Genomic DNA, 54,262 nt, shown 5'->3' with positions numbered 1-54,262 from the left:
CCCCCGGACCCCCCGTTTGCCCGCGGGCCGTGCGTGCCCGCTCGCGCGATTCCCGCGCCCCCAGGTACTCAGGGGCGCGGGGAACCGCGCGCTCAGCCGACGATGGCTCGCAGACGAACCACCGCGTAACCAGGCACGTCAGGGGCGCGGGGAACCGCGCGACCAGCCCACGACGGGCCGCGGACGAACAGGGGCCGGGGGCGAACCCCCCCGGGGCTCAAACTGCCGCGCGCGGCAAGCGGGTTGCCAAGTACGCGGCCGCCGCCATCAGCACCGCCCCCGCCACGAACACCACATCCATCCCCGTCGTGAGCGCATGAACCCCCGACGCGTGCGACGGACCGTGCAGCGTGCGCAGCGCGCTCGTCGAGCCGCCCGGCCCCTTCGACTCGTACACCCGGCTCAGGATCGTGCCGAACACCGCCGCCCCCAGCGCGTTGCCCAGCGTCTGGAAGAACCGGACCCCCGTCGTCGCGACACCCAGCTGACGGGCCGGGGCCGCGGCCTGCACGATATGGATCAGCTGGCCGATCAGCAGGCCGAACCCCATGCCCATCAGGAGCAGTTCGGCCCGGATCTGCCACAGGTTCGTGGCCACCCGCGTCGTGGCCAGCAGGCCCAGCGCCGCCGTCGCCGCGACCGTACCCGTCAGCACGAACGTCTTCTGCGACCAGCCGCGCGCCCCCAGCCGCTCCGAGCCGAGCCCGACGGCGGTCATCCCGATGGCCATCGGGATCAGATACAGGCCCGCCGAGGTGGCCTCGATGCCCCGGACGACCTGGAGGTAGATCATCACGTAGACCAGGGTGCCCATCATGGCCGCGCCGACCAGCCCCTGGATGGCGAAGCCGAGGCGGACCGCCGGGACCTTGAACATGGACAGCGGCAGGATCGGTTCGGCGGCGGTCGTCTGGCGGCGCAGGAACAGCGCCAGCGAGGCCACGCCGGTGACCGCGAGCCCGATGATCACCGGCGACGACCAGGCGTAGTCCTTGCCGCCCCACTCCGTCACCAGCAGCAGCGAGACCGAGAAGGCCGCGGCGAGCGCCGCGCCGGGGTAGTCGATGCGGTGGCGTACGGGAGCGACCGGCAGCCGCAGGACGACCACCGCCGCGGCGAGCACGGCGAGGCCGACCGGCAGGTTCACGTAGAAGATCCAGCGCCAGCTCGCGTGGTCGGCGAGTGTGCCGCCGACCCACGGGCCGAGCGCCATCCCGGCCCCGGCGACGATTCCGCCGATGCTGCCGCCCTTGCCCCGGCCGCCCCCGCCGTCCCCGTCCCCGGGGCCCTTCAGCTGGGCGATCACCACCATCGTCACGCTCATCAGGCCGCCACCGCCGATGCCCTGCACGGCCCGCGCCGCGATCAGTTCGCCCATGGACTGAGCGGCCCCGCACAGCGCCGAGCCGGCCAGGAACGTGGCGATCGCGCCCACGAAGACCTTCTTGGCGCCGATCGTGTCGCACAGCTTCCCGTACAGCGGCAGCACCGCCGCCGAGGCGAGCGCGAACGAGCTGATCAGCCACGGGATCTTGTCGACGCCGTGGACCGGGTCGAGGTCGCGGACGATCGGGACGGTCGCGGCCGACACGATGTTCGTGTCGAGGACCGCGAGCAGGATCGTCACCAGGCAGACGGCGAAGCCGATCCTGACCTGGCCCGCGGACATGACCGGGGCCGGACGCGCCCCCTCCTCGGCGCTCGTCGGCCGCGCCGTTTTCGGCATGGGTGTGCTCAGGGTCCTGGGCATGGTGGATTCCCCCTCCGGTGCGGCAGTCGGGGCCGCTCGCCGTAGTCGTGGGCACCACCCTGACCCACATTCTGTACTGAGTCAACTTTTCATCCTGGACTAAAATTCATCCTGGTACAGTGGCGGCCATGGCGGAGTACGTGCAGAAGGCCGCACCGGCCCATATGGGCCTGCGGGAACGCAAGAAGTGGCAGACCCGGCGCAGGCTCATGGCCGCCGCCCTCGACCTCTTCGCCCAGCGCGGCTACGACAAGGTCTCGGTCGCCGAGATCGCCGAGGCGGCGGACGTCTCGAAGATGACCGTCTTCAACCACTTCGACTCGAAAGAGGACCTGGCGCTCCGGCCGATGGAGGAGCACAGCGACGACGTGGTCCGCGCCGTCCGTGAGCGCCCGGCGGGCGAGTCCGCCGTCGCCGCCGTGCGCGCCCACTACCTGGCGGCCGTCGAGGCCCGCGACGCGTCCATCGGCCTCAGCGACGACCCGCTGGTGCTCCAGCTGCTGCGGCTCATCATGGAGACCCCGGTGCTGCTGAACCGCGCCCGCACCGCCCTCGTACGCAGCTCCGACCTGGTCGCCGAGGCGCTGGGCGAGGAGACCGGGGACCGGGTGCTCGCCCGGGTCGCGGCGGCCCAGCTGATGGGCACGCGCGCGACGCTGGTCAGCGAGAACCACCGCCGCCTGCTGCTCGGCGACCCGGCGGAGGACATCGCCCCGGACGCCGTCCGCCTGGCCGACCGCGCCTTCGACCTGGTCGAATTCGGCCTCGGCGACTTCGCGACGAAGGGGTAGCGCTTCGCTGGCTCAGTCGGGTTTTCGGCCGCGGACCGTGCTGGGTCGCTCGCTCCCCCAAGTTCTCGGCTTCGCTCGAACAGGGGGGACCCCCATCGCGGCGGAGCCGCAAAATGTCAGGGCCCCGCGCCCCTAACTGCCTAGGGGCGCGGGGAACTGCGCGCTCAGCCCCCACCGGGCCGCAGCCGAACCTGTAAGCCCCAAGCCACCGCATAGGCTCGCGATCATGCCTCCCGCCAAGAAGCGCACACGCAGCTACGACCCGGTGAAGACCCGCGCCGCCGTCCTCGCCCAGTTCGCGCACGTACGGGAAGCGGTGGCGCGTCTCGCGCCCGACGTGCTGGAGCGGCCGACCCGGCTGGTGGGCTGGACCGTGCACGACCTCGCCGCGCATCTGGCGCGGGCCGTGGACGTGGTCGCCCGGAACCTGGCCGAGCCGGCGCCCGCCCCCGGCCGCCCGGACGTCACCCTGCCGGACTGGCCGTTCGCCACTGCCGCGGCCGCCGCCCGCACCCCGGACGGCGAGGGCGCCCCGGACCTCGCCTCCCTCTACGCCGACGTGGCCGCCCGCACCGGGCAGCTGCTCCCGGGCGCCGAGGACACCCGGCTCGTCAGGACGGCCCTCGGCACCATGACCCTCGCCGACCACCTGGTCACGCGCACGGTCGAGCTCTGCGTCCACACCGACGACCTGAACGACGCCGTGCCCGGCCTGGACATCCCGTACGACCGCCAGGCGCTCGCCGCCTGCACCCGGCTGCTCGCCGACGCGCTCGCGGTGAAGGCGCCGGGCGGCTCGGTCGAGGTGCGCGTCCCGCCGTACGCGGTGGTGCAGTGCGTCGAGGGCCCGAAGCACACCCGGGGCACGCCCCCGAACGTCGTGGAGACCGACCCGCTCACCTGGATGCGGCTCGCCGCCGGGCGCAGGGCGTGGGCGGACGAGCTGGACGGGGGGCGGGTTGCGGCGAGCGGGGAGCGGGCGGACCTCTCCGCACTCCTGCCGGTGCTTTCCCGCTGAGGAATGCGGCCCGGCCGAGGTGGTCATATGGCTACGGCAGGTGACTACCGGCCGGGCCCCCGCCGGGGCTCGCGCGACCTCCGTCACATTTCCCGACCGGCCCCTTCACCGGCCTTTTCCCGCCAGGGCGGGAAAAGGCCTGCTCCACCCCGTCCGGCAGATGCCACAAACCGCCCACCACCCCCACCTTGTCCGTATCCCCAATTCGGACCAGTGGTCGATCTCGCCTACACTCGGTGGCGTGCCACGTGGTGACGGTCGACTCAATCATGATCTGCTCCCCGGCGAGAAAGGCCCCCAGGACGCTTGCGGCGTCTTCGGCGTCTGGGCTCCGGGTGAAGAGGTCGCCAAGCTCACTTACTTCGGGCTTTACGCCCTCCAGCATCGGGGCCAGGAATCCGCGGGTATCGCGGTGAGCAACGGCTCCCAGATCCTCGTCTTCAAGGACATGGGGCTTGTTTCCCAGGTCTTCGACGAGACCTCTCTCGGTTCGCTCCAAGGTCATATCGCGGTCGGTCACGCCCGCTACTCGACCACCGGTGCCTCCGTGTGGGAGAACGCGCAGCCGACGTTCCGGGCAACCGCCCACGGCTCGATCGCGCTCGGCCACAACGGCAACCTGGTGAACACCGCCCAGCTGGCGGAGATGGTCGCCGGCCTGCCGAAGGAGAACGGTCGCGCGACCCAGGTCGCCGCCACCAACGACACCGATCTCGTCACCGCCCTGCTCGCGGGGCAGACCGACGACGACGGCAAGCCGCTCACCGTCGAGGAAGCGGCCGCCAAGGTCCTTCCGCAGGTGCAGGGCGCGTTCTCGCTGGTCTTCATGGACGAGCAGACGCTCTACTGCGCCCGTGACCCGCAGGGCATCCGCCCGCTGGTCATCGGCCGGCTGGAGCGCGGCTGGGTGGTCGCCTCCGAGACCGCCGCCCTCGACATCTGCGGCGCCAGCTTTGTGCGCGAGATCGAGCCGGGCGAGCTCGTCGCCATCGACGAGAACGGTCTCCGGACCTCTCGATTTGCGGAAGCGAAGCCCAAGGGCTGTGTCTTCGAGTACGTCTACCTGGCGCGTCCCGACACCGACATCGCCGGGCGGAACGTCTACCTCTCCCGTGTGGAGATGGGACGGAAACTCGCCAAGGAAGCGCCTGTCGACGCCGACCTGGTGATAGCGACTCCCGAGTCCGGCACCCCCGCCGCCATCGGCTACGCGGAGGCCAGCGGCATTCCGTACGGCTCGGGCCTGGTCAAGAACGCCTATGTCGGGCGGACCTTCATCCAGCCCTCGCAGACCATCCGCCAGCTGGGTATCCGCCTCAAGCTGAACCCGCTGAAGGAAGTCATCCGGGGCAAGCGCCTGGTGGTCGTGGACGACTCGATCGTCCGCGGCAACACCCAGCGCGCGCTCGTGAAGATGCTCCGCGAGGCCGGGGCCGCCGAGGTCCACATCCGGATCTCGTCCCCGCCGGTCAAGTGGCCGTGCTTCTTCGGCATCGACTTCGCGACCCGCGCCGAGCTGATCGCCAACGGCATGACGATCGAGGAGATCGGCACCTCCCTGGGCGCCGACTCGCTCTCGTACATCTCGACGGACGCGATGATCGAGGCGACGACCATCCCCAAGGACAACCTCTGCCGCGCCTGCTTCGACGGGGTCTACCCGATGGAGCTCCCGGACCCCGAGCTGCTCGGCAAGCAGCTCCTGGAGACCGAGCTCGCGGCCGGCCCCGCCGCCACGGCCGCGGCCGACGCGCTGCGCCGCCCGTAGGCGCCCGCAAACCCTGCAGTACGACACGAAAGTTCTCACTGTCATGTCTGAGACCACTGGTGCCAGCTACGCAGCCGCGGGCGTCGACATCGAGGCGGGCGATCGCGCCGTCGAGCTGATGAAGGAGTGGGTGAAGAAGACCAAGCGCCCCGAGGTGCTCGGTGGCCTCGGCGGTTTCGCCGGGCTCTTCGACGCCTCCGCCCTCAAGCGCTACGAGCGCCCGCTGCTCGCCTCCGCGACCGACGGCGTCGGCACGAAGGTCGACCTCGCCCGCCGCCTCGGCGTGTACGACACGATCGGCCACGACCTCGTCGGCATGGTCGTCGACGACCTCGTGGTGTGCGGTGCCGAGCCGCTGTTCATGACCGACTACATCTGCGTCGGCAAGGTGCACCCCGAGCGGGTCGCCGCCATCGTGAAGGGCATCGCCGAGGGCTGTGTCCTCGCGGGCTGCGCGCTGGTCGGCGGCGAGACCGCCGAGCACCCGGGCCTGCTCGGCCCGGACGACTTCGACGTCGCCGGCGCCGGTACGGGCGTGGTGGAGTACGACCGGCTGCTCGGCGCGGATCGCATCCGTACGGGTGACGTCGTCATCGCCATGGCGTCGTCCGGACTTCACTCGAACGGGTACTCACTCGTCCGGCATGTGCTCTTCGACCGGGCGAAGATGTCGCTGGAGCAGCAGGTCGAGGAGTTCGGGCGGACCCTGGGCGAGGAGCTCCTGGAGCCGACCAAGATCTACTCGCTGGACTGCCTGGCCCTGACCCGTACGACCGAGGTACACGGTTTCAGCCATGTCACCGGCGGCGGTCTCGCCAACAACCTGGCCCGGGTCATCCCCGACCACCTGCACGCCACGGTCGACCGCTCGACCTGGGCGCCGGGCGCGGTCTTCGACCTGGTGGGCACGGCCGGCAAGGTCGAGCGGCTGGAGCTGGAGAAGACGCTGAACATGGGCGTCGGCATGATCGCGATCGTCCCCGAGGCATCGGTGGACGTGGCCCTGACGACCCTCGCGGACCGCGGTGTGGACTCCTGGGTCGCGGGTCGGATCACCGAGCGCGGCGAGCACGCCACGGGCGCCGAGCTGACTGGCACGTATTCAAAGTAGAAGCGCCGCCAAGCAAGCCACTACAGGCAGCACGAAACCCGGTCTGGGGCGAAGGCCCCGGACCGGGTCGTTGTGCTCAGAGCAGCAGAAGTGAAAGTTGCTGCGAAAGCGGGAACAGCGAAGTCAAGCGCCGCGGCGCTGCGACGACGGGCCGGACTCTTCGTCCTCGTCCTCGTCATCGGTGCCGTACAAATCCGCATAGCGGGCGTACGGGTCGTCATCCTCGTCGTCCTCCAGTGGCTCCGCGTTAGGCGGTTGGCTCACTGCCGGATTCGGAGTAGATGCGCCCAGCTCGTTGGCCAGACGCGACAGATCAGTCCCGCCGCTGCTGTACTTCAGCTGGCGGGCGACCTTGGTCTGCTTGGCCTTTGCCCGGCCGCGCCCCATGGCTCGACCCCCTCGGTGACGGGGCTCAACGGCCCCAGAGTCTTGACACGCGTTCATGAGTCGGAACGGGCTCTCCGTGGAGAGACCGTGTCCGTAGGGCTTCAACGGTACCTGCTTCCGCGGCCATACGGTACGCCGCCCGCATGACGTGCCACTTGGCAGAACCCGCAAGGAGCCCTTTCCTCGCTGGTCAACCGCGATTTTAACCCCTTCTTGGCCTCCGACCCGCCGACCGGCGTGAGTCTTCTCTCGCCGGTCGGCGGATCGGCTGCCCGGGGGCGTCAGGGCCGGCGCGCCTCGGCCATGCGCTGCTCGGCGATCCGGTCGGCCGCGGCGGCCGGCGGAATGCCGTCTTCCTTCGCACGTGCGAATATGGCCAGCGTGGTGTCGAAGATCTTCGCGGCCTTCGCCTTGCAGCGGTCGAAGTCGAAGCCGTGCAGCTCGTCGGCGACCTGGATCACGCCACCGGCGTTGACCACGTAGTCGGGCGCGTAGAGGATCGCGCGGTCCGCGAGGTCCTTCTCGACGCCCGGGTGCGCCAGCTGGTTGTTGGCCGCGCCGCACACGATCTTCGCGGTGAGGACCGGGACGCTCTCGTCGTTCAGGGCGCCGCCGAGCGCGCAGGGGGCGTAGATGTCCAGCCCCTCCACACGGATGAGCGCGTCCGTGTCGGCGACCGCGGTGACGCTGCCCGGGTGCTTGTCGAGGATCCGGCGTACCGATTCCTCACGCACATCGGTGATCACGACCTCGGCGCCGTCCGCCACCAGGTGCTCCACCAGGTAGTGGCCCACCTTGCCGACGCCCGCGACGCCGACCTTGCGGCCGCGCAGCGTCGGGTCGCCCCACAGGTGCTGGGCGCTGGCCCGCATGCCCTGGAAGACGCCGAAGGCGGTGAGCACGGAGGAGTCGCCCGCGCCGCCGTTCTCGGGGGAGCGGCCGGTCGTCCACCGGCACTCGCGCGCCACGACGTCCATGTCCGCCACATACGTGCCGACGTCGCACGCCGTCACGTAACGGCCGCCGAGCGAGGCCACCATCCGCCCGTAGGCGAGGAGCAGTTCGTCCGTCTTGGCCGTCTCCGGATCACCGATGATCACGGCCTTGCCGCCGCCGTGGTCGAGCCCGGCCATGGCGTTCTTGTAGGACATGCCGCGGGAGAGGTTGAGCGCGTCGGCGACGGCCTCGGCCTCGCTCGCGTAGGGGTAGAAGCGCGTTCCGCCGAGGGCCGGGCCCAGGGCGGTGGAGTGGATGGCGATGACGGCTTTGAGGCCCGAGGCGCGGTCCTGGCACAGCACGACTTGTTCATGGCCGCCCTGGTCCGAACGGAACAGGGTGTGCAGAACGTCTGCTGAGCTGACAGCGTCGCCGGTCACATCGGTCACGGTGGTGACTCCCAAGTACGAAGCGGCGTTTGGCGGCCCGCTTGTGGGTGGGGCGGGCCACGTCGCGGCCCGCCCGGGGCCGCGCTGGGAGCAGAGTAAGTCCTACGCGTCCGTAGATCAGGCGCAGTGCCGAGGATCACCCTCCGTCCCCGCGTGCGCGTGGGACGATGCGACGCATGGCGGTGGTGTCCTCGGTGATCGTCCCGTACGCGTCCTATCTGCGGGTGTACGAGCCGCTGGCGGCCTTCCCCGAACCGGAGCGCGCCCACTGGACCCGTTACGCGGAGCGCGGGCGTACCCCGGATGCCCAGGACGAACTCCGGCGCGCGCTGGCGGATCTGCTGCCGACCCCGCCGGTGGCGGTGCCGGTCCACGAGAGCGCGGACGCGTTCGTGGCCGAGGTCGACGGGGTGGTGTGCGTCTGCCCGTGGCGGACCCGGCTGCGCGGCTGGCAGGCCCTGGAGGGGCTGCCCGGCCAGTTCCCGGCGCCGGTGCTCGACGCGCTGCTGCCGCCGGTGGTGCGCCGGCAGGCCGCGGCGGACTACGAGCGGTGGCGGGAGAAGAACCCGGACGCCCGGCCGTGGATCCTGACAGCGGTCTGGCACATCCCTGTGAGCTGGTTCACGGTCTTTTCGGACGAAGAGAGGGAGTATGTCCGGGCGGAGAGCGGTGCGGCGCCCGTGCTGCGCTACCGCACCCCGATGGTCCAGGCCCGGCGCCGCCTCGCGTGGGCGCTCAGGACGCTGCGCGACCACATCGACGAGGGGCCTCTGACCGAGGAGCTCGTCGAGGTGGGGAGCTGGCTGGAGGAGTTCCATCCGCGCTCGCTGGTCGAGCTGGACTACGGGGGGCTGGTGCACGCCCTGCCGCAGGCGCGCCTGGAGGAGGACCGCTCGGCGGCCGACGTGGCCGAGGGGATCGCCGCACTGCGCGCCGGGGACGGCGCGGGGGCGGCCAGGGCGTACGAACGCTTCACGGAGCGCTGGCGGGCCGTCAGGGAGCGCCGGCTCGCGAACTGAGGGACCGTCGGACCGAGGGGGCGTCGGCACGGGCCGCGCGCTGACCCGTTCGGGTGAGCGTCTTCGTACGGTTGAGTGACCTTTCCGGCCGTGTGCTCGGGACGTAGGTCCTGATCCGGGCCTTTGCCTCAAGCGTGATGGACCGCACTTTCTGGGCCCTTGCGTCGATCCCCCACCCTCGTGCCAAAATAGGACAAGGAGTCCGGTGAGGGCTCCTTCCGTCCAACTGTGGGCGGATTGCTTGGTATTGCCTGCTATGGGGGGTCTGATGACTCCTGATCGCTCTGTGACTGATCGTCACTGTGGCGTGACTGTCCGCTATGGCATGGTCCATCGGCTTCCGTCGCTGATGAACACCTGGGAGGGCAATTCCATCGGTTTGGCCGACGTGGCTGGACGGATGGTGTAGTTGTAGTGCCGAGGACAAGCCGTTCGTCCTATAACCGACTCGGCTCGCGTCCGCCATTTCGGGCAACGCGGGTCAAGGTGCAGAATTTAGAGGAAAGAACCGAGAAGGTTCGGTTCTCCCGAGGAGGCCGCTCATGACCGCTCGCACCCCTGATGCCGAGCCGCTGCTGACCCCGGCTGAGGTTGCCACGATGTTCCGCGTGGACCCGAAGACGGTCACCCGCTGGGCGAAGGCGGGCAAGCTCACGTCCATCCGCACGCTGGGTGGACACCGCCGGTACCGCGAAGCAGAGGTCCGTGCGCTGCTTGCGGGTATTCCGCAGCAGCGTAGCGAGGCCTGAACAACACCCCGATAACGGGCATTCCGGGGCCCCCATCCCGGTCGCCCACCCCATAGCTCCACTGGCGACAGGCCTGCCCCAACGGGCTCACCGTCACATCGGCCGCGCTGGACTCCGCCGGGTCCAGCGCGGTCTTTTTTATGCCCCGATCCGGGACGGTCCGGGCCGTCTGGGGGTGCTTCGCGGGGCTTGCCGCAGACCCCTCCGGAGGTGGTGCAATTGCACATATTAAATTGGGAGGTTGTAGGTACGGTGTAAGTTCCCCGCTTCCCAAAACTTGTTCGGTGACTCCCGTCACACCCCCGCGACGGTCCTCTGGACAGAGCCTGCCACCGTCGGGGGCGCGGCCAACCCGCCATTGGTCACCGCTCGGCGGGACTTTCGTCCTCGGGCAGAGGCTCGGACAGTGCCTCGGGGCGCGGCTCGCGGCGCGGCTCGCGGAGCGGCTCAAGGAGTGCGAGGAGGGGTTCGGGCTCCGAGGGCTCCATGGCGAGCCGCAGGAGGCGCGAACAGACGGGGCAGTGCCGGGTGACATGCCGGTAGCCGCTCGCGGCCGACAGATGGGCGCGCAGCAGCGCCCGAGTCTCGTGCCTCACGGACGACGCCGTCATGCGCCACCTCCCGGGTGGGACCCGCTGCCTTCTCCCTGGGTACCGGGGGCAGATGACTCCGTCAAGACGGCCGGAAACGCCAAGTGGGCCCGGATCCATAAGGATCCGGGCCCACTCGGTACTGCGGCCCTGACGGGATCTGCTGTGTCTGATTCGCGGCTCCGCCGCGGGGCGCGGCCCCGGGAGGCCCCGAACAGCACCGGAGCCCGCATCCGGGAAGGATGCGGGCTCCGATTTCACTGCGGTCCTGACGGGATTTGAACCCGCGGCCTCCACCTTGACAGGGTGGCGAGCACTCCAAACTGCTCCACAGGACCAGGTTTCGCAGCCTGTGCTTGCTCCTTGGCTGCGAGAGAAACTGTACAGCAGGTCAGCTGGTCAGGTCGAACTCACTCAGGGAGAGGGGTCCGTCACGGCGCCGCCGCGTCGATCGCCTTCACGATCCGCTTGTCCGAGACGGGGAACGCGGTGCCCAGGGCGTGCGCGAAGTAGCTCACCCGCAGCTCCTCGATCATCCAGCGGATGTCCAGCACCTCCCGCGGCACCGGCCGCCCCTGGGGCATCTGCTCAAGGAGCCACGCGTACTCGTCCTGCATCTCGTGGACCTTCTCCATGCGCGTGGTGTCGCGCTGCACGGACGTCGGCATCTGCTGCAGGCGCCGGTCCACCGCCACCAGATAGCGCATCAGGTCCGGCAGCCGGCGCAGCCCCGTCGCGGTCACGAACCCGGCCGGCACCAGGGCCGCCAGCTGCTCCCGTACGTCCTGGAGGTTGTTGATCAGGACCAGGCTGTTCGTGGCCTTCAGACGGCGCTCACAGGCCTGCCAGGCGGCCAGGATCTGCTGGACCTGTCCGACGGTCCGTACGGTCGCGTCGACGAGGTCGGCGCGCACCTTGTCGTACAGCTTGCGGAACGACTCCTCGTCCCACGCCGGGCCCCCGTGGTCCGCGATCAGCTTGTCGGCGGCGGCCATCGCGCAGTCGTCGAAGAGCGCCTGGACCGAGCCGTGCGGATTGCGGGACAGGGCGAGCTTGTGCTGGTTCGTCAGCTTGTCCGAGGCGAACTTCGCCGGGTTCACCGGGATGTTCAGGAGGATCAGCTTCCGGGTGCCGCGCCACATCGCCTGCTGCTGCTCGGCCTCGGTGTCGAAGAGCCGTACGGAGACGGTCTCGCCGGAGTCGACCAGCGCCGGGTACGCCTTGACCGGCTGGCCCGCGCGCTTGGTCTCGAAGACCTTCGTCAGGGTGCCGATCGTCCAGTCGGTGAGGCCCGTGCGCTCGATGGACACGCCGCCCGAGGGAGCGGCCGCCGCGGCGGCCTGGGAGAGCGCCTGACGGGCCTTGGGGCGCAGCTGGAGCTTGAGCGCCTCCAGGTCCTTGTCCTCGGCCAGCTTGCGGCGCCGCTCGTCGACGATCCGGTACGTGATCTTCAGGTGGTCCGGGACGCGCGTCAGGTCGAAGTCGTCGGCCGTGACCGGGACCCCGACCATCCGCTGGAGCTCGCGCGCCAGCGTCACCGGCAGCGGCTCCTGCAACGGCACCGCACGCTCCAGGAACTTCGCCGCGAAGTTCGGCGCGGGCACGTAGTGGCGGCGGATCGGCTTGGGCAGCGAGCGGATGAGCTCGGTGACGACCTCCTCGCGCAGGCCCGGGATCTGCCAGTCGAAGCCCTCGTCCGTGACCTGGTTGAGGACCTGGAGGGGGATGTGGACGGTGACGCCGTCCGCGTCCGCGCCCGGCTCGAACTGGTAGGTGACCTTGAACTTCAGTCGGTCCTGGCGCCAGTTGTCCGGATAGTCGTCCTTGGTGACGGCTAGCGCCGACTCCCGGATGAGCATCTCCCGCTCGAAGTCCAGGAACTCCGGCTCGTCGTGCCGCTTGTGCTTCCACCAGGAGTCGAAGTGGGCGCCGGAGACGACGTGTTCGGGCACCCGCTGGTCGTAGAAGTCGAAGAGCGTCTCGTCGTCGACCAGGATGTCGCGGCGCCGCGCCCGGTGCTCCAGCTCCTCGACCTCGGTCAGGAGCTTGCGGTTGTCGGCGAAGAACTTGTGGTGGGTGCGCCAGTCGCCCTCGACCAGCGCGTTGCGGATGAACAGCTCGCGCGAGGCCTCCGCGTCGATGCGGCCGTAGTTCACCTTGCGGTTGGCGACGATCGGCACGCCGTACAGCGTGACCCTCTCGTACGCCATCACCGCGGCCTGGTCCTTCTCCCAGTGCGGCTCGCTGTAGGTGCGCTTGACCAGGTGCTGGGCGAGCGGCTCGATCCACTCTGGCTCGACCTTCGCGTTGACCCGAGCCCACAGGCGGGAGGTCTCCACGAGCTCGGCCGACATGAGGACCTTGGGCTGCTTCTTGAAGAGCGCGGACCCCGGGAAGATCGCGAACTTGGCGCCGCGGGCGCCCAGGTACTCGTTCTTGTCGGTGTCCTTGAGCCCGATGTGCGAGAGCAGACCCGCCAGGAGCGAGGTGTGCACCGACTGCTCGGGGGCGTCCTCCTCGTTGAGGTGGATGCCCATGGTCTTGGCGACCGTCCGCAGCTGGGAGTAGATGTCCTGCCACTCGCGGATGCGCAGGAAGTTCAGGTACTCCTGCTTGCACATCCGGCGGAAGCTGGAGGAGCCGCGCTCCTTCTGCTGCTCGCGCACGTACCGCCACAGGTTGAGGAAGGCGAGGAAGTCGCTGGTCTCGTCCTTGAAGCGGGCGTGCTGCTGGTCGGCCTGCGTCTGCTTGTCGGACGGCCGCTCGCGCGGGTCCTGGATGGAGAGCGCGGCCGCGATGACCATGACCTCACGGACACAGCCGTTCTTGTCGGCCTCCAGGACCATCCGGGCGAGCCGCGGGTCGACCGGCAGCTGCGCGAGCTTGCGGCCCATCGGGGTCAGCCGCTTGCGGGGGTCCTTCTCCGCCGGGTCCAGCGCGTGCAGCTCCTGGAGGAGCTGGACGCCGTCGCGGATGTTGCGGTGGTCCGGCGGGTCGATGAAGGGGAACTTCTCGATCTCGCCGAGCCCGGCGGCGGTCATCTGGAGGATGACGGAGGCCAGGTTGGTACGGAGGATCTCCGCGTCGGTGAACTCCGGCCGGGAGAGGAAGTCGTCCTCGGAGTAGAGCCGGATGCAGACGCCGTCGCTGGTACGGCCGCAGCGGCCCTTGCGCTGGTTGGCGCTGGCCTGCGAGACCGCCTCGATGGGCAGCCGCTGCACCTTGGTGCGGTGGCTGTAGCGGGAGATACGGGCGGTGCCCGGGTCGATCACGTACTTGATGCCCGGGACGGTCAGGGAGGTCTCGGCGACGTTGGTCGCGAGAACGATCCTGCGACCGGTGTGCTGCTGGAAGACGCGGTGCTGCTCGGCGTGGCTCAGGCGCGCGTACAGCGGCAGAACCTCGGTGGACCGCAGGTTCTTCTTGTTGAGCGCGTCCGCCGTGTCACGGATCTCGCGCTCGCCGGAGAGGAAGACCAGGATGTCGCCGGGGCCCTCGGACTGGAGCTCGTCGACGGCGTCGCAGATCGCGGTGATCTGGTCGCGGTCCGAGTCGTCCGAGTCCTCTTCGAGGAGCGGGCGGTAGCGCACCTCGACGGGGTACGTACGCCCGCTGACCTCGACGACCGGCGCCTCCCCGAAGTGGCGCGAGAAGCGCTGGGGGTCGATGGTCGCCGAGGTGATGACGACCTTCAGGTCGGGGCGCCTGGGCAGCAGCTGGGCCAGATAGCCCAGCAGGAAGTCGATGTTGAGGGACCGCTCGTGGGCCTCGTCGATGATGATCGTGTCGTACGCGCGCAGCTCGCGGTCCGTCTGGATCTCCGCGAGCAGGATGCCGTCCGTCATCAGCTTGACGAAGGTCGCGTCCTGGTCGACCTGGTCGGTGAACCGGACCTTCCAGCCGACCGCCTCGCCGAGCGGGGTCTTCAGCTCGTCCGCGATGCGGTCCGCGACCGTACGGGCGGCGATCCGGCGGGGCTGGGTGTGCCCGATCATGCCGCGCACGCCCCGGCCCAGCTCCATACAGATCTTGGGGATCTGGGTGGTCTTGCCGGAGCCGGTCTCACCCGCGACGATCACGACCTGGTGGTCCCGTATCGCCTCCAGGATCGTGTCCTTCTTCTGGCTGACCGGGAGCTGCTCCGGGTACGTGATCCCGGGCATGCGGGAGGCCCGCCGGGCGACGCGCTCGGCGGACTTCGCGGCGTCGGCGGCGATCTCGTCGAGCACGGCCTGCCGGGCCTCGGGCTTCTTGATGCGGCGGGCGCCTTCGAGACGGCGGCCGAGCCGATGGGCGTCACGCAGCGAGATCTCGGCCAGCAGGGTCTGGAGATCGGCAAAGGAAGTAGACATACCTGGTTCAGGATCTCACCCGCCGACGACGAGTGGCGAACGCATTTCGGGTGCCGTCACCGGCCTGGCGCGCGGCCACCGGCCACCCCGTACCATTTCGGGCATGCCCCGCACCCACGCCCCGCACCGCCGCCTCGCGGCCGTGCTGCTGATGGTGCTCGGGGTGGTGACGGTGCTGCTGTGCGGTCCGTCCCCGGCGGCGGCCGCCCCGGGCGGGGCGCCGCGTACGCAGGTGTCCGCCCCGGTCGACGGCTCGCCCGGCTGCAAGCAGGGCGGCAAGCAGGACAAGGGCGGCGATCCGGCCGCGCCGGTGCGGGCCCGTACCGCGTACGACCAGGCCCCCGCGCTCGGCGGGCGGACCGTCCCGGCGGGACCCGTCGCCCAGGACGCCCACCACCGCGCCCCACCGGCCCGCGGCCCGACGCCTGCCGCGCCCACACCCGTCGAACTCTCCGTACTGAGGGTCTAGGCGGCCGGTCATTCACGACCGGCCGTCCCTTTCCCTTTTCCCGCCGCATCCCTGCCGCGGTACGTACACGGAGACCCGTATGTCCAAGTCCAAGGGCACCCCTGCGCCCAAGTCCAAGAAGCCGTTTCTGATCGGTGCCGCCGTGGCCGTGGCCGTGGCCGTCCTCGGGGCCGCCTCCTACCAGGCGACGTCCTCCGGCCCGCAGAAGAGCGGCTCCGCCTCCTCCTCCGACGCCGCCGAGCCGCCCGCCGGCACCTTCCCCGAGCTGGAGAAGCTGGCCCGCCGCGACGGCAAGGACCCGCTCGCCCAGGGCCGCGCGGACGCGCCCGTCGTGATGATCGAGTACGCCGACTTCAAGTGCTCGTACTGCGGCAAGTTCGCCCGCGACACCGAGCCCGCGCTGGTGAAGAAGTACGTCGACGCCGGCACCCTGCGCATCGAATGGCGCAACATGCCGATCTTCGGCGCCGAGTCGGAGGCCGCGGCCCGCGCGGCCTGGGCGGCCGGGCGGCAGGGCCGGTTCTGGCAGTTCCACACGGCGGCGTACGCCCGGGGCTCCAAGGAGAAGGGCTTCGGCAAGGACCGGCTGCGGGCGCTGGCCGGGCAGGCGGGCGTGGCCGACCTCGACCGTTTCGTACGGGACGCGGACGGCGACGCGGCGAAGGCAGCGGTGAAGAAGGACCAGGACGAGGCGTACGCGCTGGGCGCGAGCTCGACGCCGTCGTTCGTGATCAACGGCCGCCCGCTGGCCGGCGCCCAGCCGCTGGCCACCTTCGCGCAGGCCGTCGACGAGGCGGCCGAGTACAAGGCCGCGCAGGCCGCCGGCCCGAAGGGGACCGGAAAGTGACCCCGGGCATCGGCTATCTGGCCGCGTTCCTGGGCGGTCTGCTCGCGCTGCTCAGCCCGTGCAGCGCGCTGCTGCTCCCGGCCTTCTTCGCGTACTCGATCGACTCCGCCTCCCGCCTCCTGGCCCGCACCGGCATCTTCTACGCGGGCCTGGCCACCACCCTGGTCCCGCTCGGCGCGGCGGGCTCGTACGCGGGCCGTCTCTTCTACGGCCACCGGGACCAGCTGGTCCTCTTCGGCGGCTGGCTGATCATCGCGCTCGGCGCCGCCCAGATCCTCGGCATGGGCTTCGCCAGCCGCCGTATGACCGAGCTGTCCGGCCGCATCCGCCCGACCACGGCCGCCTCGGTCTACGCGCTCGGCGCGGTCTACGGTCTGGCGGGCTTCTGCGCCGGGCCCATCCTGGGCAGCGTCCTGACGGTGGCGGCGGTCAGCGGCAGCCCGGCCTACGGCGGTCTGCTGCTCGCGGTGTACGCGCTGGGCATGGCGGCCCCGCTGTTCCTGCTGGCGCTGCTCTGGGAGCGCTTCGGACTCGGCCGCCGCCGCTGGCTGCGCGGCCGGGTGGTGCGGCTCGGCCGCTTCGAGCTGCACACCACCTCGCTGCTCTCGGGCCTGTTCTTCATCGTCCTGGGCGGTCTGTTCCTGGCGTACGACGGGGCCACGGGCCTGCCCGGGCTGCTCGACGTCGACGACTCGTACGCGGCCGAGCAGTGGGCCCGCTCGCTCGGCGACACCGTCCCGGACTGGGCGCTGCTGGTGGGCGTGGTGGCGGTGGCGGGGCTCGTCCTCGGCGTACGCGGACGGCGCGGCCGGGAGCGCGCGCCGGAGTGAGGAACGACGAAGGGCCCCGTCCGGTGGACGGGGCCCTTCTGTTGTGGCTGGGGCCGGGGTCGAACCGGCGACCTATCGCTTTTCAGGCGATCGCTCGTACCAACTGAGCTACCCAGCCACGCAGTTCACAAGTGAACCGCAGCGGTCCTGACGGGATTTGAACCCGCGGCCTCCACCTTGACAGGGTGGCGAGCACTCCAAACTGCTCCACAGGACCAAGCTATGTGCGAGCACTAGTCTCGCACATGGTAAAGCGTGCCCCCAACGGGATTCGAACCCGTGCTACCGCCTTGAAAGGGCGGCGTCCTGGGCCACTAGACGATGAGGGCTAAGGGCCCGCCTGGGCGCTTTGCAGCGCGTCGGGGACGTCAGAAGCATATGGGATCGGAGGAGCTATCGCCAAAACGGTTTCCCGGGGGCCGGTCGGCGGCCCCCGGCCGGGGCGGCCGGGGCGGGTCCGCGCCCCATGCGTGACAATGGCCGCGTGCTGGAGATGACGCGCGAGGAGTTCGAGGAACTGGTCGCCGAGGCGCTGGACCGCATCCCGCCGGAGCTGACGCGGCTGATGGACAACGTCGCCGTGTTCGTCGAGGACGAGCCCGCCCCCGACGACCCCGAGCTGCTCGGGCTCTACGAGGGGACTCCGCTCACCGACCGCGGCGAGTGGTACGCGGGTGTGCTCCCCGACCGGATCACCATCTACCGGGGCCCGGCCCTGCGGATGTGCGAGTCGCGCGAGGACGTGGTCGCCGAGACCGAGGTGACCGTCGTCCACGAGATCGCCCACCACTTCGGCATCGACGACGACCGGCTGCACGCCCTGGGCTACGGGTGAGCACGCCCGAGCGGCCGGAGGCGATCGACTCCGACGTCGACCTCCACGTTCCCGCCCAGCGCGCCGAGACGGCCGGGGGCGCGAAGTGGCCGGTGCTCGCGGTGATCTCGGCGGGCGGGGCGCTGGGGGCGAGCGCCCGGTACGGGCTCGCGCTGGCCTGGCCGGTGCGGGCCGGCGGCTTCCCGTGGTCGACGCTGCTGATCAACGTCCTGGGCTGCGCCCTCATCGGCGTCCTGATGCCGCTGATCAGCGAGGGCGGGCGGCGCGCACACCATCTGGTGCGGCCGTTCCTCGGCGTCGGCGTGCTCGGCGGCTTCACCACCTTCTCGGCGTACGCCGTGGAGGTCTCGCGGCTGCTCGCCCGCCAGCAGGCGGGGCTCGCGATGGCGTACGCGGCCGGGACGCTCCTGGGGGCGCTCGGCGCGGTGTGGGCGGCGGCGGCGGTGACCCGGCGGGGGCCGGCCGCGCGGGCCGGGGCGGAGTACGAGGTGCCGACGTCGTGACCTGGCTGCTCGTGATCCTGGGCGCGGCCGTCGGCGCGCCGCTGCGCTATCTGACGGACCGTGCGGTGCAGGCCCGCCACGACTCGGTGTTCCCCTGGGGAACGTTCGTCGTCAACGCGGCCGGGAGCCTGCTGCTCGGCGCGCTCACCGGCGCCGCCGCCACCACGGACACGTACGCGCTGCTCGGCACCGGCCTGTGCGGCGCGCTCACCACGTACTCGACGATCTCGTACGAGACGCTCCGACTGGCCGAGCGCGGCTGGAAGTTCCTCGCGGCGGCGAACGTGGCGGCCTCGGTGCTCGTCGGGCTCGGCGCGGTGTTCCTGGGGGCGGGACTGACGGGCGGCACTCTGGCGTGACGCGGCTCTCTGGCGTGACGCGGCTCTCTGGCGTTACGCGACCGGGTCCCACCGCGACCTGATCGGGTGGGGACCGGATTCGCCGTCACCGGGCCACCCGTCGGAATCCCGTTCGTACGGGCGTGTCCCCGGCGGGGAAAAGGGAGTTGGGTAAGGAGACCCTGCCCCGCCCCGCGCCCCGGAGGCCGCCCGTGCGCCACTTGTCCGCCCCCGTTCGTTTGGCCGTGACCGCGCTGGCCCTCGCGGCGTCGGCGGGCTGCATGAGTGTGAGCGACGACGGGAAGGCCCCCAAGCCGTCGGTCTCCGTCGGGCACGAGGGGGCGGCGGCCGAGTCGGACGGGGTCGCCGCGGTCTCCGCCGGGGCCGGCAAGGGGCGGCCCGGCAAGCACGGCGGGAAGGCGTCCCCGGGGGCCTCGACGGACCCGAGCCCGAGCGGGTCGGCGAGCGGTGCGGGCCCGGCCTCGCCCGGCGGGCGCCCGCGGCCGCAGAACCCGGCGCCCCCCGGCGGCACCGTGGGCGGCCCCTCCGCGCCCCCGCGGCAGCCCTCCCAGCCCCCCGCCTCGCCGACCCCGCCCGCGCCCCCGACGAGCCAGCCGCCGCCGGACCCGCCGGTGACCCCGAAGCCGAGCGACTCGCCGTCCGCCTCCCCGGCCGCCGACACCCGCACCACGGCCCTGCGCGACCTCGGCCAGGGCCCCGCCACCCGGACCGAGCCGGCGGCATCGCCGCAGGTGGGACCGGTTTAGAGGGGGTGTAGCGGACCCTGTGTGACGTGGATCGCAGGGAAGCGGTTTGCGCTCCTGCGGGGGGAGTGCGTATGGTGGTAGATCGTTTGATCCCATTGCCCGGCGCCGACACAGAAGAGCGCCGTGTGGCGCGTACTCTCCCTAGCCGTGGCTGACCGCATTGAGGCGGTCGAATTGCGATTCACGGAGTTTGGGCGCGTGCCGAGACTCCGGAAGGTTTCGCATTTCGCATGTCCATTTCCAGTTCTGACCACGCCGTCATGCCCGAGAACGACGAGATCACCGAGATCGTCGTCGTCGACGAGGCCGTCGAGATCGTAGAGGCCGTCGAGGCCGAGATCACCGAGGCCGCCGAGCCGACCCTCACCTTCTCGGACCTCGGTCTGCCCGAGGGCGTCGTGCGCAAGCTCGCCCAGAACGGCGTGACCAGCCCCTTCCCGATCCAGGCCGCGACCATCCCGGACGCCCTGGCCGGCAAGGACATCCTCGGCCGCGGCCGCACCGGCTCCGGCAAGACCCTCTCCTTCGGTCTGCCGACCCTGGCGCAGCTCGCCGGCGGCCACACCGAGAAGAAGAAGCCCCGCGCGATCATCCTCACGCCGACGCGTGAGCTCGCGATGCAGGTCGCGGACGCCCTCCAGCCGTACGGCGACGTGCTCGGCCTGAAGATGAAGGTCGTCTGCGGCGGCACCTCGATGAGCAACCAGATCTACGCCCTGGAGCGCGGCGTCGACGTCCTCGTCGCCACCCCGGGCCGACTGCGCGACCTCATCAACCGCGGCGCCTGCTCGCTTGCGAACGTTCAGGTCGCCGTCCTCGACGAGGCCGACCAGATGTCCGACCTGGGCTTCCTGCCCGAGGTCACCGAGCTGCTCGACCAGATCCCCGGCGGCGGCCAGCGCATGCTCTTCTCCGCCACCATGGAGAACGAGATCAGCACGCTGGTCAAGCGCTACCTGTCCAACCCCGTCACGCACGAGGTCGACAGCGCGCAGGGCAACGTCTCGACCATGACCCACCACGTCCTCGTCGTGAAGCCGAAGGACAAGGCGCCGGTCACGGCCGCGATCGCCGCCCGCAAGGGCCGCACGATCATCTTCGTCCGCACCCAGCTGGGCGCGGACCGCATCGCCGAGCAGCTGTGCGAGTCGGGCGTGAAGGCCGACGCGCTGCACGGCGGCATGACCCAGGGCGCGCGTACCCGAGTCCTTGAGGACTTCAAGAAGGGCTACGTCAACGCGCTCGTCGCCACCGACGTCGCCGCCCGCGGCATCCACGTCGACGGCATCGACCTGGTCCTCAACGTGGACCCGGCCGGCGACCACAAGGACTACCTGCACCGTTCGGGCCGTACCGCCCGGGCCGGCAAGTCCGGCGTCGTCGTGTCGCTGTCCCTGCCGCACCAGCGCCGCCAGATCTTCCGGCTGATGGAGGACGCGGGCGTCGACGCCTCGCGCCACATCATCCAGAGCGCCGGCGCCTTCGACCCCGAGGTCGCCGAGATCACCGGCGCCCGTTCGCTGACCGAGGTCCAGGCCGACTCCGCGAACAACGCCGCCAAGCAGGCCGAGCGCGAGGTCGCCGAGCTCACCAAGCAGCTGGAGCGTCTGACGCGCCGCGCCGGCGAGCTCCGCGAGGAGGCCGACCGCCTGGTCGCCCGCTCCGCCCGTGAGCGTGGCGAGGACCCGGAGGCCGCCGTCGCCGAGGTGGCCGAGGCCGCCGAGGCCGAGGTCGCTGCCGCCGTCGTGGCCGCCGAGCCGGTCGCGCAGGAGCGCCCGGCGTACGACCGTGAGCGTCGTGACGACCGGGGCAGCTTCGACCGCCGTGAGCGTCGTGACGACCGCGGTGACCGCGGTGACCGTGGTGGCTTCCGCCGCGACGACCGTCCGTCCGGTGGCTTCAACCGCGACCGCAACGACCGTGGCTTCGAGCGCCGTGACGACAACCGTGGTGGCGGCTTCCGCCGCGACGACCGTCGTGACGACAACCGTGGCGGTGGCTTCCGCTCCGGTGGCGGCGACCGCCCGTCCGGCGGCTTCAACCGTGACCGCAACGACCGTCCCTCCGGCGGTGGCTTCCGCTCCGGTGGCGGCGACCGTCCGTCCGGTGGCTTCAACCGCGACCGCAACGACCGTGGCTTCGAGCGCCGTGACGACAACCGTGGTGGCGGCTTCAACCGTGACCGCAACGACCGTCCCGCCGGCGGTGGCTTCCGCTCCGGTGGCGGCGACCGCCCGTTCAACCGTGACCGCAACGACCGCCCCTCGGGCGGCTTCCGCTCCGGCGGCAGCAGCAGCGACCGCCCGTACGGCCGCCGCGACGACCACCGTGGTGGCACCGGCACCGGCACGAACACCGGCTCCTTCGGCCGTCGTGACGACAAGCCGCGCTGGAAGCGCAACGACTGACGCTGAGTCCCAGTAGCGAGTAGCGAGTGAAGGGCCCGTACGGCACCCACCGGGTGCGGTACGGGCCCTTCCGTTTCCCGGTGCAATCCCAAGTCCCCCCACATGTGACTGCTGTTAAGGTCAAACCACTCGTATGGGGGGTTTCAGAGAGCCGGGGGGCTTTTCTGCGCATCGATGCCGCGCGGCAACACCGCGCGCCGTGCGCCCTCCCATGCCTGAACGGCTTCGGGAGCATCAACTTGAGACGCAACACACTCGTACGGAACGCGATCGCCGCAGTCACCGCGCTCGGCATCGCGGCCGCCGTCGCCCCGCTGGCCACGGCGCCGGCCTACGCGGCGGACACACCGGCGGAACTCACCGTTCCCGCCGAACGCACGCCCGACCACAACGCGACCGTGATCAACGGCGCGGGCGAGACGGGCTATCTGTCCGGCTGGGCCCAGGCCGGGTTCAACTGGACCTCGTACGCGGACGGCTCCACCGCGCCGGTCGTCATGCCGCAGGGCATGACCACCGCATGGGGCACCGGCACGGACACCCTCGTCCTCACCGGCAAGGACGACGCCGCGGTCGTCCAGCGGAACATGAAGGACGGCTCGGAGCGGACCCTGCCGCTGCCCAAGGGCCAGCGGTTCGCGGGGACCTTCGGGGATGTCGTGGTCACCGACGGCGTACTCGGCATGAGCCTGCTGTACTGGGAGGACGGCAAGGTCCAGGAGAAGGCGGTCGGCGGGGGCGGCCAGCTCCACTCGCTCTACCAGGGCAACAAGGACGGGATGTTCGTCCAGAAGGACCTGTCCGGCATGACCATGATCTGCTGGCTCGGCCGTGACGGGATCGCCCGCTCCACCCACCTCCAGGCGGAGCAGTTCGACAACGGCAAGATCGAGGTCGGCGGCGACCGCGCGGTCCAGTGGACCAAGGACGGCAAGGCCACGGTCTGGAAGACCTCGGACTTCTGGGCGTCCACGGACCAGCTGACGATCTCCGGGTACGAGAACTCGCAGCTGCTCGGCGCGGTCGGCGACTACGTCCTGGTGGCGCGCAGCGTCTCCACCGGCGGCCAGGAGCGGTACTCCTCGCTCAACTACCGCGTGGTCGCCGTGCCGCTCAAGGGCGGCCCCGAGCGGGTCGTCCTGGAGAAGGCGACCGCGATGGCCCGCTTCAAGGCCGACGGGACGATGCTGATCGGCGCGGTGGTCGACGGCCACCAGGGCGTGTACGCGGTGGGCTCCTCGCTGGAGGTCACCAAGGTCCGCGAGTCGCCCGCCCTCGCGTCGGTGCCCACGGCGCTCACCCTGGCGCAGGGCCGGCTGAACACGGTGGACCTGGTGCCGGGCGAGGACGGCCCGAGCACGCGGCTGCGCGGCATCGACCTGTCGGTCACGGGCCCGCTGACGGCCGGTCAGCGCACCGACCGGGGCGCGGACGCCCAGGACTTCCCGGCGTCCCCTGCGGGCTCCACCCCGGCCATCCAGGCCACCGGAGACGGGCGCCTGGTGTACCGGCTCGCCGACGGCACGGTGAAGGTCCTCGACGAGGGCGGCAAGCTGCCCGCGCGCACGCTGGGCGTGAAGGCGGACGAGCTGCGTGTGTCGGGGCGCTACGCGGCGACGCGCAAGCAGGGCGACTCCGTGCGCGTCACCGACCTCGACACGGGCGCGGTCGTCTACACGGGCACCGGCTCCTCCGCCTTCGCCCTCTCGGGCAGCACGCTGTGGACCGGCAGCGAGCCGGGCGACGCGCAGGCGGTCGACGTCCGTACGGGGAAGGCCCTGGGCAAGCGGATCACCGTCCCCTGCCTGATGACGTCCCTCCAGGCGCAGGGCGGCGACGTCTACTGGGAGTGCGGCCGGGACAAGTCCGGGGTGTACGACACGGCGGCCGGGAAGAACACCGACCTGCCCGCCCACCAGGGCGCCCTGCTCGGTGACGGCTATGTCGCCTGGCAGAAGGACGGCGAGCTGAGCGTCACGGACCTGCACGGCGGGACCGGCACGCACAAGGTCGGCAAGCCCGCGGTGGCGAAGCCCGGCCAGGGCTGGACCGTCGACCGCTTCGGCGGCGCGGTGGCGTACGTGGACGCGCAGGGCGACACGCGTGTGGCGCCGGCCGGGGTCCAGAGCGCTCCCGTACGCGCGCTGGACGAGGACTTCCCGGCGACGGTCGACGCCAAGTCGGCGGCGCGGACGGTCCGTTGGTGGGCCTCGAAGCCGCTGGTCTCCTGGGAGATCGACCTGGTGGACCTGGCGACGCGGAACACGGTCCGCACCGCCACGGGCGCCGAGACGCGTGGCCCGGTGCGGCTGGACTGGGACGGCAAGGACTCCTCCGGCAAGGACCTGCCGGGCGGGAAGTACGCCTGGAACGTGACGGCGGTACCCGCCGACGGTGGCCCGGACCAGACGTTCACCACCCCGTTCGAGGTGAAGGGCACCACCGCTCCGGCCCCGCGCGACTACGTGGGCGCCGACGGCCTGGGCGACCTGCTCGCCGTCACTCCCGCCGGGGTCGCGGACTTCCGCGCGGGCGCCGACGGCAAGGTCGACGCGAAGGTGTCGGGCAGCGGCTGGACGGGCGCGAACGAGGTGTCGGCCGCGGTTCCGTTCGACGACGTGGACGGCGACGGCAAGAACGACGTGCTGGTCCGTCTGACGAGCGGCGAGCTGCGCGCGTACAAGCCGGCGGGCAAGGCCCTGACGCCGTCTGCCCCGTACGCGAAGATCGGCTCGGGCTGGAACGCCTTCGACGCGCTGACGTCCCCGGGTGACATGACGGGCGACGGCCGGGCGGACCTGCTCGCCCGCGAGGCGTCCACCGGCGACCTCTACCTCTACGAGGCGAACGGCGCGGGCAACTTCAAGGCCCGTGTGAAGATCGGCACCGGCTTCAAGAACTACCTGCCGGCGTCGGGTGCGGGTGACCTGAACGGCGACGGCAACGCCGACCTCCTGGCGCGCGACGCGTCGGGCGTGCTGTGGCTGTACCCGAGCGCGGGCAACGGCACCCTCGCCACCCGTGTGAAGATCGGCGGCGGCTGGCAGGTCTACAACGCGCTGGTCGGCGCGGGTGACCTGAACGGTGACGGCAAGCCGGACCTGCTGGCGCGCGGCACGGACGGCGTCCTGTGGTCGTACGCGGGCGACGGCAAGGGCAACTTCGGCGGCCGGGTGAAGGTCGGCGGGGGCTGGCAGATGTACAAGTTCCTGTTCTAGTACGCCGGCCCAGGGCTCACGCCAGAGCTCACCCCCTGGGCCGTTTTTTGGCCAACGGCTGGCGCATGTCATGCCCCCGGCGAGGGAATCGCTGGGGGCATGACAAGTGACGCGAGTACGAATCCGGACGCCCACGGGGCTCCGGACGGTCTCGGTCCGGCGGGCGGCGGCGCGGTGCGCGGGAGCGGCAACGGCGCGGCGACGTCCGACGAAGAGCGGCTGGCGCAGCTCGGCTACACCCAGGTGCTGGCCCGCCGGATGTCCGGCTTCGCCAACTACGCCGTCTCGTTCACCATCATCTCGGTGCTCTCCGGCTGTCTGACGATGTACGCGTTCGGCATGAACACCGGCGGCCCGGCCCTGATCACCTGGGGCTGGGTCGGGGTGGGCCTGATGACGCTGCTCGTCGGCCTGTCGATGGCCGAGATCTGCTCGGCGTACCCGACGTCGGCGGGCCTGTACTTCTGGGCGCACCGGCTGGCGCCGGAGCGGAGTGCGGCGGCCTGGGCCTGGTTCACGGGCTGGTTCAACGTGCTCGGCCAGGTCGCGGTGACGGCCGGGATCGACTTCGGCGCGGCGTCGTTCCTGGGCGCGTACCTCAACCTCCAGTGGGACTTCGAGGTCACACCGGGCCGCACGATCGCCCTCTTCGCGGCGATCCTGATCCTCCACGGCCTCCTGAACACCTTCGGCGTCCGGATCGTGGCGATCCTCAACAGCGTCAGCGTGTGGTGGCACGTGCTCGGGGTCGCGGTGATCGTAGGGGCGTTGGCCCTCACCCCGGACCACCATCGATCGACGACGTTCGTCCTCACCCACTACGTGAACAACACGGGCTGGGGCAGCGGCTTCTACGTCGTCCTGATCGGCCTGCTGATGGCCCAGTACACCTTCACCGGCTACGACGCCTCCGCGCACATGACGGAGGAGACCCACGACGCCTCGACGGCGGGCCCGCGCGGAATCGTGCGCTCGATCTGGACGTCATGGATAGCGGGCTTCGTACTGCTCCTGGGCTTCACCTACGCCATCCAGTCGTACGACGACGAGCTCGGCTCGGCGACCGGCGCGCCGCCCGCCCAGATCCTCCTGGACGCCCTCGGCGCGACGACGGGCAAGCTGCTCCTGCTGGTGGTGATCGGGGCGCAGCTGTTCTGCGGGATGGCGTCCGTGACCGCCAACTCCCGGATGATCTACGCCTTTTCACGCGATGGCGCGCTCCCGTTCTCACGCGTCTGGCACTCGGTGAGCCCCCGCACCCGCACCCCGGTGGCGGCGGTCTGGCTGGCGACGGCGGGCGCCCTGGCGCTCGGCCTCCCGTATCTGATCAATGTGACGGCGTACGCGGCGGTGACGTCGATCGCGGTGATCGGCCTGTACATCGCGTACGTCATCCCGACGCTGCTGCGCCTGCTGAAGGGCGACGCGTTCGAGCCCGGCCCCTGGCACCTGGGCCGCTGGTCCCGCCCGGTCGGCGTGGCGGCGGTGGCCTGGGTGGCGCTGATCACGGTCCTGTTCATGCTGCCCCAGCTGTCCCCGGTGACCTGGAAGAACTTCAACTACGCCCCGGTCGCGGTCCTGGTGGTCCTCGGCTTCGCGGCGGTGTGGTGGGCGGTGTCGGCCCGCCACTGGTTCCTCCGCCGGACGCCCACGCCCCCGGTCACCCGGCCCCGATGACCTGCGCATCCGCTCCCCGCTGACCGCCGAATGGGCCCCGCCGGGCCCGGAAGCCGATACCCGATCGGCTGCGGGGCCCTGTCGGGCTATGCTGCGGGGGTGCGGTATGCCAAGGGCCATTAGCTCAATTGGCAGAGCAGCGGACTTTTAATCCGTTGGTTGTCGGTTCGAGTCCGACATGGCCTACGACAAAGCCCCAGGCGGCAGTGGAAGTGGCCTGGGGCATTGTCCTGTTTGTACCACTTGCTTGATCGTTAGCTCAGTCGAAGCTCAACCGAAGTGCAGCGCGATCTTCGACGGGTCCTGGGTGCAGGCTGAGCCCCGTCTCGGCCGCGCGCCAGCAACTGGCAGCGACCGAGACCAGCACCCGCCCCCGGCGGCCCTGCCCGGCGGGCCCTGCCCGCACCCGCAGAACGGGGTACGGAGCGCGGGCAGGGGGCTAGCGGGTGCGCTGCCATACGGGCTCAAGGGCCCGTAGTGCGTCGCGCCGTTCCTTGACCCGGGCGAAGAACAGGTCCGGGTCGGAGTCGAACGCGGCGACCAGTTCGAGGTGCAGCCGGTGCGCGTCCTCGGAGATCTCGTATCCGCAGGCGCCGCACCGGTACCAGTCGGAGCCGACCGGGGCGAGCGGAGCAGTGCACTGCGGACACATCACGAATCCTTTATCCGGGCTGGCTGGTGTTGCACGGGTAGCAGATCCACCAGCCGTCTTGCGTCCTGGTCATCGCCTGGCCGCAACTGGAACACTGCATGATGCCTCCCTCTGTGATGGATGGGTGGTGACCCGTCCCGGCCGCGGTCCTGCCAGGGAGTTCGGCCGGGGCGGGGAGTCAGGGGCGATCCGGTACTGCAGTCGCCGCGTCGAGTTCACGCAGGTACCGCACCTGGTCGAGACAGCAGCGGGCCAGGCGCAGGACGTGCGCGTACTGGCGGGCCGGGTTGTTTTCCTCCCGAGCCACGTTCAGCTGGCGCTGCGCCTCGGTGACGCCGAGCAGGACACGGCTGCGCGCGGGGGCGTCGGACGGCATCCGGGCCGCAGCATCCTCAAGGATCGGGATCAGCACCATGAGGTAGCCGCAGGCGCGTTCCGTTGACTTCGTCGCGACGTCCAGATCGTGCGCGTAGTCCGTTGGCCCGTCGAAGAGGGCGCGGCACCCCCGCTCGATGCCGTCCAGGTCGGGCCCGGCCGGGGCCGCCGCAGGTTCAGCGATGCGCTGGCGGCCGGCGCGGATCACCTCGTCCACACCCGAGGGTGTGCAGTAGTCCTCGGGATGCCGAGGCGGGAGCAGCCAGTACACCCCGGGGCGCGCGGTGCGGTGCACGTCTGGGACGCCAAGCCATGTGATCTCGGGAGTGAGGAGCTGAGCATCAGGGCTGTCGTGATGGGCGCAGCTGCCGAGCGGCACGAGGACGTAGTACCAGACGCTCGTGTCGTAGGCGTCGTGGATGACGGGGCCGCCCAGGATGTTCGAGAGGTAGGCGCCGACGACGTCCGGCGATCCGCTCTGCGCCGTCGCGTGGATGATCTCTGCGGAGATGCGGACCGTGTCGAACGCCCGGCCCGTCGGCAGCATCGCCATGCCGCCCTTCTCCCATTCCAGCCAGGCCGCCGAGGGCGTGCTGTGGGCAGAAGCGATCCAACGGCTGATGCTTCTCTCGGTCTCTGTCGCGGTGTTCACGGGCCCGCCCCTATCGTCGGCTGCGTTTGCTCTCCATAGGCTCGGCTCGCACGTGCAACTCCGGGATAGCCGACGGGTGTTACCGAGGCGGTAATACACTCGTTGACGCTCCTGCCAGGCGCCTGCGTGTGCATAAGATCGCTCCGGAAGTCGGCCTCATGGATGCCAACACCCCCGGCCTGCTCGCCCTCGAAGTCCTCGACAGAGAAGATCTACGGCGAGCGCTCGCTGAGCACGACTTTGCCGCCGTCTTCACGCTGGCCAAAAAGTGGGGCGGGCTCTCGCAGAACCGGATTGCCATGGCCTGCCAACTGACTCCTGGCAAGGTCAGCACGATCATCAGCGGCGCTCAGCGTGTCACCAGCTTCGACGTGGTGTGCCGCATCGCCGATGGGCTGCACATCCCGGGTTACATGCTCGGCCTGGCAGCACGCCCCTGGGAGAGCCAGCCGACCACGCCTCCACCAGCACTTTCAGAAGACGACCGGCCCACCGAGGAGGTGCCGTGGCGGCCCGACGCCACCGTGGACCTGGCCGCGACGCTGACGAGGAGCGATCTGGTGATGGACCGCCGCGCGATAACGCGCGCGCTGGCTGGCGCGGCGGTGACCGGCGCAGCCCTCCTCGACTCTCTCGAAGGCTGGCTCGTTCCGGCCGCCACCGCCCGGTCGGCTCGGCGCCACGGTCGTCTTGGCCTGCGGGAGGTGGCCGAGCTGGAGTCGGCGGCGCAGATGTTCCGCCAGTGGGACCACCGCTACGGTGGCGGCCTGCGGCGTAAGGCCGTGCTCGGCCAGTTGTCCGAGGTGGCAGGCGCCCTCGAAGACCACCAGTCCACCGAGGTCGAGAAGCGGCTGTACCAGGTGATGGCACAGCTATCCGGCACGGCCGCCACCATGGCGTGGGACTCCGGGCTTCACGCGCGCGCACAGCAGTACTACCGGCTCGCCCTGCGCTCCGCCCACGCGGGCGGCGACGTCGTCTTCGGCGCCAACGTGCTGGCCGGAATGGCCCGCCAGATGCTCTACCGCGACCGCCCCGACGACGCGCTGCAGCTCATCAGCCTTGCCCAGGAAGGGGCCCGGGACGTGCTCAGCCCACGGGTGCGGGCCATGCTCCACACCCGCGAAGCATGGGCCTATGCCGCCCAGGGCCGGATCGCCGGTTTCCAGCGGGCCACCGCCCGCGCCGCCGAAGTACTCACCGACGCCAGGCCCGCCGAAGAAGAGCCCTACTGGATCACCTACTTCGACGAGGCTGAGCTCGCCGGGGTCACCGGCGGGCGTCTCCTCGACTTGGCCCGACGAGACCCGCGCCAGCACGCCGAACAGGCCGCCAAGGAGATCCGCAACGCGCTCACGGCCCGCGGCACGGAAGCCGCCCGCTCCCACGCCCTGGACCGCATCGGGCTGGCCGAATGCCATTTCCTCGTCGGGGACGTCGTCGGCGGGGCCGCCGAGGCGCACCGGGCGGTGGTCGCCGCTCGGCTGACCCAGTCCGAACGGGTGCGGACGCAGCTCGGCCAGCTCTACCCGTACACCGTCGGGCACAGCGTGTCGCGGTCGGTGCGAGAGGCGCGCGACACTATCCGAGACCTTCTTTCGAGCTGAGGAGCCCGGGTGACGACTCTCGCTGTGACCGGCCACATGGACCTGACCGATGAAAGCGTGCCGCTCGTGCGTGCCGCACTGCGTGAGCTGCTGGAGTCCTGCCGCGGTGATCTGACGGGCGTCTCGTGCATCGCGGCCGGGGCCGACAGCCTGTTCGCCGAAGAAGTGGTGGCCGCCGGGGGCCGGCTGATGGTGGTGATCCCGTCGCAGGACTACCGCGCGACGAAGGTGAAGCCCGAGCACGCCCCTCTCTTCGACCGGCTCGTCGAGGCGGCCGCCGAGGTGATGGTCCTGCCACACGAGACAGCTGACCGCGCTGCCTACTCGGCCGCCAACCGCCAGCTGCTGGAGCGAGCCGACCGGCTGGTGGCCGTGTGGGACGGAACGCCGCCGTCGGGAAAGGGCGGTGGTACAGCGGACACGGTGGAAGAGGCTCAGTCCATGGGCCGGCCCGTTGACGTGGTGTGGCCACCGGGCGCCGCCCGACGCAGCTGACCGCAGGCATACGAAAGCGCCCCCTCCCGCCCGAAGGCGAGAGGGGGCGTTCACGATCACGGGTACTGCCTGCGGTACGGGTCCAGACCCAACGACAACAGGCCCTTCCGCGCCGGTGACGGCGGCGGCGCGGCATCCCGACGGCACACCAGCGCATCCGGATCCGGCGGCGGCGGCTGGAGACTGTAGCCGTCCGGACAAGTCTGACCATCCCGGCCGGGAGCACCATCGGCACCGTCGCGGCCGTCCGTCCCGTCTGCGCCAGGCGGCCCCGCCGGACCGGCCGGGCCCGCAGGACCAGCAGGACCAGCGGCGCCCGTCGCACCATCCACCCCCGGCTGACCCGTCACCGAGGTACCCGCCGCGCCCACCGCGCCCGACTTCCCCGGGGGACCAGTCGGCCCTGTCGTACCCACCGGGCCAGTCGGCCCGACCGGACCCGGCTCACCCTGCGGACCCGGCGGCCCCGTGGCCCCCTCACCCGCTGGTCCCCGGCTCCCCGGCGGCCCGGCCACCGGGGTCCCGCCGAGGCGCTGCACCTGCTGAGCCAGCGCGTCCCGCGCCTCGTTCGACGTGTGGAGCTCCGCCCGCAACTGCATGATCGCCAGCAGAATGCCCCCCAGGACCATCCCCAAGAACAGAGCCCCGGCGACCGTCCAGACGTCGCCGCGCTGTCGCCGCCGGTCTTCAGTACGGATCGCAGACCGCATCACGACGACCCCGCTCCCAGAGTCAGCAACAGGATGACCGGCAACAGGATCCCGATCACGGGCACGATCACCGCGCCGATCAGCCAGCGGCGCGTCGCGACGATGCTCTCGCGGGCAAGGCGGAGCACGTAGCCGGACACGATCCCGCTGATGTCGATCCTGCGTGGCTGCGGCCCGTGGCCCATGACGCCCTCCCGCCTCGGCGTGGCGCTCCGCACAACACGTACCCGGGGTCAGTCCTATCGCATTCCTCACGCTCATACGGTCGTTGTGACCGATCGGATGGCCCGCCGAGGGCCGCTTCGAGGAGGAGTGCGGTGGGGACAGTGACGCATCAGAAAGCGGCGGACAGCGCGCCGACCGCCGTGCCGTCGGCAGGTGAACTGGAATTGATCGCGCTGGACTGTGATCGGGCGCTCGTCAGGTTCGCGGACTGCCCCGATCCGGAGGAGAACGCCCGCCAACTTGTCGTCATGCTCGGCCGCGGCGAGCAATTGACCAGGGCGGTCAGGAGATTGCCCGAGGCTGAGTGGGACGTACGAGTCTCTGGTGCGCTGCAGGACTGGGCGGAGCTGATCGACCGTGGTCCCGGCGACGGGCCGTTCGCGAACTGGACGTACTTGCGGGCGCTGGCTCGCGCGGTGCGCTCGTTCACGCAGTTCCTCCAGGCCCGTAACCGGCCGCGCCCGCTCCGGTCCGACCTGTGAGCCCACGCCGGGAGGCCATGGCGTACGTCCTGGTTCTTGCCGTACTGATCACCGTCCTCACGGTCGCCATCGCCGCTGAGAGTGGCTGACCTCTGGCTCTCCCGCGTAACGCTCCCCGAAGCAGGACAGGGCGCGGGAGAAACAGGGCGCCCTACCCACCGGGAGCGCCCAGCCGGTCGTGGCCGACGCCTCTCCGGAGAACGGGCGGGCCGCGACCGGCACCTCATCGAGCGTGAACGCATCCACCGCCCCTCGCACATGCCATCACTCCGCCCACTCGTCCGGAGGACGCCATGAGCACTACCGCAGCCCTGGCCGCCCCCGAGGCGGTCGACTGGACCGCCTTACGGAACTTCGCCACCCTGCGCGGCCAGTTCCGGATCTCCCTTACGCCCCGGTGCAACCTCGGCTGTTTCTTCTGCCACAACGAGGACGACGTACCGCCGCCTCTGACCCTGCGCGACCGCACCCAGCAGCCACGCCGCCGCGTCGTCACCGCCGAGGACTTCCTGACGTTCGTCCAGGCGATGATCAAGGCGGGGCTGCGACGCGGCTACTTCAGCGTCGGTGAACCGCTGGTGTCACCGTTGGCCCGTGAGGTACTGGCGAACCTGCCTGACATCGGCGTGGACGGCTCGTACACGCTGATCACCAACGGCACCCGCATCCGCCGGAATCAGAGGTGGCTGGCCGAGACCCGCCTCGACAAGGTGAAGGTCTCGCTCCACTACTTCTCCGATGCCTCGTTGCTCGACATCGCCGGGGTGCGTCCAGGCATCGCACCGATCCTCGACGGGATCGAGGCCGCCCGCGAGGCATTCGAACGGGTCGAGCTGAACTGCCTGCTGCTGCGCCAGAACCAGCACGAGGTCCGGGCGGTCCTCGACCACGCCCTCGCACGTGGCCTGCCGGTGCAGTTCATCGAGCTGGTGCCCACCGACTTCAACGAGAAGGACGCCGACAACGCCGTCCCGGCCGCACAGATCGTCCAGCACCTTCGGACCCTCACCGCCGACGAGCACATCGAGGTCGCCGGGGTCGGCCAGGGCCGACGGGTCTTCCGCGTCGACGGGGTGGAGATCGACGTCATCGAACGCGGTCTCGGTCGCCATCACGTCGGCCAGTGCGGCACCTGCCCCGTCCGCTCGAACTGCGTCGAAGGCTTCTGGGCCCTGCGCGCCGACCACGCCGCCGGCGTCCAGCCGTGCCTGCTCCGTGGCGACCTGCGCCTGGACATCAAAGACGCGCTGACCGACCCGGACCGGCTCGCCGAGGCCGTCGCCCGCCACGTCACCGCCTTCACCGAGGGGACCCTGTGACCACCCTGCCGCCCGGCGTACGCACCGATCTCGTACGAGGACTTCCCCCACGGCTTCTTCGGCGTCCTTGAAGGCGTCTCCGGCGTCGGGAAATCCACCCTCGCCCGCGTCCTGGCCAAACGGCTGGACGCGACCGCTCTGCACACGCTGACCCTGCCGCACGAGGGCTGGGCGGAGGAGGCGAGGCTGCGGTTACGGGCCCTGCCACAGTTCGCGTTCTACCTGTCCGGCCTGCTCCACGCCTCGGACCGGGTTCGGCAGGCACTCACGGCCGGGCCGGTCATCGCCGACCGGTACAGGTCGTCCGTCGTCGCCTGCCACGAAGCGGCCCATGGCGTCACCACTGAGGAGGTGGCTCGCCTGCTGGCGCCGTTCCACGAGTACCTCGCCTGCCCTTACCGCACGTTCTACCTCCGCTGTTCCGAGGACGTCCTACGGGAGCGGATGCGCGGCAAGCAGGACCTGAAGCAGGACGACGCCGATCTGTTCGAGGTGCCGCACCGCCTCAAGGAACTGCTCGCGAACTTCGAGACGGTCGCCGCCAGTGATCCCACGGCCGTGGTCCTGGACACCGACGGCCGCTCCCCGGACCAGCTCGCCGACGAGGTCCTGGCGTACGTGGAGGCCGACCGTGCTTAACCCCATCAACACGGATGTGGTGATCCGGGACGGCGGTGCCCACGGCCGGTACCCCGGAGAGATCCACGAGGTGGTCGGCTGGTGGCTCGGAGCCTGTCTCGTCAGCACCCTCAAAGCCCACCGCATCGCCGTCGCCCACGACGGTCGCGCCAGCAGCGTCGTGTTCGTTCAACGGCTGTGCCGAGGCGCCATCAGTGCCCAGCACCACGCCTGCACCGTGCTCACCCTGCGCGTCGCCGACGAAGACATCCTTCTGCGGACGATGGCTGAGTTGGGCGAAGTACCCGGGGCTCGTGTCTCCACCACCGGCCCGGAGGGCGCCGAGACCGTCTCCGTCGTTCTGTACGGGCCCGATGGCAAGGCCCTCGACGAGGACACCGGCCTGGCGACGATCCGGCGGATGATCGCCGACGACCGTGTCCCGATCCCCGTCAACGAGACGGCCAAGGGCCGGATCGAGCACTACCCCCATCCGCCCACCGCGGAAGGAGCCAAGCAATGATCGACGCGGCCGACATCATCGGCAACCGGGATCCGATCCTGTTCATCACCCTGGATTCCCTGCGCTACGACACCGCCCGCACCGCGCTGGACGACGGCATGACCCCACGCCTCGCGGGACTGCTGCCCGATGGAGGCTGGGAGCGGCGCCAGACGCCCGGCACCTTCACTCTCCCCGCCCACATGGCCTTCTTCTCCGGCTTCTTGCCCAAGCTCCCACAGCCCGAGCAGCCCACCAGGTTCTGGGAGTGCCGACCGCCTGCCTTCAAGACGGTCCCGCCGGAGACGTTCGTCTTCGACGCCCCGAACCTGCTCGCCGGGCTCGGCCAGCACGGCTACCGCACCGCCTGCGTCGGCGGCGTCACCTACTTCTCACGCGAGACCCCGCTCGGCGCCGTCCTGCCGGACATGTTCGACGAGGATCACTGGCGCCCCGCCTTCTGCTCCCCGGAACCCGACTCGACCCGCCACCAGGTCGACCGCGCCTTGGACGTCGCCGACGTCTTCGACAAACAGGCCCTCTTCCTGTTCATCAACGTCTCCGCCACCCACGTGCCCCACGGGCACTACCTCGGAGACAGCCACGACAGCGCCGCCTCCCAGCGCGCTGCCCTGGCCTATGCCGACCAGCACCTGGGCCGCCTCATCACCACGCTCACGGCCCGCCGCCGCTGGCTGATCATCCTGTGCGCCGATCACGGCGACGCCTTCGGCGAGGACGGCTTCCACGGCCGGGGCATCGCCCACCCCGTCGTGATGAACGTGCCGTACGCGGCCACGGTGCGCGGCTGAACCCCACTACGCTCGCGGGGCATGAGCGACGAACACACCCGCCCGGTCCGCGACGCTGCGGTCATCGTGGCGCGGGATCGCGACGGCCAAGTAGCCATCCTGGCTGCCGATTTCCCTCGCCACGGCGGCGAGTACCTGTTCCTGCCCGGCGGCCGACGGGAAGACGGCGAGAGCCCTGAGGACTGCGCCCGGCGCGAGCTACATGAGGAAGCCGGCATCACCGCAGACCACTGGCGGCCCCTCGGGGCGTACGCGATCACCCTGGGTTCGACAGCCCGCATCCACCTCTACGAAGCCCACGGGCTGACCCTGGGCCCTCAGCAGCTCACCCCGACAGAAGAGGACTTCAAGCTGTCCTGGTGGCCCATGCCGGATGCCATCCAAGCTGCTCACGAGGGTCGTTTTCTTCTTCCCGGCGGCCCGCTCGCTCTCTTGCTCGCGGATCGTGCCGCAGGCTGACTCCGCCGCCCGTCTCGAAGAACTGGCGTCCAGGGTCCTGCACCGCCGGTGGGGGCGTGTCCCAGCGGGTGGTGCAGCTACGGCAGCTGCTGTCCCGGGCCGTTCCAGGACTCGCCTGAACCGCGCCGAACCGTCGAACCTGGAGCCGGATGACCAAGGCAGCCACGATGGCGGCGCGGCCCGGACCACTCCGTCGACGACGACAGGAGAGCGCTGGTCAGACGGCCCGTATGCGTGAGCGATGCGTGAGCGGACGCGCTGGCACAGGCCACCTCGGGCCGGACCGACCGGCAAGCCAGAACTCGCTGACCAGGCAGAACCGGACGCTGGAGGAGTGGCCAAAACCGCCCGGCACGTTCTTTCCGGGACTTTTAATCCGTTGGTTGTCGGTTCGAGTCCGACATGGCCTACGAAAAAGCCCCAGGCGGCAGTGGAAGCGGCCTGGGGCTTCGTCCCGCTTGTACCACTTGCGTGATCGTTAGCTCAGTCGAAGCCCAACCGAAGTGCGGCGCGATCTTTGCCGGGTCCTGGGTGCGGGGACGTGTCAGGTTCAGCCCTCCACGTTGCCGCAGCTGTTGCACACGAACTGCGGAACGCTGATCGGGTTGCCGTGCTCGTCGACGTCCACCGTGCGGTACATCGTGCCCCCGCACTTCGAGCAGCCGCGGGTCTGAATCGTCTGGCCCATCGTGGCCTCCATCTCGTCGGTGATCTGACGGTCTGCCGTGCGATGCGGCGCCACCTCATCCAGCGCCGCGTCCAGGAGCGCGAGGACCGCGATGCGCTCCTGCTCGTGCTGCTCGATCTCCTGCGGCCCGTCCCCCGGCGTCGCGTACCGCGGACACTGCGGACAGAACCAGCGCTCCCCCAGCCGGTCCCGCGAATGATCCATCGGGACACGGCAGGCTGGGCAGTCCACTACGAGTCCTCCACATGCCCGCACGACGCACAGACCCAGTAGTCGCGCTGCGCCCACATCGTGCGCCGGCAGCGGGAGCACCCGCGGGTCTGGATCCCGTGCGGGCCCAGCGGCGGCGGATCGGGGGTGGTTGTCGCGTACTCGACGATCTGGTCACGGACGCGGTCGTCGGTGGTGGCGGCCATCCGGAGCAGGCGGGCGGTACGGCTGCGGGCCTCGTCGGCGAAGTCGGTCGTCATCTCCGCAGCAGGCTACGGGGGGTGAGGCGGGGGGCGGTCCTCGCACACGGGGTTCACCTGAAGGTGTTGCGCACGCGTTCACTGGGGCGTCGTCTGCGGATCGACGCGAGCAGGCAGTCCACCAGGCCGAGAGCGCACTGCGCGGCGCGCCGCGCATGGTCGTACATCCGAGGCAGCACATGTGCATCCGGGATCTCGTCCAGGAAGAGCCGGGCTTCGGTGGTCAGGTACCGGGCGCGAGCCCCCAGTGGCTCGGTGGGCGGGCGCCGCTCGGCGGGCTCCTCGACGGCGGCCACCAGCTGAAGGAGGTAGCCGCGCATGCGGAGGATCAGGGTCTGCACGTCGTTGTAGCTCGGATCGGCCGGGTCCTCGGGGTCGACGAGGCCGCGGCATTCCTGTTCGATCCGGTCCATGCCCGGGACGGCCCCGGCGGCCCGCCAGTCGGCGACGGCTACGCCTCTGCTGTAGGCGGTCTGCTCGATCACGGTGAGACCACCTCGGGGCGGACCGCCTCATCGAGGAGTAGGCCTCGGTCGTCGGGACTGTCGGTGGCCTTGTGGAGGTAGTCGACGAAGCCGGGGTGGTCGAGGCCTGCGGGCCATGTGTCGAGCTTGGAGCGGCCGAGCTTGGTCGACGCGGCCACGTCGGCCTCGCTGCGCGCCACGATGCCGTCGACCGCCCCGTCCTCCAGGAGGCGGGCCACACGGGTCAGGGCATAGCGGTCCGTGGTGCGGTCCAGGGGGCCGGTGTCGTAGACGGCGGCCGTGACGGTCCAGTCGCGGGCCATGGCGTATGTGCGGAGCTCGGACAGGACGTCGTTGGGGTCGCGGCCGTCCGAGATGCAGGCGTACAGGGCGACGCGTTTGCGGCCGGTGGGCAAGAAGCCGTTCGCCGCGTCGGCGAGGTTGCGTCGGCGAGCCGTGTCGCCGGGGGTTCGGGTCATGCCCGGTACCGTCCCGCGCGGGCGCGCGCGGCTGAAGTGACGGGGCGCACGACTTCGCAGATTCGCTCCCCTTCAACTCATATGGGACATACGAGCGTTGAGGGCGGCGCGGTGAGAAGTCGTACGCCCCGTACAGGTATTCAGAGCGCGGAGCGCCGATCCGCTGCGGCGCCCCCCCCCGGGGCTCGCGCGGCACCGGCTGCACTCCGAGGACCTTCGCCACCTTCCTGAGCCTTGCCGTCGACCCCGCGCCGATCTTCTCCGCGATCACCCCGGGCAGGGCCTGATGCCGGGCCCACTCCGGGGCGTCCTCCAGCGCCCCCTCCAGCGTGTCGAGCGCCGAGTCCCCCATCCTGGCGTCGGCCTGAGCCAGCGCCGTGTCCATCGCGTACCGGTGCTGTGCGGCCGGCTGGAGCTGCGAGACGTCGCCGATACTGTCGATCAGGTCGAGAGCCTGGCCGGTCTGACCGAGGCTGACCTTGATGCCGACGGCCTGAGTGGTCGCGGTGACCGGGCCGAAGAGCGTGCCGTACGCCCCGTGTTCGTTGCCCATGCGGGCGCCGGTCGCGTGGGACCGGGAGAGGTAGTCGGCGGCCCGGTCCGAGTCGCCCATCCTGCTCGCGACGACGGCCGCGGAATTGACGTGGCTGCCGTAGACGGTCAGGGCCTCAGGGCTGGGGGTAGAGAAACGGGGCTCGATGGTGACGGCCGCCTTCTCGGCCAGCGCGAGAGCATCGGCCAGGCGCGCGTCACGCAGATACACCCAGGCGCGACCCGAGTCGACGAGCGCCTCCCGCATCGGGTCGGCGGCCCGCTCGGCAGCGTGGCGGGCATGCCCGATCGCAAACGATCAACCGCGGCGAGCAGGGGCATCACGCCGCCCCCATCGAGACCCTCGCGGGAACGTCGGACGCCGCGTCCAGGCCGCCCTCATCGCCGAACGGGCGTGGCTGGTTCCCCTGGGGGACGCGTAGGGCTCCGCCCAAAAAACACGCCCGGCGCCGTGGATCCGCCCGAGAGGGGCGGGCTCCACGGCGCCGGGCGTTCAACTCCGGCCCGCATGCCGGAGCTGGCCGGAGACGGGGGAATGTTGCTCTCCGGCGCGCCGCGGGCGGCCGGTGTCGAGGACGCGACGTGTTGGCGATTGTCGACACCGGCCGCTGATTCGGGTACGTGTACGCCGGCCGTCCCCGCGGCACAGGGACAGCCGCCGCGTCCCGGGTGAGGGGGCGGGATACGGCGTCCGGAGAAGGACACCAAGCAACCGCTTTCACCTGGGCCGATACGTACGAGACCCGTGAGGGCTTCGTGCGGAACATTCTGGAGGGATACCCCGCCCCCTTTCCAGGGGGCTGAATTGCAGATAATGATCCAGCCATCAACATTCAGCCCCGGCCCCTCCGGGCAGCAGCGTTCCTGAACAGGAGATCGCCCGCCGCGACGACAGCCGTTCGTCCCCGTCCCCCCGTGAACGAAGGTCCCGTTTTGCCGCTCGCCGCCCGTGACCGCGTGTCCCTCAAGACGCTCCTCCAGGAGCGGCGCGCCGCCATCCACCCGGAGTCCGCCGGGTTTCCGCCGCGTCAGGCAGGGCCGGGCCGACGGGTCGCCGGGCTCAGCCAGGAGCAGATGGACATCCTTCTTGAGCGCACACCGGGTACGTACAACCGATTTGAGAACGGGCAGCTGAATCCCACTGCCGAGTTCCTGACCAATGTGGCCCGCACCCTGCGTCTCAACGAGCAGGAATGGACGTTCCTTTGGCGGCTCACCCGGCGCGAGTACCCGCCGTACACCCTGCACCGCGACTCCGGGATGTCGGTCCCCGGTGTCTGGCAGCGGGTCGTCGAGCAGATCGACGGGGCGATGGCCTACATCACCGACGCCGCCTGGAACCTGCTCGCCCACAACGGGGAGTTCGCCGCGCTCTTCCCCCGGGGTGAGGTTCCGGCCAACACCATGCGGTGGATGACCCTCGACCCCGAGGCGCGCGAGGACGTACTGACGGACTGGGCGGACCGGTGGGCCCCCATGGTGCTGCCGCAGCTGCGGCACGGGGTCGAAATGCGGCCCAACCACGTGGAGTTGCGGCGCCTTGAGGCCGAGGTGCAGGCCGACCCCGTCGCCGGGCCGCTCTACCGGGAGACCGGGGCGACCCCGATCCCGTACCCCGACGGCTCCGAACGGCCCATCAGGCACAGCGAGTTGGGGCCCGGCTGGGTCACCACCTGCGTGGCCGAGCCGGTCACCTCGCCGGGGGCCCGGGTGATGCTGCTCCTCTACACCCCGGGGGCGTCGCTCGTGAGCCGTCACCCGGTGCTGAGCGCGCCGTTGACGAGCTGAGCGTACGACCGGCGTGCCCCAGGGGTGGGGCAGTACGCGGAACGACTCCCTCCGGCTGAGCTCTGTTCGAATTCCCAGGAACGAATTCCAGCCGCCTCAAGTAGGTTGAGGATTCGCCCGTCGGCCACCCGAGGGAGCCCACTCGTGCCCGCTCACATAGCCCTCCCCGCCATAGTTCTGCCGGACCACCTCATCGCCACGGATGAGATCTGCGCAGACATCCGGCGTGCCAACCCCGATCGGCCGCGGCTGGAGGCGCACCTGCGAATAGCCCGCGCGACCACCGTCCGCACCCGCCGGTTCACCCGCCCCCTCAACTCCCCGACCGTGGCCGGAAATGCCACCATCGAGGAGCGGAACAGGGCGGCGTACGAGGACGCGCTGCGGCTCGCGGTCCGCTCCGGGCGACAGGCCCTGGCCCACGCCGGCCTCGCCCCCGACGACATCGACTGCCTCATCACCAGCCACACCACCTCCTGGACCGTGCCGTCCCTCGACGTCGCCCTCGTCCGGGAGCTGGGCCTGCGGCCGGACGTCCGGCGCTTCCCCATGGGGACCATCGGCTGCGCGGGCGGCGCGCAGGGCCTGGTCCGGGCGCACCAGGACATCGCCGCGCACCCGGGCTCCCACGTCCTGGTCGTCGTCTCCGAGTGCCTGTCGACGGCCACGTACAACCACACCGACACCAGCCGGGAGTCGATGATCTACAAGGTGCTCTTCGGGGACGGCTCGGGCGCGGTCGTCGTCTCGGACAGCCCGGCCTGGAGCGGGCCCAGCTTCGTCATCGAGGACACCTTCGAGTACGTCCTGCCCGACAGCATCGACCGCTACCAGGGCCGCCTCTCGGGGGCCGGGCTGCACTTCGACTCCACGGCCGCCGCCACCGCCGCCCTCAACGACAGCCTCCCGGCGGTACGCAAATGGCTCGGCGGCAGCGGCCCGGCCCTCCGGTTCGCGGTCGTCCACCCGGGCGGGCCCCGGGTCCTGGAGGACGCGGCCGCCGGGTTCGGCCTGGACGGCGACCGCGACCACGGCGATCTGCGGCACGCCTGGGCGAGCCTGGCCGCCAACGGGAACCTGGGCGGCTCCGCCGTCCTCGACGTGCTGGCCCGCACCTTCGGGCAGGCCCCCGGCGACCGCCAGCCGGGCCTGATCATCGGCTTCGGCCCGGGGTTCGTGCTGGCCGCCTCGCGGGGCCACTGGTCGGCGTGAGCGGAGGGTCCCGGGGGAGGTCCCGCTTCAACCGGTACGGAGCACCGCCCCGCATGCCGTACAGTTGTGTTTACCGACGCGGGGTGGAGCAGCTCGGTAGCTCGCTGGGCTCATAACCCAGAGGTCGCAGGTTCAAATCCTGTCCCCGCTACTGAAGTCCTTGGGCCCGGCACATGAGAATGTGCCGGGCCTTCGGCATTTCCCGGGCCCCGCCCCGATGGTTTCGGCATTTCCCGGGCCCCCGCCCCGATGGTTTCGGCATTTCCCGGGCTCCCGGCCCGATGGCTTCGGCATTCCCCGGGCCCCGCCCGTTGGCTTCGGCTTTCTCAGGGCCGACGCCCACCCGTGCGCCCGCCCGGCTGTCCCTCCGGCGCCAGCTCTGCCGCCAGGAACCGGCGGTATTCCAGGCCCAGGCCCTCGTACAGGCCTATCGCCGCCCGGTTGGCGCCCTCCACCATCAGGGCCGCCGTCCCGTGCACGGCCAGCGCCTCGGCGAGCACCTTGGCGACGACCGTACGGGCCAGGCCCCGGCCCCGCGCCGACGGGTGCACGGCGACGCCCGCGAGCAGCGCCGCCGTCTTCGTCCGGGACGCCCTGAAGGTGTATGCCGAGCGGCACCTCACCGACTGAGGTGTATACGTAGAGTAGTCTCGCGTGTGCTGTGCGCGAGCATATGGCGGGACTGCTGCGAGCGGCGACGCGGCGGAAGGTGCCGGCCGTGCCGCTGTTCATCGGCCTGTGCGCGCTGCTGATGTGTCTGTCCCTGCCGCTGTCCCTGCCGCTGTCGCTGCCCCTGTCGCCGCCCGCGCCCTGGGTGACCGCGCCCCCGTACACGAAGGGCGGCGTCCCCTCCGTGCACGGCGATCCGGCGGCCCGGCGGCACGCCCGGGGGACCTGTGTACGGGGCCGGGCCGGGCCCCGCCGATGCCGGGCCCGGCTGATCGCGACGGGCGCCGACCGGCACTGAGGCCGCACCCGGTTGGCCGAGGTGGGCTCGCCGCGCGCGGCGGAGCCGGGCACCCTGGGTGGGGCGCGGAACGTCGGCGGCCCTGCGGACGGGCAGGAGACGACAGGTGCGGCAGCGATCGGACGGCGGCGGCCGGGAGGGCTCCCGGCGCCTCGGCCTGGTGCGCGTCCTGCCCGCGCTGCTCCTGGTCGCCGGGGTCGTTCTCGACGCGGCGACGCCGCCCGATCTGACCGCCGCCGCCCTCTTCGCGGCCGCGCCGCTGATCGCGGCCCCCTTCTTCGGGCCGGCCGGCACCGCCGTCGCGGGCGCCTCGGCGGTCGGGGCGGTGCTGCTCACGGAGTATCTGCACGACATCCCCAGCACGGGCGAGGCGGTCAGCGAGCTGTTCACCGTCACCACCGTCGGCGCCCTCGCCCTCTTCATCAACCGCATGCTGCGCCGCAGCGGCGAACGCCTCGCCTCGGCCCGGGTCATCGCGGAGACCGCCCAGCGCGCCGTGCTGCCGACGCCCGCCGAGCGCATCGGGGGCCTCCAGGTGGCCGCGCGGTACGAGGCGGCCCAGGCCGGTGCCTTCATCGGCGGGGACCTCTTCGCCGTCCAGGACACGCCGTACGGGGTGCGCCTGGTCGTCGGGGACGTGCGGGGCAAGGGCCTGGAGGCGGTGGAGGCGGTGGCCGTGGTCATCGGGGCGTTCCGGGAGGCGGCCGAGCAGGAGTCGACCCTGGAGGCCGTGGCCGGGCGCCTGGAGCGCGCGCTGACCCGGGAGGGCACCCGGCGCGACGGCCTGGACGCCGTCGAGGGGTTCACCACTGCCGTGCTCGCCGAGATCCCGCGCGGCGCCGGGGCCGTACGGCTGGTGAACCGGGGCCACCCCGAGCCGCTGCTGCTCCACGCCGACGGGGCCCTGGACGCGCTCACCCCGTCCGATCCCGCGCTGCCGCTGGGGATGGCGGACCTGGGGGTGTGGCCGGACCGGGCGGACGCGTACCCCTTCCCGGCCGGGGCGACGCTGCTCTTCTACACCGACGGCCTCTCCGAGGCCCGCTCGGTGGAGCCGCCGGGGGTCTTCTACGACCCGCACGAGCGGCTGCGCGGCCGTATCTTCCCGGGGCCCGACCGGGTCCTGGACGCGCTGATCGACGATGTGCGCAGACATACGGGCGGGGGCGCGAACGACGACATGGCGCTGCTCGCGGTGGGGCGGCCGGGGGTGCGGCAGCCGGAGCGGCGGCGGACGATGCCCGTGGTGCCGTGACGTTGTGTAGCCGAACAACCCCCCTGTGCACAGCAACTGACGCATCGTCAACTGTTGTCCCCGACGATCAGGGGGAACTGCTTGGAATCCGGTCCCCCTGTCTATTAACGTTCGATAACGCAGCGCGGTCGTCCCAGCCGTCGCAGAGGCGGCACCGTGCGCACGCGCCGAATCCCGAAAGGGAACCGGGGAACCACCAACTTGGGGTGAATCGGGCACCTTTGCACCTTCGAAGAGGTGCCCGTAGGAGACCTTCCTGCTCCGAACCCGTCAGCTAACCCGGTAGGCGAGAAGGAAGGAAAGGAGCGCCCCCGTGGCGTCCAACGAGCCTGCCCTCGGCACCCAGCCGGTTCCCCCTGTCTCCCTGTACGGGACCGCGCCCGGTGACACCGAGGTGTGGGAGGAGTGGAACCCCACCGAGGAATCGGTCGCCTCCGTGCGCGGCAGGCACCGCGTCGCCAAGCAGCGCGGCGGGCTCGCCCGCAGCTCCACCGTCCTCGGCGTAGGCGTCATCGCGGCCGTCGGCGCGGGCGGCATGGCCAGCGCGCAGAGCAAGCCGCCGGTCTCCATATCCCTGCCCGACTCGGTCGCGGACAACCTCCCCGACGTCAAGTCCCTGCCGGGCGTGGGCACGCTGATCTCCGACATCGCGGGCGACGAGAAGCCCGACGCCTCCCCGGCCGCCCAGGCCGACAGAGCCGTCGCGAGCGCCCCCCTCACCATGGCGGGCGTCTCCCGGGCCGACGCCGAACAGGGTGCCACCGGCGCCGGCGAGGCCCTGCGCACCCGCATCCTCCAGCAGGCCGAGCAGCAGCAGAACGACGCCGAGGCCGAGGCGAAGGCGGTCGCCGAGAAGGCCGCGTCCCAGCAGGCGGCGGCCGAGGCGAAGGCCGCGCAGAGCGCCGCGGCGCAGAAGGCGGCGGCCGCGAAGAAGGCCGCCGAGGAGGCCGCCGCGAAGAAGGCGGAGGAGGAGCGTCTGGCCGAGCTCGCCAAGAGCTTCTCGCTCCCTGTCGCCTCGTACACGATCACCTCGACGTTCGGCGAGGCCGGCTCGATGTGGTCCTCCGGCCACCACACCGGCCTCGACTTCGCCGCCCCCACCGGCACCCCGCTCAAGGCGATACACGGCGGCACGGTCAAGTCGGCGGGCTGGTCCGGCTCGTACGGCTACCGCACGGTCATCGAGCTGGAGGACGGCTCGGAGCTCTGGTACTGCCACCAGTCCTCGATCGCGGTCAGCGCGGGCCAGAAGGTGACGACCGGCGAGACGATCGGCCGCGTCGGCGCCACCGGCAACGTGACGGGCCCGCATCTGCACCTGGAGGTGCACACCCCGGGCGGCACGGGCATCGACCCGATGGCGTGGCTGCAGTCGAAGGGCCTCAATCCGTAGGGCGTGCTCGCCGTGGGCGGGGGCGTGGGCGGGGGCGTGGGCGGGGGCGCGGAATAGCCGCGCACCGCCCGCCCGTTCACCCCCTATGACCTCTCTGCGCCCCCTGGGCGCCTCCGACCTCTCCGTCTTCCCGCTCGCCCTCGGCGGCAACGTCTTCGGCTGGACCGCCGACGAGGCCGCGTCGTTCGCGGTGCTCGACGCGTACACCGAGGCGGGCGGCAACTTCGTGGACACGGCCGACACGTACTCGTCCTGGATCCCCGGCAACGAGGGCGGCGAGTCCGAGAAGATCATCGGCAAGTGGCTGGCGGCGCGCGGCAACCGCGCGGACGTCGTCGTCGCCACGAAGGCGGGCGCACACCCCGGCTTCAAGGGGCTCGCGGCCGCCACCATCAAGGCCGCCGCCGAGGCCTCGCTGCGCCGGCTGGGCACCGACTACATCGACCTGTACTACACGCACTTCGACGACGAGTCCGTCCCGGTCGAGGAGATCGTCACCGCCCTCGACCAGCTGGTGCAGGACGGCAAGGTGCGCGCCGTCGCCGCCTCCAACATCTCCCCGGAGCGGCTCAGGGACTCGCTGGACTTCTCCGACCGCGAGGGCCTGGCCAAGTACGTCGCCCTCCAGCCGCACTACAACCTGGTCTCGCGCGGCACCTACGAGGGCCGCCTCCAGGACACCGCCGCCCGCTCGGGGCTGGCCGCCGTCCCCTACTTCTCGCTCGCCGCCGGGTTCCTCACCGGCAAGTACCGCCCGGGACAGACCGTGCAGAGCGCGCGGGCCGGGAGCGCCGCCAAGCACCTGGAGACCGACCGGGGCGCGAAGGTGCTGGCCGCGCTCGACCGCGTCGCGCGGGCGCACGGCGCCGAGCCCGCGAGCGTCGCGCTCGCCTGGCTCGCCGCCCAGCCGACCGTGGTCGCCCCGATCGCCTCGGCCCGTACGGTCGAGCAGCTGCCCGCGCTCCTCGCGGTCGCGGACCTGGAGCTCACGGACGCGGAGCTGAGCGAGCTGAGGACCGCCTCGGCGTAGCTCCCCGCGCCCCGGCGCTTTCAGCGCCTTCAGCGCAGATAGGGGTTGTACGGGGAGGACTGGTTGTACCCGTAAGGAGTCTGCTGTCCGTACGGCGCCTGGTGTCCGTACGGGTACGGCTGAGCCGGGATCCAGATGCGGCCCGCCGCGCCCGCCGCGTAGTGCAGCGCGGGCCCGGCCACCTCCCTGCGCTCCCACAGGTGGTGCAGCAGCTCCTGCTCGCGGGCCGTGAAGTCCGGGCCGGCCTGGGCGCGGCGGGCCCGGCGGCGCAGGAACGCGAGGGCCGTCGCGAACGCCTCGTACTCCGCGACCGTCCGCGCCGCCCGTCTGCCCCCGTAGGTGCGGTGCGCGAAGTCCCGGGCCATCGAGCGGGCCCGCATCGAGGAGAGCGCGAGAGGTTCGGCGGCGCCCAGCCAGCCCGCCGCCGCGTACGCGGGCAGCTCGGCCGCGACCGTGCGCAGCTCCCGCTGGCGGCTCCAGACCGCCAGCCAGGTGAGCAGGCCGAAGACGGGGACCATGAACGCGGCGTAGACGAGGTAGAAGCCGTACGTCCCGAACGTCGACGAGCCGTTCCACAGCGCGTGCATCCCCATCGCGGACAGCAGGCCGAGCAGCGGCAGGCCGATGCGCCGCCAGCGGCGGCCCGGCGCCGCGAGCGCGGCCGCCCCGAAGCCGATGCCGGTGCACACCGTGAACAGCGGGTGCGCGAACGGCGACATCACGATCCGTACGAAGAACGTCGCCGCGGTCGTCGAGGAGAGGCCCGCGGTGTGGCTGACCTGGTCCTCGCCGAAGGCGTTGCCCAGATAGAGGATGTTCTCGGTGAAGGCGAAGCCGGTCGCGGTGAAGCCCGCGACGACGACGCCGTCGACTATCCCCTTGAAGTCCCTTCTTCGGAACAGGAAGAGCAGCAGCACGGCCGCCGCCTTGGCGCTCTCCTCGACGATGGGCGCGATGACGGTCGCACCGAGGTGGTCGGCGGAGGACGGGTCGGCGGTAGCCGTGGCTATCCACTTGGTCGCGAACGAGTTGGCGATGATCGCCACCAGCGCGGCGGCGCACGCGCCCCAGGCGAAGGCGAACAGCAGGTTGCGCCACGGGCCCGGATCCACCCGGTCGAGCCAGCGGAACGCGGTGCCGAGCAGCGGCACGGGCAGCACGGCCAGCGCGAGCCCCACCAGGAACCCCTCGGTGCCGGTCTGTTCCCGCACGATCGCGAGGATGACCAGACCGCACAGGGCGAGCAGGGTGATCAGCGCGCCGGCCCGGACGGCCTTGGAGCGCCAGAAGTCGCGCCGCGGCCGGTAGCGCCATTTGGCGCGCTCCGGCACGGCGTCGAACCGCGGCTCGGCGCCGCGCTCCGGGACGGGCTGGAGCGGGCCCGGCGGCTGGCGTTGCGGAAGCGACTCGGACGACACCAGACGACCCTAACGAGGGGTACGGACAATCCGCGACGGTGCGTGGGGTCTGCCGTCAGGCGGACGGCAGCTCGGCCACGCGGGTGAAGAGCAGGTCGTGCACCACATGGCCCTTGTCGAGGCCCTGTCCCTCGAAGCGCGTGAGTGGCCGGAACGCGGGCCTCGGCGCGTAGCCGCCGTCCGGCTGGGTGTTCTCGAACGCGGGGTGCGCGTCGAGCACCTCCAGCATCTGCTCGGCGTACGGCTCCCAGTCGGTGGCGCAGTGCAGTACGGCGCCGGGCTTGAGCCGGGGCGCGGCCAGCGTGAGGAAGTCGGGCTGGATGATGCGGCGCTTGTGGTGGCGCTTCTTGGGCCAGGGGTCCGGGAAGTAGACGCGCAGCCCGTCCAGCGAATCCGGCTCCAGCATCTCGCGCAGCAGGATGACCGCGTCGCCGTTGCCGACGCGGACGTTGGTGAGGCCGCCGCGCTCGGCGAGGCCGAGGAGGTTGCCCTGGCCGGGGGTGTGCACGTCGACGGCGAGGATGCCGGTGCCGGGGTCGGCGGCGGCCATCTCGGCGGTCGCCTCGCCCATCCCGAAGCCGATCTCCAGGACGACGGGCAGCCCGTCGAACATCTTCTTCAGGTCGAGCTTGCCGCGCCCGTCGATATCGAGCCCCCACAGGGGCCACAGCCGCTCCAGATACTCGCCCTGGCCGGTGGTCACCCGGCTGCGGCGCGGCTGGAAACTGCGGATCCGCCGCTCGTGGTGCGATCCGGCGGGATCGGCGACGGGACCCCCGGGAAACCGGGGCTCGCCCTTGGGGCGACGGGCGGAGGCGGCGGGCTGCTCAGACACAATTACCGGATTCTACGTGCCCGGCCCCCGGGGCCGCCCGCTCACACCCGCGCCGCCCCCAGCACCTCCAGTGCCCGCCGGGCCACCTCGCGGCCGATCGGCAGGGACGCCGTCGCCGCCGGGGACGGGGCGTTCAGGACGTGGATCGTGCGGGGGGCCTCGCGGATGAGGAAGTCGTCGACCAGGGTGCCGTCGCGCAGGACCGCCTGGGCGCGGACGCCCGACGAGGTCGGGTGGAGGTCGGACTCCTCGACCCCGGGGAGCAGGCGGCGGACCGCGGCCGTGAAGGCGCGGCGGGACAGGGAGCGGTGGATCTCGCCCGCTCCGTACCGCCAGTGGCGGCCCGCCATCCGCCAGGAGCCGGGCCAGGTCAGGGTCGAGGCCAGCTCGGCCGGGCGGACCGTGCGCCAGTCGTAGCCCTCGCGGGCCGTCGCCGGCACCGCGTTCGGACCGACGTGGACGCCGCCGTTCACCCCGCGGGTCAGATGCACCCCGAGGAAGGGGAACGCCGGGTCCGGGACCGGGTACACCAGGCCCTTGACCAGGCCGGGCCGCGCCAGCTCGTAGTACTCGCCCCGGAACGGCACGATCCGCACCCCCGGCTCGTCCCCGGCCAGCCGTGCCACCCGGTCGCAGTGCAGCCCCGCGCAGTTCACCAGCGCCCGCGCCCGCAGCACCGCCCCGGTCGAGGTGCGCACCGCCACACCCGTGCCGGGGCGGCGGGATATCCGGACCGCCTCCGTCCCGTACCGGATCTCCGCGCCCGACAGCTCGGCCAGGCGTGCGGCCACCGCCGGGAAGTCGCACACCCCGGTTGTGCCGACGTGGATCGCCGCCAGGCCCCGGACCTCCGGCTCGTACTCGGCGATCTGCGCGGGGCCCAGCTCGCGGACCGGTATCCCGTTCTCCCGGCCCCGCTGGACCAGCGCGTGCAGCCTCGGCAGCTCATCGCGCTCGGTCGCCACGATCAGCTTGCCGGTCACCTCGTGCGGGATGGACTGCTCGGCGCAGAACGCCACCATCTCGGCCGCGCCCCGCACCGCGTACCGCGCCTTCAGGGAGTCCGGGCGGTAGTAGATCCCGCTGTGGATCACCCCGCTGTTGCGCCCGGTCTGGTGGCGGGCCGGGCCGTCCTCCTTCTCCAGGACCGTCACACGGGTGCCGGGCGAGGCCTGCGTCAGGGCATACGCCGTCGACAGACCGACGATCCCGCCGCCGATCACCAGCACGTCACAGTCGTACGCGGTCACCACCACACCTCCCACCCCAGATAGTGCACTGGCCCACTGACAATGCCCGTAAACCCGTGGGGGAAGTGATCTACGCCGGGGCGACCAGGAGCGGCCGCGCCCGTTCCCGCAGCTCCACGACGCGCGGCTCGTCCCCGTACGGCTCCAGGCGGTGCAGCAGGTCCCGTACGTACTCGGTGGTGCGCGCCGACGAGATCCGCCCGGCGACCTCCACCGCGCGCGTGCCCGCCGCGCACGCCGCGTCCAGGTTGCCCGACTCCAGCTCGGCCACCGCCGACACCACCAGCCGCAGGCCGTGGGAGCGCACGAACTCCTCGGTGGGCCGGGACAGCGCCTGCTCGGTGAAGCGGCGCACCTGGCGCGGGGCCTTCAGATCGCGGTAGCACTCGGCCGCGTCCGCCGCGAAGCGGTCGTACGAGTAGAAGCCCAGCCAGGACGGGTCCGAGTCGCCGTCCCGGGAGCGCTCCAGCCACGCCTCGGCGGCCTTGAGCGCGGCGCCGGCCGCGAGCGCGTCACCCGCCTTCGCGTGCGCGCGTGCCTCGACGAGCCGGAAGAAGCTCATGGTGCGGGCGGTGGCCAGGCCCCGGTTGCGTTCGACGGCGGCCTGCGCCAGGTCCACGCCCTCGTCGGCGAAGCCCCGGTAGGTGGCCTGGAGCGACATCGAGGCCAGTACATAGCCGCCCAGCGGCACGTCGGCCGCCGCGCGCGCCAGGCGCAGCGCCTGGATGTAGTAGCGCTGGGCGGCCTCCTGCTGGCCGGTGTCGAAGGCCATCCAGCCGGCCAGTCTGGTCAGTTCGGCGGTCGCGCCGAACAGGCCCCGGCCGACCTCGTCGGTGTACGAGCCGAGCAGCAGCGGCGCCGCGTCCACCCGTAAGCACTCGGGAACCATCGACGAACGCCAGTCCCCGCCCCCGTACTTGGAGTCCCAGCGGCGCGCGTCCTCCGCCGCCTCGCGCAGTTTGGCCACATCGCTGTGGCCGACCTTCAGCGGTGTCCCGGCCGCCCCGTCGTGGTCGCGTGCGACCGACGAGTCGGCGGGGGTTATGAGCCAGCGGGAGGCGGGGGTCGCGTACGCGGTGACCGCGAAGGATCCGGCCAGCGACTGCCAGATGCCGCCGCCCGCCCGCCGTCCGGCCAGATCGAGCCGGTAGAGCTCGGTCGCGGAGCGGACCGCCTCGCCCACGTCGCGCGGGAACGCCAGACCCACCTCGGGCGCCGGGTCGGCGTCGGCCAGCCCGATCTCGTGCAGCGGCACCGGGCGGCCCAGCTTGGCGCCGATGGCCGCCGCGATCAGATGGGGCGCGGCGCCCTGGGGCACCATGCCCTTGGAGACCCAGCGGGCCACCGACGTCTTGTCGTAGCGAAGGGTCAGGCCGCGCTGAGCTCCGAGGTCGTTGACCCGTCGTGCGAGTCCGGCATTGCTGATTCCCGCGAGGGCGAGAACGGTGCCGAGCTTCTCGTTCGGCCCGCGTTGCTCCCTGGACATGCGCCACCCCTCGACACAGACGGCGTCCCCCGGGGCGGCGCCCCGGGTCCGTCCGGCCGCACAATCGTGTGGCCGAGCCCCCAGGAATATGCCGCCCGCGGAGAACAGCAGTACACCCAGCGTAGTTCGCCGCATCCCGACCGTTAAGGGGCGGTGTTCCGGATGGCGAGATTGTTTTCCGTACGGACGAGTTCGGGCGCTGTCCGTGTGCTCCGGGTGTGTGGCCGTGCGCGGTGCGTGCGCTCTGGCCCGCGGGGAGCCGGGAGCGCTTCCATGTCAGGTGCGTGGGTCGGCCCGCTGAACTGGATCCAGTGGGCTGGGGGACACCGTCGCCTCAATCCCCGCGGGCGGCGGACCGGTCCGGGAGGCGGACAGCGCCTCCCGGACTGTGGGTCTTCTCCGCCGGCTTCACTGCCGGTTTCATGCCCGCTCCGAGGCGCCCGCCACGCGCGCCCGGGGTGAAGTTGGCCGAAAAGCGATGGTCCCGCACCACTCGGAAATGTCGCTTCCGCTCTTCTTGAGAGCTGTCAATCGGCCATCTGTGGGGGCGCGTTCACTTTTTGCGCGCGCTACCCCGAGGCCCCTCTCGTACGCCATTGTCATGGCAGCATGGTCCCGAGCGACCTCAGAACCGCCGGACACACCCGCCGTACGTCCGCGTACGGCCGGTCCCGGTTCTGTCGGCGCGTGCGACGGGTTGTCCACAGGCTGTGGAGGCGGCGATGCGGTGGCTGGTGGGCTGGAGCAGTGTCGCCGCGAGGTTCGGTGCCGTGGGGACGGCCGGCGCCGTGGGCGCGCCCGAGGAGGGGCGCACCGTCCACCCCGTCGGCTCCCAGCTGCTGTGGGGCGACCCCGACCCGCTCTGGGCGGTCGGCGACTGGCGGCCCGACGAGATCCGCGTGGTCAGCGTGGGGGCGGACACCCGGCTCGCGGTGCTCGGCTGCTGCGCCGCCAGTGACGAGGAGCTGCGGGTAGGGCTGTTCGCGGCACGCGGGGGCGCACTGCGGCACCTGTCCGCCTGGCCGGGCAGCTATACGGCGGTTGCCCAGGTCGGCCGCAGGGTCACTGTCGTCGGTGACCTGGCCGGCGCACGCCCCGTCTTCTACACGCCGTGGGCGACCGGTACCGCGTACGCCACGGCCGCCCTGCCGCTCGCCGACCTCATCGAAGCCCAGCTGGACATCGGCCACTTGGCGGCGCTGCTGGCCTGCCCGGACGTACCCGAGGCGCTCGGCGACTCCACTCCCTACGCGGGAGTGCGGCGCATCCCGCCCGGCCACGCGCTGGTGCTGCGGGAGGGCTCGCGGGAGATCACCGGGTACGAGCCGGTCGCCTCGCTCGCCGTCGCCGCGGCCCAGGTCGACGAGGAGAGCGCGGTGAACGGCGTACGGGAGGCCCTGGTCGCGGCCGTACGGGCCAGGCTCACCGCGCCGCGCCACGCCCCCGAGACGCTGCCGCCGGACCCCGGTCCGGTCCCCGGTATGGGCCCCGCCGAGCGGCGCGCGGCACGCGGGGGCCCGGCGCCCGGCATCGGCGCCGACCTCTCCGGCGGCCCGGCCTCGGCCACCCTCGCCCTGCTCGCCGCCGGGCTGCCCGGCAACCCCGGCACGGTGCTCGGCCACGGCACCGGCGCGGGCGAACGGCTCCTCGCGGTCACCTTCAACGACCTTGCCGTGCCCGGCCGCAGGGGCGAGGCGGAGCTGGAGCGGGCCGGGGCGATCGCGGCCAACCCGCGGCTGCACCACGTGGTGGTGGCCGGCGACGAGGACGCCCTGCCGTACGCGGAGCTGGAGGGCCCGCTCACCGATGAGCCGGGCCCCTCGCTGGTGACGGCCGAGCGCCACCGCCGCCGACTCGCCGCGGGCAGCGCGGACCACTTCACGGGAAGCGGGGCGCGCCAGGTCCTGGACGCCCACCCGGCGCGCCTGGCCGACCTCCTGATGGACCGTCAGCGCCGCCACCTCCTCCGCCCGGCGGCAGCGCTCGCCAAGGCGGGCGGCCCCTCGGCGCACTCCCTCTTCGTCCCGCTCACGGTGTACCGGGCGGCGCGGAAACTGGCGCGCACGCCGTACCGGACGGGCATCGAGACGGCGGCGGAACACCTGCGCCGCGACGCGGACGGCGTCGACACGGATGCGGAGAGCCCGCTGGACGCCTCGCTCGCGTCCCTGGCCTGGACGCGGCCCGGGCCGGCGGCGCGCTGGCTCACCGGGGAGGCGCTGGCCGAAGTGTCGATCCGGCTGATGGCGTCGGCGACCCGCCCGGCGACGGTGCTGCGCCCCGGCGAGGCACGGGCGCGGGCCGCGCTCGCCCGTTACGCCGCCGACCACCGCGTCCTTGAACAAGCCGCCGAGATCCGCAGCCAGCGGCTGCACGCGCCGTTCCTGGACAACCAGGTGGTACGGGCGTGCCGCGCCCTGCCCGAGGCGCTACGGGTGCAGCCGGGCGCCAGGGCGGCGATCCTGCGGACGGTGCTGGCGGGTTCGGGGGTGCGCGACCTGCCCGCCGGCTGGGGCGCGACGTCGCACGCTTCGTCGTCGGCGGCGGTACGGGCCGGCCTGCGCCGCTCGATCGACCCGCTGATCGCGCTCTTCGAGGCGCCGCTGCTGGCGGACGCGGGTCTGATCGAGGCCCGCACGATCCGCCGCGCGCTCCGCGCGGCGGCCTCGGGCGAACGCCTCCCGCTCGACGGCCTCGCCGACCTGGTCTCCACGGAGCTGTGGCTGCGGCGTCTGCTGTCGCGGCGGGGCACGTGCTGGACGGGGGCGGCGGCGCCGAAGCAGCGGGCGGTGGCGGGAGGGGTAACGCCTGCGCGGCCACCGCTGCGGGCGTAGCCCGCAGATCCCGTGGTTGGCTGCGGGGCCGGTGGGGGTTGAGGCGGTCTGCTGGGGGCTGCGCCCCCAGACCCCGTTGCGGGGCTTCGCCCCGGGCCCCCTGTTTGTCCGCGGGTCCGGTGGGGGCTGGTCGCGCAGTTCCTCGCGCCCCTTTTGTGCCCGGGGTTTGTCTGCGGGTCGGATGGGGTTGCTCGCGCAGTTCCCCGCGCCCCCAAAGGCAGGTAGCAGGGCGCTCGGCCACGTTTCAGCCCTACGGCGTTCGAGGTGCGGGCTCCGTCAGGGGCGCGGGGAACTGCGCGACCAGCCACATACGGTCCGCGGACGAGGGGGGCCGGGGCGAAGCCCCGCAACGGGGTCTGGGGGCGCAGCCCCCAGCAGACCGCCTCAACCCCCACCGGCCCCGCAGCCAACCACGGGATCT

General features: G+C 71.6%; 48 protein-coding genes, 6 tRNA genes and 1 riboswitch. Of the genes, 33 read left to right on the top strand and 21 right to left on the bottom strand.

What is annotated here, in order from left to right; all coding sequences use genetic code 11:
- Nucleotides 1-217: 217 nt before the first annotated feature.
- Complete coding sequence (locus ACFWA7_RS22565; RefSeq protein ID WP_385824794.1) at nt 218-1,750, bottom strand: MFS transporter; 1,533 nt, start codon at nt 1,748-1,750, stop codon at nt 218-220.
- A 128-nt stretch (nt 1,751-1,878) separates the two neighbouring features.
- Between ACFWA7_RS22565 and ACFWA7_RS22560 the strand changes: the two genes are divergently transcribed.
- The 4 genes from ACFWA7_RS22560 to purM all read left to right on the top strand — a co-directional run bounded on the left by ACFWA7_RS22560 (nt 1,879) and on the right by purM (nt 6,438).
- A complete protein-coding gene (locus ACFWA7_RS22560) occupies nt 1,879-2,541 on the top strand; it encodes a TetR/AcrR family transcriptional regulator (RefSeq protein ID WP_385545388.1) in 663 nt (220 codons plus the stop codon).
- A gap of 226 nt (nt 2,542-2,767) precedes the next feature.
- Nucleotides 2,768-3,559: a sterol carrier family protein gene (locus ACFWA7_RS22555; RefSeq protein ID WP_385545385.1), complete on the top strand. Its 792-nt coding sequence runs from the start codon at nt 2,768-2,770 to the stop codon at nt 3,557-3,559.
- A gap of 241 nt (nt 3,560-3,800) precedes the next feature.
- Nucleotides 3,801-5,327: an amidophosphoribosyltransferase gene (gene purF / locus ACFWA7_RS22550; protein ID WP_385545382.1), complete on the top strand. Its 1,527-nt coding sequence runs from the start codon at nt 3,801-3,803 to the stop codon at nt 5,325-5,327.
- 43 nt (nt 5,328-5,370) lie between these two features.
- On the top strand, nt 5,371-6,438 hold the full coding sequence (gene purM / locus ACFWA7_RS22545; protein ID WP_385545380.1) for a phosphoribosylformylglycinamidine cyclo-ligase: 1,068 nt from the start codon (nt 5,371-5,373) through the stop codon (nt 6,436-6,438).
- Nucleotides 6,439-6,561: 123 nt separating this feature from the next.
- Here purM and ACFWA7_RS22540 read toward each other — a convergent pair whose 3' ends face one another.
- Both ACFWA7_RS22540 and ACFWA7_RS22535 read right to left on the bottom strand, forming a co-directional pair.
- Nucleotides 6,562-6,825 carry a DUF3073 domain-containing protein gene (locus tag ACFWA7_RS22540; protein WP_385545377.1) on the bottom strand — a complete coding sequence of 88 codons (264 nt, stop codon included), beginning with the start codon at nt 6,823-6,825 and terminating at the stop codon, nt 6,562-6,564.
- 281 nt (nt 6,826-7,106) lie between these two features.
- Nucleotides 7,107-8,210 carry a Leu/Phe/Val dehydrogenase gene (locus ACFWA7_RS22535; protein WP_385824792.1) on the bottom strand — a complete coding sequence of 368 codons (1,104 nt, stop codon included), beginning with the start codon at nt 8,208-8,210 and terminating at the stop codon, nt 7,107-7,109.
- A gap of 176 nt (nt 8,211-8,386) precedes the next feature.
- On the opposite strand from ACFWA7_RS22535, the gene ACFWA7_RS22530 reads away from it, so the two are divergent.
- Nucleotides 8,387-9,229 carry a hypothetical protein gene (locus ACFWA7_RS22530; protein ID WP_385824790.1) on the top strand — a complete coding sequence of 281 codons (843 nt, stop codon included), beginning with the start codon at nt 8,387-8,389 and terminating at the stop codon, nt 9,227-9,229.
- A gap of 542 nt (nt 9,230-9,771) precedes the next feature.
- Nucleotides 9,772-9,978 (top strand): developmental transcriptional regulator BldC, encoded by a 207-nt coding sequence (gene bldC, locus ACFWA7_RS22525; RefSeq protein WP_003949541.1) that lies wholly within the window; start codon nt 9,772-9,774, stop codon nt 9,976-9,978.
- 362 nt (nt 9,979-10,340) lie between these two features.
- Here the strand turns inward: bldC and ACFWA7_RS22520 are convergent, their stop codons facing one another.
- From ACFWA7_RS22520 to hrpA, 3 genes are all read right to left on the bottom strand, one after another.
- Nucleotides 10,341-10,589: a DUF6274 family protein gene (locus ACFWA7_RS22520; RefSeq protein ID WP_385545369.1), complete on the bottom strand. Its 249-nt coding sequence runs from the start codon at nt 10,587-10,589 to the stop codon at nt 10,341-10,343.
- A gap of 242 nt (nt 10,590-10,831) precedes the next feature.
- A tRNA-Asp gene (locus ACFWA7_RS22515) sits at nt 10,832-10,906 on the bottom strand.
- 93 nt (nt 10,907-10,999) lie between these two features.
- Complete coding sequence (hrpA, locus tag ACFWA7_RS22510; RefSeq protein WP_385545366.1) at nt 11,000-14,920, bottom strand: ATP-dependent RNA helicase HrpA; 3,921 nt, start codon at nt 14,918-14,920, stop codon at nt 11,000-11,002.
- Between the two features lie 103 nt (nt 14,921-15,023).
- Between hrpA and ACFWA7_RS22505 the strand changes: the two genes are divergently transcribed.
- From ACFWA7_RS22505 to ACFWA7_RS22495, 3 genes are all read left to right on the top strand, one after another.
- A complete protein-coding gene (locus ACFWA7_RS22505; protein WP_385545363.1) occupies nt 15,024-15,389 on the top strand; it encodes a hypothetical protein in 366 nt (121 codons plus the stop codon).
- 79 nt (nt 15,390-15,468) lie between these two features.
- Nucleotides 15,469-16,236 (top strand): DsbA family protein, encoded by a 768-nt coding sequence (locus ACFWA7_RS22500; protein ID WP_385545361.1) that lies wholly within the window; start codon nt 15,469-15,471, stop codon nt 16,234-16,236.
- Nucleotides 16,233-17,066, top strand: coding sequence for a cytochrome c biogenesis CcdA family protein (locus ACFWA7_RS22495; RefSeq protein ID WP_385545358.1), 834 nt, complete (start codon nt 16,233-16,235; stop codon nt 17,064-17,066). Before ACFWA7_RS22500 ends, ACFWA7_RS22495 begins: the two co-directional genes overlap by 4 nt.
- 44 nt (nt 17,067-17,110) lie before the next feature.
- Here the strand turns inward: ACFWA7_RS22495 and ACFWA7_RS22490 are convergent.
- The 3 genes from ACFWA7_RS22490 to ACFWA7_RS22480 all read right to left on the bottom strand — a co-directional run bounded on the left by ACFWA7_RS22490 (nt 17,111) and on the right by ACFWA7_RS22480 (nt 17,395).
- Nucleotides 17,111-17,184, bottom strand: a tRNA-Phe gene (locus ACFWA7_RS22490).
- A gap of 24 nt (nt 17,185-17,208) precedes the next feature.
- Nucleotides 17,209-17,283, bottom strand: a tRNA-Asp gene (locus tag ACFWA7_RS22485).
- A gap of 39 nt (nt 17,284-17,322) precedes the next feature.
- Nucleotides 17,323-17,395 (bottom strand) — tRNA-Glu (locus ACFWA7_RS22480).
- A gap of 155 nt (nt 17,396-17,550) precedes the next feature.
- Here ACFWA7_RS22480 and ACFWA7_RS22475 point away from each other — a divergent pair.
- The 8 genes from ACFWA7_RS22475 to ACFWA7_RS22440 all read left to right on the top strand — a co-directional run bounded on the left by ACFWA7_RS22475 (nt 17,551) and on the right by ACFWA7_RS22440 (nt 26,998).
- Nucleotides 17,551-17,901 (top strand): metallopeptidase family protein, encoded by a 351-nt coding sequence (locus ACFWA7_RS22475; protein WP_385545356.1) that lies wholly within the window; start codon nt 17,551-17,553, stop codon nt 17,899-17,901.
- Nucleotides 17,898-18,404, top strand: coding sequence for a fluoride efflux transporter FluC (locus ACFWA7_RS22470; protein WP_385824788.1), 507 nt, complete (start codon nt 17,898-17,900; stop codon nt 18,402-18,404). The genes ACFWA7_RS22475 and ACFWA7_RS22470 overlap by 4 nt, the downstream gene beginning before the upstream one ends.
- A complete protein-coding gene (locus ACFWA7_RS22465) occupies nt 18,401-18,763 on the top strand; it encodes a fluoride efflux transporter FluC (RefSeq protein WP_385824786.1) in 363 nt (120 codons plus the stop codon). The genes ACFWA7_RS22470 and ACFWA7_RS22465 overlap by 4 nt, the downstream gene beginning before the upstream one ends.
- Nucleotides 18,764-18,987: 224 nt before the next feature.
- Nucleotides 18,988-19,509 (top strand): hypothetical protein, encoded by a 522-nt coding sequence (locus tag ACFWA7_RS22460; protein WP_385545349.1) that lies wholly within the window; start codon nt 18,988-18,990, stop codon nt 19,507-19,509.
- 260 nt (nt 19,510-19,769) lie between these two features.
- On the top strand, nt 19,770-21,917 hold the full coding sequence (locus ACFWA7_RS22455; RefSeq protein WP_385824784.1) for a DEAD/DEAH box helicase: 2,148 nt from the start codon (nt 19,770-19,772) through the stop codon (nt 21,915-21,917).
- A gap of 239 nt (nt 21,918-22,156) precedes the next feature.
- A complete protein-coding gene (locus tag ACFWA7_RS22450) occupies nt 22,157-25,135 on the top strand; it encodes an FG-GAP-like repeat-containing protein (RefSeq protein WP_385824782.1) in 2,979 nt (992 codons plus the stop codon).
- Between the two features lie 99 nt (nt 25,136-25,234).
- A complete protein-coding gene (locus ACFWA7_RS22445; RefSeq protein WP_385824780.1) occupies nt 25,235-26,812 on the top strand; it encodes an amino acid permease in 1,578 nt (525 codons plus the stop codon).
- A gap of 113 nt (nt 26,813-26,925) precedes the next feature.
- Nucleotides 26,926-26,998 (top strand) — tRNA-Lys (locus ACFWA7_RS22440).
- A 253-nt stretch (nt 26,999-27,251) separates the two neighbouring features.
- On the opposite strand, the gene ACFWA7_RS22435 is transcribed toward ACFWA7_RS22440, so the two are convergent.
- Complete coding sequence (locus ACFWA7_RS22435) at nt 27,252-27,464, bottom strand: hypothetical protein (protein ID WP_385824778.1); 213 nt, start codon at nt 27,462-27,464, stop codon at nt 27,252-27,254.
- Between the two features lie 178 nt (nt 27,465-27,642).
- A complete protein-coding gene (locus tag ACFWA7_RS22430) occupies nt 27,643-28,491 on the bottom strand; it encodes a DUF6415 family natural product biosynthesis protein (protein ID WP_385824776.1) in 849 nt (282 codons plus the stop codon).
- A gap of 158 nt (nt 28,492-28,649) precedes the next feature.
- On the opposite strand from ACFWA7_RS22430, the gene ACFWA7_RS22425 reads away from it, so the two are divergent.
- On the top strand, nt 28,650-30,098 hold the full coding sequence (locus tag ACFWA7_RS22425) for a hypothetical protein (protein WP_385824774.1): 1,449 nt from the start codon (nt 28,650-28,652) through the stop codon (nt 30,096-30,098).
- Nucleotides 30,099-30,107: 9 nt separating this feature from the next.
- Nucleotides 30,108-30,593, top strand: a complete 486-nt coding sequence (locus ACFWA7_RS22420) for a hypothetical protein (RefSeq protein WP_385824772.1) — start codon at nt 30,108-30,110, stop codon at nt 30,591-30,593.
- A gap of 709 nt (nt 30,594-31,302) precedes the next feature.
- Here the strand turns inward: ACFWA7_RS22420 and ACFWA7_RS22415 are convergent.
- Nucleotides 31,303-31,488 (bottom strand): hypothetical protein, encoded by a 186-nt coding sequence (locus ACFWA7_RS22415; RefSeq protein WP_385824770.1) that lies wholly within the window; start codon nt 31,486-31,488, stop codon nt 31,303-31,305.
- Between the two features lie 132 nt (nt 31,489-31,620).
- Between ACFWA7_RS22415 and ACFWA7_RS22410 the strand changes: the two genes are divergently transcribed.
- From ACFWA7_RS22410 to ACFWA7_RS22385, 6 genes are all read left to right on the top strand, one after another.
- A complete protein-coding gene (locus tag ACFWA7_RS22410; protein WP_385824768.1) occupies nt 31,621-32,010 on the top strand; it encodes a DUF6415 family natural product biosynthesis protein in 390 nt (129 codons plus the stop codon).
- A gap of 293 nt (nt 32,011-32,303) precedes the next feature.
- Nucleotides 32,304-33,329, top strand: a complete 1,026-nt coding sequence (locus ACFWA7_RS22405; RefSeq protein WP_385824766.1) for a radical SAM protein — start codon at nt 32,304-32,306, stop codon at nt 33,327-33,329.
- A gap of 27 nt (nt 33,330-33,356) precedes the next feature.
- On the top strand, nt 33,357-33,968 hold the full coding sequence (locus tag ACFWA7_RS22400; RefSeq protein WP_385824796.1) for a dTMP kinase: 612 nt from the start codon (nt 33,357-33,359) through the stop codon (nt 33,966-33,968).
- Nucleotides 33,961-34,470, top strand: coding sequence for a hypothetical protein (locus ACFWA7_RS22395; protein ID WP_385824764.1), 510 nt, complete (start codon nt 33,961-33,963; stop codon nt 34,468-34,470). The genes ACFWA7_RS22400 and ACFWA7_RS22395 overlap by 8 nt, the downstream gene beginning before the upstream one ends.
- On the top strand, nt 34,467-35,261 hold the full coding sequence (locus ACFWA7_RS22390) for an STM4013/SEN3800 family hydrolase (protein ID WP_385824762.1): 795 nt from the start codon (nt 34,467-34,469) through the stop codon (nt 35,259-35,261). Before ACFWA7_RS22395 ends, ACFWA7_RS22390 begins: the two co-directional genes overlap by 4 nt.
- Nucleotides 35,262-35,282: 21 nt before the next feature.
- Nucleotides 35,283-35,720 (top strand): NUDIX hydrolase, encoded by a 438-nt coding sequence (locus ACFWA7_RS22385; protein WP_385824760.1) that lies wholly within the window; start codon nt 35,283-35,285, stop codon nt 35,718-35,720.
- Nucleotides 35,721-36,270: 550 nt separating this feature from the next.
- Here ACFWA7_RS22385 and ACFWA7_RS22380 read toward each other — a convergent pair.
- From ACFWA7_RS22380 to ACFWA7_RS22365, 4 genes are read right to left on the bottom strand one after another with little or no spacing between them, the layout of a single operon-like run.
- Entirely contained in the window at nt 36,271-36,612 is a 342-nt protein-coding gene (locus tag ACFWA7_RS22380) for a hypothetical protein (RefSeq protein ID WP_385545338.1), read from the bottom strand.
- A gap of 26 nt (nt 36,613-36,638) precedes the next feature.
- Nucleotides 36,639-36,878, bottom strand: a complete 240-nt coding sequence (locus tag ACFWA7_RS22375) for a hypothetical protein (RefSeq protein WP_385545335.1) — start codon at nt 36,876-36,878, stop codon at nt 36,639-36,641.
- Between the two features lie 53 nt (nt 36,879-36,931).
- On the bottom strand, nt 36,932-37,363 hold the full coding sequence (locus ACFWA7_RS22370; protein WP_385824758.1) for a DUF6415 family natural product biosynthesis protein: 432 nt from the start codon (nt 37,361-37,363) through the stop codon (nt 36,932-36,934).
- Nucleotides 37,360-37,821 (bottom strand): hypothetical protein, encoded by a 462-nt coding sequence (locus ACFWA7_RS22365; RefSeq protein WP_385824756.1) that lies wholly within the window; start codon nt 37,819-37,821, stop codon nt 37,360-37,362. Before ACFWA7_RS22365 ends, ACFWA7_RS22370 begins: the two co-directional genes overlap by 4 nt.
- Before the next feature lie 1,509 nt (nt 37,822-39,330).
- Between ACFWA7_RS22365 and ACFWA7_RS22360 the strand changes: the two genes are divergently transcribed.
- The 3 genes from ACFWA7_RS22360 (at nt 39,331) to ACFWA7_RS22350 (ending at nt 41,524) form a co-directional block, all read left to right on the top strand.
- Nucleotides 39,331-40,161, top strand: a complete 831-nt coding sequence (locus ACFWA7_RS22360; RefSeq protein WP_385824754.1) for a helix-turn-helix domain-containing protein — start codon at nt 39,331-39,333, stop codon at nt 40,159-40,161.
- Nucleotides 40,162-40,305: 144 nt separating this feature from the next.
- Nucleotides 40,306-41,373 carry a PhlD gene (locus ACFWA7_RS22355; RefSeq protein ID WP_385545830.1) on the top strand — a complete coding sequence of 356 codons (1,068 nt, stop codon included), beginning with the start codon at nt 40,306-40,308 and terminating at the stop codon, nt 41,371-41,373.
- Nucleotides 41,374-41,450: 77 nt separating this feature from the next.
- Nucleotides 41,451-41,524: transfer RNA gene (locus ACFWA7_RS22350), tRNA-Met, on the top strand.
- A 175-nt stretch (nt 41,525-41,699) separates the two neighbouring features.
- On the opposite strand, the gene ACFWA7_RS22345 is transcribed toward ACFWA7_RS22350, so the two are convergent.
- Nucleotides 41,700-41,996: a GNAT family N-acetyltransferase gene (locus tag ACFWA7_RS22345; RefSeq protein WP_385545827.1), complete on the bottom strand. Its 297-nt coding sequence runs from the start codon at nt 41,994-41,996 to the stop codon at nt 41,700-41,702.
- 95 nt (nt 41,997-42,091) lie between these two features.
- Here ACFWA7_RS22345 and ACFWA7_RS22340 point away from each other — a divergent pair, with 95 nt between their 5' ends.
- The 4 genes from ACFWA7_RS22340 (at nt 42,092) to ACFWA7_RS22325 (ending at nt 46,018) form a co-directional block, all read left to right on the top strand.
- A complete protein-coding gene (locus ACFWA7_RS22340; RefSeq protein WP_385545825.1) occupies nt 42,092-42,340 on the top strand; it encodes a hypothetical protein in 249 nt (82 codons plus the stop codon).
- Between the two features lie 106 nt (nt 42,341-42,446).
- A complete protein-coding gene (locus ACFWA7_RS22335) occupies nt 42,447-43,595 on the top strand; it encodes a PP2C family protein-serine/threonine phosphatase (protein WP_385545822.1) in 1,149 nt (382 codons plus the stop codon).
- Between the two features lie 155 nt (nt 43,596-43,750).
- A riboswitch (cyclic di-AMP (ydaO/yuaA leader) is annotated at nt 43,751-43,899 on the top strand.
- A 9-nt stretch (nt 43,900-43,908) separates the two neighbouring features.
- A complete protein-coding gene (locus tag ACFWA7_RS22330) occupies nt 43,909-44,988 on the top strand; it encodes a M23 family metallopeptidase (protein WP_385545819.1) in 1,080 nt (359 codons plus the stop codon).
- A gap of 85 nt (nt 44,989-45,073) precedes the next feature.
- Entirely contained in the window at nt 45,074-46,018 is a 945-nt protein-coding gene (locus ACFWA7_RS22325) for an aldo/keto reductase (protein WP_385545817.1), read from the top strand.
- Between the two features lie 29 nt (nt 46,019-46,047).
- Here ACFWA7_RS22325 and ACFWA7_RS22320 read toward each other — a convergent pair whose 3' ends face one another.
- From ACFWA7_RS22320 to ACFWA7_RS22305, 4 genes are all read right to left on the bottom strand, one after another.
- On the bottom strand, nt 46,048-47,436 hold the full coding sequence (locus tag ACFWA7_RS22320; protein ID WP_385545814.1) for a PrsW family intramembrane metalloprotease: 1,389 nt from the start codon (nt 47,434-47,436) through the stop codon (nt 46,048-46,050).
- Between the two features lie 55 nt (nt 47,437-47,491).
- A complete protein-coding gene (trmB, locus tag ACFWA7_RS22315; RefSeq protein WP_385545811.1) occupies nt 47,492-48,271 on the bottom strand; it encodes a tRNA (guanosine(46)-N7)-methyltransferase TrmB in 780 nt (259 codons plus the stop codon).
- A gap of 41 nt (nt 48,272-48,312) precedes the next feature.
- Nucleotides 48,313-49,521, bottom strand: a complete 1,209-nt coding sequence (gene lhgO, locus ACFWA7_RS22310) for an L-2-hydroxyglutarate oxidase (protein ID WP_385545808.1) — start codon at nt 49,519-49,521, stop codon at nt 48,313-48,315.
- A 70-nt stretch (nt 49,522-49,591) separates the two neighbouring features.
- A complete protein-coding gene (locus ACFWA7_RS22305) occupies nt 49,592-51,007 on the bottom strand; it encodes an MFS transporter (protein ID WP_385545805.1) in 1,416 nt (471 codons plus the stop codon).
- Between the two features lie 722 nt (nt 51,008-51,729).
- On the opposite strand from ACFWA7_RS22305, the gene ACFWA7_RS22300 reads away from it, so the two are divergent.
- Nucleotides 51,730-53,841 carry an asparagine synthase-related protein gene (locus tag ACFWA7_RS22300; protein ID WP_385824752.1) on the top strand — a complete coding sequence of 704 codons (2,112 nt, stop codon included), beginning with the start codon at nt 51,730-51,732 and terminating at the stop codon, nt 53,839-53,841.
- Nucleotides 53,842-54,262 lie beyond the last annotated feature (421 nt).

Origin of the sequence: Streptomyces sp. NPDC059994 (assembly GCF_042737755.1) — a bacterium.
Classification (GTDB): Bacteria; Actinomycetota; Actinomycetes; order Streptomycetales; family Streptomycetaceae; genus Streptomyces.
The sequence above is the reverse complement of the archived record's forward strand: the minus strand, read 5'-3'. Positions and strand labels throughout refer to the sequence as shown.

Coding starts and splice junctions, on each gene's coding strand:
- ACFWA7_RS22455 (WP_385824784.1), top strand. CDS start 19,770: ATGCCCGAGAACGACGAGATCACCGAGATCGTCGTCGTCGACGAGGCC.
- purM (WP_385545380.1), top strand. CDS start 5,371: ATGTCTGAGACCACTGGTGCCAGCTACGCAGCCGCGGGCGTCGACATC.
- ACFWA7_RS22445 (WP_385824780.1), top strand. CDS start 25,235: ATGACAAGTGACGCGAGTACGAATCCGGACGCCCACGGGGCTCCGGAC.
- ACFWA7_RS22365 (WP_385824756.1), bottom strand. CDS start 37,821: ATGACCCGAACCCCCGGCGACACGGCTCGCCGACGCAACCTCGCCGAC.
- ACFWA7_RS22555 (WP_385545385.1), top strand. CDS start 2,768: ATGCCTCCCGCCAAGAAGCGCACACGCAGCTACGACCCGGTGAAGACC.
- ACFWA7_RS22390 (WP_385824762.1), top strand. CDS start 34,467: ATGATCGACGCGGCCGACATCATCGGCAACCGGGATCCGATCCTGTTC.
- ACFWA7_RS22375 (WP_385545335.1), bottom strand. CDS start 36,878: ATGACGACCGACTTCGCCGACGAGGCCCGCAGCCGTACCGCCCGCCTG.
- ACFWA7_RS22380 (WP_385545338.1), bottom strand. CDS start 36,612: ATGGATCATTCGCGGGACCGGCTGGGGGAGCGCTGGTTCTGTCCGCAG.
- ACFWA7_RS22405 (WP_385824766.1), top strand. CDS start 32,304: ATGAGCACTACCGCAGCCCTGGCCGCCCCCGAGGCGGTCGACTGGACC.
- ACFWA7_RS22385 (WP_385824760.1), top strand. CDS start 35,283: ATGAGCGACGAACACACCCGCCCGGTCCGCGACGCTGCGGTCATCGTG.
- ACFWA7_RS22300 (WP_385824752.1), top strand. CDS start 51,730: ATGCGGTGGCTGGTGGGCTGGAGCAGTGTCGCCGCGAGGTTCGGTGCC.
- ACFWA7_RS22435 (WP_385824778.1), bottom strand. CDS start 27,464: ATGTGTCCGCAGTGCACTGCTCCGCTCGCCCCGGTCGGCTCCGACTGG.
- ACFWA7_RS22425 (WP_385824774.1), top strand. CDS start 28,650: ATGGATGCCAACACCCCCGGCCTGCTCGCCCTCGAAGTCCTCGACAGA.
- ACFWA7_RS22505 (WP_385545363.1), top strand. CDS start 15,024: ATGCCCCGCACCCACGCCCCGCACCGCCGCCTCGCGGCCGTGCTGCTG.
- hrpA (WP_385545366.1), bottom strand. CDS start 14,920: ATGTCTACTTCCTTTGCCGATCTCCAGACCCTGCTGGCCGAGATCTCG.
- ACFWA7_RS22415 (WP_385824770.1), bottom strand. CDS start 31,488: ATGGGCCACGGGCCGCAGCCACGCAGGATCGACATCAGCGGGATCGTG.
- ACFWA7_RS22560 (WP_385545388.1), top strand. CDS start 1,879: ATGGCGGAGTACGTGCAGAAGGCCGCACCGGCCCATATGGGCCTGCGG.
- ACFWA7_RS22325 (WP_385545817.1), top strand. CDS start 45,074: ATGACCTCTCTGCGCCCCCTGGGCGCCTCCGACCTCTCCGTCTTCCCG.
- bldC (WP_003949541.1), top strand. CDS start 9,772: ATGACCGCTCGCACCCCTGATGCCGAGCCGCTGCTGACCCCGGCTGAG.
- ACFWA7_RS22565 (WP_385824794.1), bottom strand. CDS start 1,750: ATGCCCAGGACCCTGAGCACACCCATGCCGAAAACGGCGCGGCCGACG.
- ACFWA7_RS22530 (WP_385824790.1), top strand. CDS start 8,387: ATGGCGGTGGTGTCCTCGGTGATCGTCCCGTACGCGTCCTATCTGCGG.
- ACFWA7_RS22500 (WP_385545361.1), top strand. CDS start 15,469: ATGTCCAAGTCCAAGGGCACCCCTGCGCCCAAGTCCAAGAAGCCGTTT.
- ACFWA7_RS22540 (WP_385545377.1), bottom strand. CDS start 6,825: ATGGGGCGCGGCCGGGCAAAGGCCAAGCAGACCAAGGTCGCCCGCCAG.
- ACFWA7_RS22305 (WP_385545805.1), bottom strand. CDS start 51,007: ATGTCCAGGGAGCAACGCGGGCCGAACGAGAAGCTCGGCACCGTTCTC.
- ACFWA7_RS22520 (WP_385545369.1), bottom strand. CDS start 10,589: ATGACGGCGTCGTCCGTGAGGCACGAGACTCGGGCGCTGCTGCGCGCC.